Raw genomic sequence first — 57,671 nt, 5'->3', positions numbered from 1 at the left:
TGCGACCGGCAAACCGCCGAAGAAGCTGCTCGAAAACTTCACGACCTGCAGGCGAAGAAAGCCCGCAACTAACCTACCAACACAGGACCCAGACCATGAACCATTCCGTTATCAAATCTGCCAGCATTTACAGCGCCAAGCTCCCGACCATTGCCGCAATGCGTGATCACCTGGCCGAGCTCGCCTTTACCCCGCTCACTGAAAACCAGCTCAGCTGCGCCGGGTTCGAGAACAATCAGGTGACCGGCGAGCTGGTTACCAACCTCCCAGGCGTCGGCTACGCATTCGTCGCGCGCCAGGACACCAAGCTCATTCCGACCAAGATCGTCAACCGCAAGCTCAAAGAGCGCGTTGATGCGCTGATCAGCTCCGGTCTGCGGGAGAAGGTTACTCGCAAAGAGAAACTGGCCATGAAGGACCAATTGATTGTTGAGATGGCCGCCACAGCTGAATATGAAACCACGCTCATCCACGCCCTGTACGACCAGAGCAACGAGTTGCTGTACCTCAACACCACCACCAAGCGCCCGCTCAAGGTGGTCATGCACCTGCTGGTGAAGTGCATGGGCTCCCTCAAGACCCAGACCATCCACATCGACGACATCAAGATGGGGATCAGCAACCGCCTGAAAGACTACCTGACCGATAGTGCAGAGCGCCCGGAAGCGCTCGGCCCCTTCTCCCCGCTCCAGTTCGTCAAACTCAAGTCTGCCGACACCGCGCAAGAGATGGTGACCTTCAAGGGCATGGATCTCAACGGCGATCGCGCCTCTGACGTGGTTTCTCTGCTGGAGGCGGGTTATCAGGTGGAGGAGCTGGAGCTGTGGCACGAGCCCATCAGCTTCAAACTGAACAGCGATTTCAGCCTGCGCGCCATCTCCATGCCGGATTACGACTCCGACGATGACGCCGATGACTACGCCCACCACTGGCGCCAGTGCAACGCGGCCAACCTCATCCTGCTGTCAAAGGCCATCACTGACCTCTGCACCATGATGGACTACCAGGCCCCGGCAGAGGAGCAGGCAGCATGAACCAACAGCTTATTTCACCTGCCGAGGTGAAGCGGGATGGATCGGGGTTCTGGATCCACCCTGATTTCCCTGACTTCGGCGAAACGCTTGGTAGCCAATACACCGAATGGCTTGATAAGCAGGGGCTCGAGGCAATGTTCGTCTCTATGGAAGATGACCTGCCTGAGCACATGATCGAGCGATGGGATGCCGATGGCGACTACATAGACCTTGTTGCCGAGTGGAATCCAACCACACCAGCAGGAGCTGACTGGTTCCTGCTTGGCATCTGGGATACCGAAGATGGCGCTGTGGCGCTATTCGCCCGCCGCAACGAGGAGGTTGCAGCATGACCGAACACACCAGGGGCCTTCTGGCCCTTTTTCGTAACGGCAAGTCGGTCGGCTCTGCCGATGGCACCGGCGTCTGCGAAGTCTGGCCGCGGGATGAGAACGGCTTTCCAGACAGCGAAGGCAAGGCCAACGCCCGCCGCATTGTCGCCTGCTGGAACCTGCTGGACGGCTACGACACCGAGGAACTGGAGGGCGTGACGCTGAGCGAGTTCGTGGCCAGCCACGCCGAGCTGGCAGAGAAGGCCCTTATCGCAGCCTACGCCAGCATCTTCGCCAAGCGCGGAGCCACCAACTTTCTGGAAGTGAAGGGGACTAGGCCTGAGCTCGGCCCCTTCACCATCACCCTGCAACGCGCAGAAGGGCTAACACCGGTTGAGAAGCTGGACGCTATGACCAAGCAGCGGGATGTGCTGCTTGAGGCGCTGAATGGGGTGTTGGGCGTGATGAACAACAGCCAGGGCGTGGCAGGCTGGCACAAGAACGGCACCATCGCCACCTGGGACGAGCTGCTGCCGGAAGTGGCCGCCGCCCTCGAATTTGTGGAAGGAGAGCAATCGTGAAGCGATTCAACTGCACGCTGGCCGACAAGCGTGGCGAGTTTGGAGAGTGCATGGAGGCCCACAACACTGGGCGCTATGTGCTGTTTTCTGATGTGGAGAAACTGCAGCGACGCATGCAGGAGATGCTGGATAAGAGCAACAGCACCGGCGTGGCAATAGAACGCGCCATCTCCAGCGGCTCTGTGCTGGCCGACCACCCGCTCAAGTCGCGGCTGGAGCTGCTGGCAAGCGACCACAAGCGTGAGCAGGCCCTGGCTGATGGCATGGTGGCGATGGCTGACCGCTGTAAGTCGCTGGCCGACCTGTTGCTAGAGGTAACCCAAATAGTGCCGGCGATAGGGGTGGCAATCGACGATCTGCCGGCTGTTGATGCCTTCCTTGAGCGCATAGAGGATGCAGTGAGTGGGGAAAATTCGCATCAAACAGGCATAACCCTGAGCGCGGCGGATCTCGTAGAACTGGCTGATTTCTGCAGCCCAGACAGAGATACGGACCCCGAACAGCTGGAGACGGAAATTGTTCTGTTCTATCGTCGCGCCTTCAAGTCAACCGATGGAGATGACATGCCGGCGGGCGTGTATGTGCATCTTGCGGACTACCAAGAAGAGGGGTTGTTTGGCCCAGTAGGTGGGCGGCGGCTTGTCGGTGAGCGACCAGACCGCCCAGACAATGAATGGACTGATGCCACCACATCACCGGTCACCGCCGACTACCGCGAACTGCAGGAGCAACACGACCAGTTGCAGAGCACACACAAGGGGACGCTGGTTCTGCTGCAGGAAGCGCATGAAGTAATGCGCCGTGTTATCCCGTCATTGCCGCAAGACTGCGCCAAGCGTGGTGACCTGCTGGATCGCATCGAGGTGGCGCTGGCTGGCCAGGCAATAGGGCGCACCATCACCGAAGGCCAGGAGCTCGAGCTCACCACGGTGCTGCAATCCATCGCCAACGGGTTCAGTGACGACCCGGCGCACGATGCGGCAGCGCTGCTCAAGCGGATCGCCGGGGAGGTGCCGTGGACAGGAGACACCTTCCAGCTTCTGTCACGCCAAGCCGATCTGCCTTGCAACCGACCCCCATCTCTGACTGGACAGGTTTTTGCCGGGCTTAGTGCGGCCACCGCACTGTCAGGGCTCGATGCAAGCTCGGCTGCAGATGTAGCGCAGCTGATGCTGGAAGCAGCAGAAGCCAAAGGAGGTGAGCCGTGCGCTATCGAGAGCCCATCATTCAGCCCGGACTGACCCGCACCGAAGCCGAAGAGACCCGCGCCAGATATCTCCGCATCAACCCCGGCGCCCGGGTCACCATCGACAGCCAACCCGATAACCCCCAGCTCAAGACCCTGATAGCCCACCTCCCCGTCCTGCCCCTCAGGCAGGTGCTGGCGCCGGGCTTTATCGGGTACCGCGGCTGGCGAGCATAACCAGATCCCCGGCCTGCCCGGGGCTTCCAATTCAAGGACTCACCATGGCGAAAATCTACATAGCCGGGCCTATCTCAGGCCTGCCGAACTTCAACCGCGACGCCTTCAATGCCGAGGCGCACCGCCTGCTTGGCCTGGGCCATGTGGCCCTAAACCCGGCGATCCTGCCGGATGGGCTGGAGCAACACGAATACATGGCCATCTGCATCGAGATGGTCAAGATGGCAGATCAGCTGGTCATGCTGCCTGGCTGGGAGCGCAGCGCCGGCGCCAGAGCAGAGCACGCCCTGGCCATCAAGCTCGGCAAGGCCATAATCCTCCCCGTGCCGCACTTGGCTGACGAGGTGGCGGCATGACCAGACAGCGGGCCGCCGGGCTCGCCATCCTGGCGCTAAACACCCTGGCCGCACTGATGGTGCTGACCCTGCTGTAATCGCGGCCCTTCCTTCAATCCACCCGGCGCCCCATCCTCTGGGACAGGAGGGCCACGCCATGCAGCAACTTCAACTGACCATCGACCAGGACAGCCAGCTTCTCAACGAGCTGGTCAGCGCCGTGCGCTCCCCCACCCTTTCCCGATCGGCCAAGCTCGCCGAGATCGGCCGCATCCTGGCGCACTTCGACCTGCCTATCGAAGCGCCCCGGGTTGCCGGCCAGCTCTGGAGCGCCACCGAGCTGGGCAAGGAGCTGGGGGTCAGTGCCCAGGCCATTGGCCGGCTGGCCAACCAGCACCAACTCAAACGCCCGGCGTTCGGGGAGTACCGCCTTGACCAGGCGGTCAGCAGCAGGAAGCAGGTGGAATGCTTCCTCTACAACCGAGCGGGCCGGGATGAAATAACCAGACTAATGAGGACCAACAGATGCAGCAATTCGTCTACCCATGTGCCAGGTGGGTGAGGCCGAAGCTATTCGCCGAACTGACAGGCATGACAGAAAAAGCCGCCGAAGGACGGCGCTTGAAAGGAGAATGGCCGGAAGGGCGGGTATGGTGCCGAGCCCCGGACAACCAGATTCGTTACAACGTTGCGGAGTATGACAAGTGGGTCGAGTCAAGCATGATGATCTAGTGGCTGGAGTCACTGGATTGGAGGTTCATGGCAAAAAGCTGCGCATCACCTTCACCTATAAACGGGCACGCTGCCGGGAGGTCCTCGACCTCCCCATCACCAAGGCGAACGTGAAGTTTGCCACCAACAAGCTGGCAACCATCAAGCATGAGATTGCGATCGGCACCTTCAGCTACGCACATCATTTCCCTGACAGCCCTGCACTGACTCGATTTGGAGGAAGCCGGAGAAACGTCACCATTTGGGAGGCCTATCAGGATTTCTGGCGGCTGCACAAACCCATGCTGAAGCCTACCTCTCGTCATGGCTACCCGTTCGCCATTGAGGCGTGCATCAATGTCCTGGGTAAGGACCGACAGGTCTCAACGCTGATGCCCAAGGACATTGAGCTGATCCGCAATGAGTTGCACATCTCACTCAAACCCAACTCCATCGTCACCTACCTTGGGCGATTCAGGCAGTTGCTTCGCTGGTGCGAGAAGAACAACCTTCTTGCGGATGCAGCAAGACTCACGGGAGGAGTGAGGCCCGTCACCACCAGAAAAACCTCACCGGCAGACCCTTTCGAATTTGATGAATACACCCGGCTGCTGGAAGCCTGCTCCCACGAGCAGCAGCGAAACATGATCACCCTTGCTATCTATACTGGCCTTAGAACAGGCGAGCTGAGGGCTCTTGCTTGGGAGGACATCGACCTCGAAAAAGGGGTAATGGTCATCAGCAGGAACATCAGTAACGAATCGGACTATTTCAAACTGCCCAAGACCAACGAGCCCCGGGAGGTTGATCTGCAGCCGCCCGTGATCGCAGCTCTCAGATCACAGATGGCATTGTCGTTCATGCGTGCTGTGGTGTCGGTAGATGTGGACATGAATGGTCGTATCGAGCGCCAGAGCATCAGGCCGGTATTCACGCCTAAGGTGACGGGCCCCCATGTTCCACACGCCAAGGAGTTCTTCACCGCCGCCGGGGTGTCTCATGCCTGGAGCAACATCATGAGGAGAGCCGGGGTAAGATACCGGCGCTTCTATCAACTTAGGCATACGTTTGCTAGTTGGAACCTGACGTCGCATGGAAATCTCGCGTATATTGCAGCGCAAATGGGTCACGCTGACCTTGAAATGTTACAATCCGTCTACGGAAAGTGGATCGCCTCGGCGAGTAAATCAGAGGCGGTCAGGATCTGGGAGCAGATGCAATCAAAAGGCCTTTTTGCCCCAATGACGCCCCAAGAAAAAAAGATCCACGAGTAAGCGATTGATTTATTTGATTAAAAGTCAACACCCACAATTCCCGGCAAAGGAACTGGAACCCCCCATGAACAAATTGCTTATCAAGAATGCCACCCTGGTCAACGAAGGCCGCATCTATGCCTCCGACGTGCTGATCGAGGGGGAACGGATCGCCCGCATCGCCCCGGATATCCAGGCCCCCGATGCAGTGGTGATCGATGCCGCAGGCCGTCACCTCATCCCCGGAATGATCGATGATCAGGTCCACTTCCGGGAGCCAGGGCTGACCCACAAGGGGACCATCGCCAGTGAATCCCGGGCCGCCGTGGCCGGTGGCACCACCAGCTTCATGGAAATGCCCAACGTCAATCCCCAGACCACCACCCTCGATGCCCTCGAAGCCAAATACCAGATAGCCGCCAACTCCTCCGCCGCCAACTACAGCTTCTACCTCGGCGCCACCAACGACAACCTGGAAGAGATCAAGAAGCTCGATCCCAAACAGTCCTGCGGCATCAAGATCTTCATGGGTGCCTCCACCGGCAACATGCTGGTGGACAATCAGGAGACCCTGGCCGCCATCTTCCGCGAGAGCCCGGTGATGATCGTCACCCACTGCGAAGACACCCCCACCATCAAGGTGCTGGAAGACGAAGCCCGCGCCAAGTGGGGCGAAGATGTGCCGATGCGCGAGCACGGCCGCATCCGCAGCGCCGACGCCTGCTACAAATCCTCCAGCCTGGCGGTCTCCCTGGCCAAGCAGTACGGCGCCAAGCTGCACGTGCTGCACCTGACCACCGCCAAGGAGCTGTCGCTCTTCACCGCCACCCCGGACCTGAAGGATCTCAAGGACAAGAACATCACCGCCGAGGTGTGCGTTCACCATCTGTTCTTCAATGAGGCGGACTACGACACCCTGGGCAGCCAGATCAAGTGCAACCCGGCGGTGAAGAGTGCCGCCGACCAGCACGCCCTGCTGGATGCGGTGCGCAATGACGTGCTCGACATTATCGCCACCGACCACGCTCCCCACACCTGGGAAGAGAAGCAGAACAGCTACTTCAAGGCACCGTCCGGCGTGCCGCTGGTGCAGCACTCCCTGCTGGCCCTGCTGGAGCTCTACCACAACGGGGTATTCTCGCTGGAGACCATCGTCAAAAAAACCTCCCACGCGGTGGCCGAGCGCTTCCAGGTGCAGGATCGCGGCTACATCCGCGAGGGTTACTTCGCCGATCTGGTGCTGCTGGATCTGGGCAAGCCCTACGTGGTCAACGACAGCAACCTGCTCTATCTGTGCGGCTGGTCGCCCTTCAATGGCTACCGTTTCCACAGCACGGTGGAGATGACCCTGGTGAACGGCCAGATCGCCTGGCAAAACGGCCAGGTCACCAACGAGGTGCTGGGCAAGCGGCTCACCTTCACCCGCTGATCCCTCTTGTATGTGCGCTGTCACACTGCGCCACCACAGGCCGCCTACCCGGGCGACCTGTTTTTTTGCAGTCGCTCACGGCCCTGCAATGAGCGGTTTTTCGGCGATTGGCGGCACTTTAAGCGCAGATTGCTCGCAAAGCAGGCGAACGATCCCGGAGTGGAATTTCCGCTGTTGACAGGCAGGGCCCATCTCCATAAACTCAGCCCCCGTCAGCCGAGCTGACTCCGTCGGTGTGTAGCGCAGCCAGGTAGCGCATCTGCATGGGGTGTAGAGGGTCGGAGGTTCGAATCCTCTCACACCGACCAAATTCCCCGAGAAAGGCCTTGTCAAACGACAAGGCCTTTTCTTTTTGGCGCGGCGCAGCCCTTAGCGGCACAACGCTGCCCGCATTGTGTCGCCGATCGGTTTGTGCTGTAGTGATGCCGTGTGTTGCCAACCGGTGTTCGAGATGCCCTCTCCCCGCCCCTTTTGCCAGCGTCTGCTGTGGCTCGACCTCTGCGCAGTCCTGCTGCTCGGCTGCGCCACCCCTTATCAGAGCCAGCCATCGTTCTGGAACGGCCAGACCGGTTTCTCCCAGACCCGGCTCGGGCCTGACAAGTGGCAGCTGGAATTTGTCGGCAATGATCTGGTGAGCCGGGAGACCGCTCGCAAGTATGTGCTGAAACGGGCGGGCGAAGTGGCACAAGCCGAAGGTTATCAGTGGCTTGAGGTCAATGAATTGACCCTGCAGCGGGACGCGGTCAGGGTGACGCCGAGTCGCCCCCTGTTCGGGTTCGATGACGACGAGCCAGATCCCTTTCTGGATCAGCGCACCGTGGAGCACCGCATCTCGGCGTTGCTCATCTTCACCCTCACTCGCAGCGCGAAAAACGACCAAACCATGAAAGCCGATTATCTTGCAAAAATTAAAATAAACAGCGATTAATATAGCCAAATTGCAAGATCTATATCACATACAACTAATGACAAGATAAAATTCTGCCACAAGGCGCTGGATTTACCCCCCCGGATTAGGCATGCTGCCAGCACACCGGCTGTCAGGAATCTACGGCTCGGATCACAAAAACGGACTGAAGTGGCACCCTTGCCGCTTGAAACGCTCTGCACTTATCAAAACTGGGACCCACCCCATGAAAATGAACAAATTGACGGTTGCCATCCTCATCGCGATGCTGGTTGGTATCCTGACTGGCCAGGGCTATCGCATGTTTGCCCCTGACCAGGCCGCCGGCTTTGCCAGCGACATCACCCTGTTGACCGATATCTTCCTGCGGCTGATCAAGATGATCATCGCCCCCCTGGTGTTCACCACCCTGGTGGTCGGCATCGCCAAGATGGGCGATACCCGCACCGTGGGCCGTATCGGCGCCAAGACTCTGGGCTGGTTCATGCTGGCCTCCCTGCTGTCGCTGACCCTGGGTCTGGTGATGGTCACCCTGATGCAACCGGGCGTGGGGCTCTCCCTCTCCCTGCCTGACGACACCGCCAGCTCCGGCGTGGTTGCCAGCGCCATCTCCCTCAAGGATTTCGTCACCCACGCCATTCCCAAAAGCGTGATCGAGGCGATGGCCACCAACGAGATCCTGCAGATCGTGGTGTTCTCCCTGTTCTTCGGACTGGCTGCCGCCGCACTGGGTGATGCCGCCAAACCGGTGGTGATGCTGATGGCCAGCGCCGCCGAGATCATGCTCAAAGTGACCGGCTACGTGATGAACTTCGCCCCGTTCGCGGTGTTTGGCGCCATTGCCGCCATGGTCGCCAAGGAAGGGCTCGGCATCCTCGCCACCTATGGCACCTTCATGGCGCAGTTCTACCTGGCACTGGGTTGCCTCTGGCTGCTGCTGATCGCCATGGGCAGTCTGTTTATCCGCCGCCGCATCGTGACCCTGCTGGCGATGATCCGCGAGCCGATCCTGCTGGCCTTCTCCACCGCCAGCTCCGAAGCTGCCTACCCGAAAACCCTGGATCGTCTGGAGAAGTTCGGTTGTGACAAACGCATCGCCAGCTTCGTGCTGCCGATGGGCTACTCCTTCAACCTGGATGGCTCCATGATGTACTGCACCTTCGCGGTGATGTTCATCGCCCAGGCCTACGGCATCGAGCTCTCCATGGCCCAGCAGATCACCATGCTGCTGCTGCTGATGGTCACCTCCAAGGGGATGGCCGGCGTACCGCGCGCTTCCCTCGTGGTGATTGCCGCCACCCTCAACCAGTTCCACATCCCGGAAGCGGGCATCCTGCTGCTGCTCGGCATCGACCACTTCCTCGACATGGGTCGCTCCGCCACCAACGTGCTGGGCAACGCCATCGCCGCCAGCGTGGTCGCCAAGAGCGAAGACAGCCTGGGTGAAACCGAACCTCTGGGTGAGGTGGACACCGCCAAGGCGTGATCCCAGCATCACCTCCATCAAAACGGCCCGCAGACGCGGGCCGTTTTTTTATGTCTCATGGCGACACGGCAAGGCTCAGCACCAACGCCTCACCCGCCGGCAATAATCAGCATAGCCATCGCCAAAGCGGGCCTGCAGCGCCCGCTCCTCCGGCACTATCTGCCAGCGACTGAGCCAGCCCCACAGCAGCAGCGGACCGAGCCACACCCACAGCCCACCCAGATAACAGGCCAGCGCCATCGTCCAGCAGAGCAGCCCCAGGTACATGGGATTGCGGCTGAGGCGATAGAGCCCGCCCGTTACCAGCGCACTGGCCTGCTCGGGGTGCAACGGCGTCACCGTGGTGCCCTGGCGGCGAAAGCGCAGCACGCCCCCCAAGCCAAACACAGTGCCCAGCACCGCCAGCAACAGAGCGGCCAGCCGCCAACCGGCGCCACTCCCGCTCTCGGCGGCGCCCCCCCACCCCAGCATGGCCGCCACGATCAGGCCAAACAGCAGCAGCGGTGGCACCCGACACTCAAGACTCATCATCTATTGACTCCTGGAGGGTGCCACGATCGGCACCTTGCGTTACACTTCCCAACGGGAATAGCGCCCTGGAAAATTGTCAAAGTTCATAACAATAACAATGCCTTGGCTACACTTTATCCCATCTGCGTGAAAACGGCCTCCTAGCGGCCGTCATGCACCTCAACCCAAACAATAAAAAAGGAACCACCCCATGCACAAGAAGACACTGCTGGCCACACTGATCCTGGGCCTGCTGGCCGGTCAGGCCGTCGCGGCCCCTTACCTGCCGCTGGCCAGCGATCATCGCAACGGCGAAGTGCAGACCGCCAGCAATGCCTGGCTGGAAGTCGATCTCGGCGCCTTCGAGCACAACATCCAGACCCTCAAGGATCGCCTCGGTGACAAAGGGCCGAAGATCTGCGCCATCATGAAGGCCGACGCCTACGGCCACGGCATCGACCTGCTGGTCCCCTCGGTGGTCAAGGCCGGCATCCCCTGCATCGGCATCGCCAGCAATGAAGAGGCCCGCGTGGCCCGTGAGAAAGGCTTCACCGGCCGCCTGATGCGGGTACGTGCCGCCACCCCGGCCGAAGTGGAACAGGCCCTGCCCTACAAGATGGAAGAGCTCATCGGCAGCCTGGTGAGTGCCCAGGGCATCGCCGACATCGCCCAGCGCCACCACACCAATATCCCGGTGCACATCGCGCTCAACTCCGCCGGCATGAGCCGCAACGGCATCGATCTGCGGCTGGCTGATTCCAAGGAAGACGCGCTGGCCATGCTCAAGCTCAAGGGGATCACCCCGGTCGGCATCATGACCCACTTCCCGGTGGAGGAGAAAGAGGACGTCAAGATGGGGCTGGCCCAGTTCAAGCTGGACTCCCAGTGGCTGCTGGAAGCGGGCAAGCTGGATCGCAGCAAGATCACCATCCACGCCGCCAACTCCTTCGCCACCCTGGAAGTGCCGGACGCCTACTTCGACATGGTGCGCCCGGGCGGCCTGCTGTACGGTGACTCCATCCCCTCCTACACCGAGTACAAGCGGGTAATGGCGTTCAAGACCCAGGTTGCCTCCGTCAACCACTACCCGGCCGGCAACACCGTCGGTTATGACCGCACCTTCACCCTCAAGCGCGACTCCTGGCTCGCCAACCTGCCGCTGGGCTACTCCGACGGCTATCGCCGGGCGCTGAGCAACAAGGCCTATGTGCTGATCCAGGGCCAGAAAGTACCGGTGGTGGGCAAGACCTCCATGAACACCATCATGGTGGACGTCACTGACCTCAAGGGGGTCAAACCCGGTGACGAGGTGGTGCTGTTCGGCCGCCAGGGTGAAGCCGAGGTGAAACAGGCGGATCTCGAGGAGTACAACGGCGCCCTGCTGGCGGACATGTATACCATCTGGGGCTACACCAACCCCAAGAAGATCAAGCGCTAAGCCAGTCTTTGCCATAAAAAAGGGCTCCCGCGGGAGCCCTTGTTGTCAGTGCTTTATAGTCTGCCGCGTTCAAGCGGCTTTCTTGCGGGTCACCCAGAGGCTCAGCCCCATGGAGGCCAGCAGGATCAGCGCGACCACGCCGAGTGCAATGCCGGTGGGGATCTTGAAGATATCCAGCAGCAGCATCTTGACCCCGATGAACATCAGGATCAGCGCCAGGCCGTATTTGAGCAGGGCGAAGCGCTCGGCCACGCCGGCCAGCAGGAAGTACATGGCACGCAGACCCATGATGGCGAAGATGTTGGAGGTCAGCACGATGAAGGGATCCGTGGTCACCGCGAAGATGGCCGGGATGCTGTCCACCGCGAAGATGAGATCGCTCACCTCCACCAGCACCAGGATCAGCAGCAACGGGGTGGCATAGCGCACACCGTCACGCCAGACGAAGAAGTTCTCCCCCTCCAGCGTCTCCGTCACCTTGAAGCGGCGGCGCATCCAGCCCAGCAGCGGGTTGTTGGCGAGATCCGGCTCCTTGTCGGCCGCCCACAGCATCTTGACCCCGGTCAGCAGCAGGAAGGCACCGAACAGGTAGAGGATCCAGTGGAACTGCTCGATGAGCCAGCTGCCCGCGAACACCATGCCGGCCCGCATCACGATGGCACCCAGTACCCCGTACAGCAGGACCCGGCGCTGCAGCTCGGCCGGAATGGCAAAGTAGCCGAACAGCATCAGCCAGACGAAGACGTTGTCCACCGCCAGCGCCTTCTCGATGAGGTAGCCGGTGAGGAATTCCAGCCCCTTCTGGTTGGCAATTTCACGGCCTGCGCTGTGATCCAGCCAGAACCAGATGGCCAGGTTGAACAAGAGCGCCACGCTGATCCAGATGAGGGACCAGATCCCTGCCTCTTTGAGCGACACCTTGTGCGCCTTGCCGCCGCCGACAAAGCGGATATCAATCCATAACAGGACCAGCACTATGCTGAAGAAACCGGCCCACATCCACCATTCACCCATGTTCACTTCTCCCAAAAACGACAAAACCCACGACCGAGAGGCGTGGGTTTGCGTTTGGAGCAGATACACCTTGCCTCTCGGCAAGGTCTCACTTACAGCCGACTTGCGTCAACTGCCCGGCTGCCGGGTGCACTGCAGGATATGGGTGCACCGTAATGACGACAAACCGGCGAGAAGTTACTCCCCTTGTTGCGCGGATAGTAACAGCGGAAAAAGATAACGCCAAGAGGCATCTTCATGCCGGCTGCAAAAAAACAGGGCGCCACCCGGGCGCCCTGTTCTGCCTGTTCATCCTCAGAGCGGATCCGCCTTGAGGCAGGAGACCGCATGGTCGAAGTTGCCCTCGAGCTGCGGCCGGGTCTTGGCACACTCAGGGCCGGCCACCGGGCAGCGGGTACGGAACACGCAGCCTGACGGCGGGTTCATCGGCGATGGCAAATCCCCCTCCAGGATCTGGATGGTCTTGCTGCGCTCCAGGTCCGGATCCGGAATGGGCACGGCCGACATCAGCGCCTTGGTATAGGGGTGCAAGGGGTTGGCGAAGATCTCCTTGCGGGTCCCCAGCTCCACCGCATTGCCCAGATACATCACCAGTACCCGATCCGAAATGTGCTTGACCACCGACAAGTCGTGGGCGATGAAGATGAGCGACAGCCCCATCTCCTTCTGGATAGCCTTGAGCAGGTTGACTACCTGCGCCTGAATGGAGACGTCCAGCGCCGACACCGGCTCGTCACAGATGATCATCTTGGGCTCGAGGATCAGCGCCCGGGCGATACCGATGCGCTGGCACTGACCGCCGGAGAACTCATGGGGGTAGCGGTTGACCAGGTTGGGCAAGAGCCCCACCTTGCTCATCATGGCCCGCACCTTCTCCTTCACCTGATCTCGGGAGAGGTCGGGATAGAAGGTGATGAGCGGCTCGGCGATGATGTCGCCGATGGTCATGCGCGGGTTGAGGGAGGCCAGCGGATCCTGGAAGATCATCTGGATCTCTTTGCGCTTCTCGCGCAGCGCCTTCTGGTCGAGCTTGGTCAGATCGTTGCCCAGCCACACCACCTTGCCGTCGGTGGCCGGCACCAGGCCGATCAGCGCCCGGGCAAAGGTGGATTTGCCACAGCCCGACTCCCCCACCACACCGAGGGTCTCCCCTTCGTACAGGCGCAGGGTCACCCCGTCCACCGCCTTCAGGGCGGAGGGTTTGGCCCAGGGCCAGGCCTTATCACTCTTGATGCTGAAGTGGACCTTGAGGTCAGACACTTCCAGCAGCAGTTTCTTGTCAGTCCCCATTTAGTTCACTCCCTTGATCATGGCATCCGATACCCAGTGGCAGGCCCGCTCCCGGCCGTCGTTGAACGGCGTCAGGATCGGTGACTGCTGGCCGCAAATCTCGCTCACTCGGTGGCAGCGCTCCTGGAAGGGGCAGCCGGTGGGCAGACGCAGCAGGTTGGGCGGATTGCCCGGGATGGTGGGCAGCTCTTCCCCTTCGGTGTCGAGGCGGGGAATGGCGCGCAACAAGCCCTCGGTATAGGGGTGGCTCGGGCGATAGAAGATATCGTTGACCTTGCCGTACTCCATGGTGCGGCCGGCATACATCACCAGCACCTTGTCGCAGATCCCCGCCACCACGCCCAGATCGTGGGTGATCATGATGATGGCGGTATTGAACTCGCGCTTGAGCTCGTTCATCAGGGTCATGATCTGGGCCTGCACGGTCACGTCCAGCGCGGTGGTCGGCTCGTCGGCGATGAGCAGTTGCGGCCGGCACAACAGCGCCATGGCGATCATCACCCGCTGGCGCATGCCACCGGAGAACTCGTGGGGATACATCCCCATCCGCTTACGCGCTTCCGGGATCTTGACCGCGTCCAGCATGCGCACCGACTCTTCGAACGCTTCGGCCTTGCTGACGCCCTTGTGCAGCATCAGCACTTCCATCAGCTGATCCTTCACCTTCATGTAGGGGTTGAGCGAGGTCATGGGGTCCTGGAAGATCATGGCGATCTTCTCGGAGCGGATCTTGTTGAGCTTGTGCTCGGGGAGGTTGAGGATCTCGTCGCCCTGAAATTTGGCCGAGCCGGTGATGACACCGTTCTTGGCCAGCAGCCCCATGATGGCGAACGCGGTCTGGGATTTGCCCGAACCGGACTCGCCGACGATCCCCAGGGTCTCGCCCGCAGCGAGGGAGAAGTTGAGGTCGTTGACCGCCACCACATTGCCGTCCGGGGTCTTGAACTCGACCCGCAGATCTTTTACATCCAGTAATTTCATAAAAAACTCCTTATCGATCTTTCGTGACGTTTTCCTGTCGATCCGATGCGCTATCCGCCCGATTGAGCCGCACTCTGCGGCCCTTCGGCGCGTTGTTTCAGCGCTTCCTCGCCGTTCTATCAGCGATCTTTCGCCGCTTTCTCAGCGATCTTTCGGATCGAGGGCGTCACGCAGACCATCCCCGAGGAAGTTGAAGCAAAACAGGGTCACCACCATGAAACCGGCGGGGAACAGGAGTTGCCAGATGGCCACTTCCATCGACTTGGAGCCTTCATCCAGCAGAGCGCCCCAGCTGGTCATGGGCTCTTGTACGCCCAGCCCCAGGAAGCTCAGGAAGGATTCGAACATGATCATGCCCGGCACCAGCAGGGTGGCGTAGACCGCCACAATACCCAGCACGTTCGGCACGATGTGACGGGTGATGATCTTCCACTTGGAGACGCCGCAGACGTGAGCCGCCTCGATGAACTCCTTGCTCTTGAGGCTCAGGGTCTGGCCTCGCACGATCCGCGCCATGTCGAGCCAGCTCACCGCACCGATGGCGATGAAGATGAGCGCCAGGTTGCGGCCGAAGAAGGTCACCAGCATGATCACGAAGAACATGAAGGGGAAGGCGTTGAGGATCTCAAGCACCCGCATCATCAGACTGTCGACCCGACCGCCGATGAAGCCAGAGGCCGCGCCGTAGAGGGTGCCGATGATGACGGCCACCATGGCGCCCATGATGCCGACCATCAGCGAGATGCGCCCGCCGAGCAGGGTGCGCACGAACAGATCGCGCCCCAGGCTGTCGGTGCCGAACCAGTGGCCGGTTTCCATATCCGGAGCCGCCTGCATAGCGCCCCAGTCAGGATCGTCGAAGGTGTATTGGGACAGATGCGGCCCCACGATCACCGACAGACCTATGATGGTCAGGATGATGAGGCTGGTGAGCGCGGCCTTGTTGCGCAGGAAACGGCGACGGGCATCCTTCCACAGGGAGCGTCCTTCCACCACTTCCACTTGCTGGGCGAACGCCTCGACGGCTTCGCGTTTTTCAGTTGTGACAACCATGATGTACTCCCGACTTAGTAACGGATCTTGGGATCGATAAAGGCATAGAGAATATCGACCACGGCGTTAAAGGTGATGGTGAGGGCGCCGACCAGAATGGTCAGACCGAGCACCATGGAGTAATCACGGTTGAGGGCACCGTTGACGAACAGCTGGCCAATCCCCGGCAGGCCGAAGATGGTCTCGATCACCACGGAACCCGTGATGATGCCCACGAACGCCGGTCCCAGATAGGAGACCACCGGCAGCATGGCCGGACGCAGCGCGTGTTTGAGGATGATGTGGCGCAGCGGCAAGCCCTTGGCGCGGGCGGTACGGATGAAGTTGGAGTTCATGGTCTCGATCATGCTGCCCCGCATGATCCGCGAGATGGCGGAGATGTAGTACATCATCATGCCGAACACCGGCAGCACCATGAATTGCACCCCGCCGCCCTGCCAGCCACCGGCCGGGAACCAGCCGAGATGGATACTGAACAGCAACACCAGCAAGGGGGCCAGCACAAAGCCCGGGATCACCACCCCGGCCATGGCCGACGACATCAACAGGTAGTCGATGACGGTATTCTGTTTCAAGGCGGCAATGGTGCCGAAGGTGACCCCCAGTGTCACCGCGAACAGAAAGGCGAAGGAGCCAATCTTGGCCGATACCGGCAGCGCCTGGCTCACCAGATCGTTGACGGTGAAGTCCTTGTATTTGAAGGAGGGACCGAGGTCGCCCTGCACAAGGTTGCCCAGATAGGTGAGGTATTGCACGCCGATGGGCTTGTCGAGGCCATATTTGGCTTCGATGTTGGCCAGTACTTCCGGCGGCAGGGAGCGTTCGCTGGTGAAGGGGTTGCCCGGCGCGAAACGCATCATGAAGAAGGAGACGGTGATCAAGACCAGCAGAGTCGGGATCGCTTCCAGTAGACGTTTAAAAATGAATTTCAACATAGACAATTCCTGTCCTGTACTGCTTCCAAAGGGTCGCGGTTGTAATAAAGGCCCGCCATCCGGCGGGCCTGCTTTGTTATGCGACGTGTTACTTTACTCAGTGAGCAATGATGTACATGTCTTTGCTGTAGAGGTTGTCCAGCGGGTTGGCCGGGTAGCCGCCCACGTAGGACTTGACCATGCGGGAGGTCACGTACTGATAGATGGGAGCGATCGGCATGTCCTTGGCCAGGATCTCTTCAGCCTGCACATAGAGCTTGTTGCGGGCATCGGCATCCACCTGATTGCGCGACTCGTTCATCAGCTTGTCAAACGCCGGGTTGGAGTATTTGCCGTCGTTGTTGCCGTGGGTGGTCTGCATCAGATCCAGCATGGAAGAGGCTTCGTTGTAGTCGGCGATCCAGCCGGCACGACCCACATCAAACTGACCCTGCTTCTTGGTTTCCAGGTAGGTTTTCCATTCCTGGTTGACCAGGCTCACCTGCACGCCCAGCTTCTTCCACATGGAAGCCACGGCAACCGCCACTTTCTTGTGGTTGTCGTCGGTGTTGTAGAGCAGCTCGAACTTGAGCGGTTTGCCCGGGCCGAAACCGGCTTCGGTCAGCAGCTCTTTCGCCTTGGCATCACGCTCTGCCTGGGTCAGCTTGGACCAGGCCGGCGCCACCGGCTTGAAGCCGTCCACGAAATCAGGCACCAGGGTGTAGCCCGGAGTCTCGCCCTTGCCCATCACCTTGTCGGCGATCACGTTGCGGTCGATGGCATAAGAGAGGGCGGTACGCACCCGCACGTCATCAAACGGCTTGTGCTTGAAGTTGTACTGGTAGTAGTAGGTACCGACATAGCCGCTCACCTTCACCTCGTTCGGCAGCTCTTTCTTCATCTGCTTGAAGCGCTCGATGGGCATGTTGTAGGTGAGATCCACTTCGCCAGCCAGATAGCGGTTCAGCTCGGCGTTGGTGGACTGGATCGGCAGATAGGTCACCTTGTTGATGACGGTCTTGGCGTTGTTCCAGTAGTTCGGGTTGCGCTCGACGTCGACGCGCTCGTTGACCACCCAATCCTTCAGCACATAGGCACCGTTGGAGACCATGTTGCCAGGCTGGGTCCACTTGTCACCGAACTTCTCGATCACCTTCTTCGGCACCGGGTAGGTGGTGGTGTGGGAGAGCATGCTGACGAAGTAAGGCACCGCCTTCTCCAGCTGCACCTCGAAGGTGTAGTCGTCCACTGCCTTCACGCCCAGGGTGTCGGCCGCTTTCTTGCCGGCGATGATCTCGCTGGCATTGACGATGGTCGGGATCTCCAGATACCAGGAGTAGGGAGACGCCGTCTTGGGATCCACGGCCCGCTTGAAGGCGAACTCGAAATCGTGGGCTGTCACGGGATCCCCGTTGGACCACTTGGCATCTTTGCGCAGGTGGAACACGAAGTGTTTGTTGTCCTTGGTTTCCCAGGACTCGGCCATGGCGGGAAGCACTTCCCCTTTGGGGCCGGAGGCAACGAGACCTTCGAACAGGTCACGCAGAATATTGGATTCAACCGTTCCTTCGGTTTTATGCGGGTCGAGAGTGGCAGGCTCGGAGCCATTGCCTTTTACCAGCTGCTGAACGTCAGCCAGTTTGGTACCTGCGGGAACATCGGCGGCTTGTGCCGCGTTGACACCGCCGAACAGTGCTGCCACCAAGAGGGTATTAATCATTGTTTTTTTATGAGTCATTTCCATACTCCACAAGAACATTCCATGCAATTTTCCATCAACGGGACAAGTACCCCGCTGCCAGCATAATTCCCTGACATTTCTGATAATGCAATAGATATTGTCAGGCAGGACTGGACTTCATGGTCAAAAAAGCAGCTTTTAACCAATTATTCAGAATTTAAATATCGCGTGATGGACGTTTTTTATACAAACCCGCTCGATTCTAGGAAATGACCAACAAAAAAGAAACAATAAAAAGCCGGTCACGAGGACCGGCTCCAACAAAACAGACCTGAATCACATCAATCCGGGGAAGACCCCCTTGATCCCCGCCACCATGATCTCGATGCCAAGCGACATCATGATGAGACCCATGATCCGGGTGACCACGTTGATGCCGGTGTTGCCCATCACCTTGAACAGCAGGGGGGCGGCGCGGAAGATGAGCCAGGAGCAGAAGGCAAACACCATCACTACCACCGACATCCCCAGCATCTGGGACCAGGTGCTCTGGCTGGCATAGACAATAGAGGAAGAGATGGCGCCGGGGCCGGCCATCAGCGGCAGCGCCAGCGGCACCACAGCGACAGATTCCCGCGCGGCGAGCTCCCCTTTCTCCTGCTTGTTGTGCTTCACCTCCCCCAGCTTGCCCTGCAGCATGGACCAGGCGATCAGGGTGATGAGCGAGCCGCCGGCAATGCGAAACGACGCCAGCGAGATGCCGAAACCATCGAGGATCAGCTGCCCCATGTACATGGAGACCAGCAGGATGATCATCACCGCAATGTTGGCGGTGGTGTTGGTCTTCATCCGCTCTTCCGGCGTTTGATGGCTGGTCAGGCTGACAAACACCGGCAACAGGCCGAGCGGGTTGATGATCGCAAACAAACCGATGAAAAACTTCAGATATAAAGAGACGTCAATTGCTGCCATAGGCGCCATCCAGAAGTAGAACGAGGCCCTGCGGGCCACCCCGATAAACCGTGCGTAAATTTACACCATGGCCGAAACCTTCACCAATCAAATAATCTCACCCTTTCCGTGGCTTTTCAGTTAGTTCCTCTAATGTCACGACGAAATTCAACACATCTAGTTGTTAATAAAGATTGTCGCCATTTAACACTCTGATAAAATCACTTCGAGTTTTATGCGGCCACGGAGTTTTGGCGCAACATTTCATCTTCGTAAAAAAGGATTTTGTAATGATTGATACGGACATCAAGTTGCAATGGCATCTGGATTCACTGCCCACTGGCAGTGTCGCCCCGCTGCTGGGCTTCTTCGACCGGCTGCCGGTTGATCCCTACATCCAGGGCCGCTTTCGCGAACGCCGTTACGGCCGGGTTGAAAAAGAGGGCAGCCGCTTTTATCCCCTCGACAACGGCGTCTTCTTTCAGGCGGCCGCCATCAACAAGTTTTTGGGGGACGTGCCCAGAACCTATGCCGAGCTGGATCCCGCCTTCGTCGCCCACCCCACCTTTCAGCTGATGCTGGCCCGCTTTGCCCGCCATACCCGGCTGGCGGATGGCCAAGCCATCGGCATTCACCAGATGCGCATCGTCACCGGCGAAGGTGAAAGCGTGCCGCCCGCCCCGGAAGGCGTGCATCAGGACGGCTTTGATTTCATCGGGGTGTTCTTTTGTGGCAGTGACGGGGTCAGCGGCGGCGCCTTGCAGCTCTATCATGGATTAAAAGAACAACCATTTTTTCAACAACAATTAAACGCTGGCGAGTATCTAATCCTGGATGATCGCCGTTTCTATCACAATGCCGCCCCCATACTGCCCCAGGGTCCGCACCGGGGACACTGGGACGTAGTCGTGCTAACTGCTTGAAAAATGGGGCGTGAGCCCCTGTTCACGCCCCATTCATCCCGCTTCTGGCCCACTCAACAACTGCGCAACATCTGGCAAACATGTATTGTGAAACAAAATTTCTTTTGTTCTTTTGTTACACATGATCCAGATCAAGTTTTTCTGAGTCAGCCCCGCTCTATAATCGACTCAGAAAGCGATTTAGTAAGGCATGTAAATACCCCGTTGTGGTGATTCTGTTCTTGACAGGGCATCTATAATTGCCGGGCATTGCCAACGTCTTACTAAACAGTTTTCAAATCATCAGGAGATAAACATGGCAGTAACCAATATGGCTGAACTGGATGCACTGGTCGCCCGCGTTAAAGAAGCCCAGCGTGAATTCGCCAGCTTCTCACAAGAGCAGGTAGACAAGATCTTCCGTGCCGCCGCCCTGGCCGCCAGCAATGCCCGTATCCCCCTGGCCCAAATGGCCGTGGAAGAGTCCGGTATGGGTATCATCGAAGACAAGGTTATCAAGAACCACTTCGCCTCCGAATACATCTACAACAAGTACAAAGAAGAGAAGACCTGCGGCATCCTCAGTGAAGATGACGAGATGGGTACCATCACCATCGCCGAGCCGGTAGGTATCATCTGCGGTATCGTTCCGACCACCAACCCGACTTCCACTGCGATCTTCAAATCCCTGATCTCCCTGAAGACCCGCAACGCCATAATCTTCTCCCCGCACCCCCGTGCCAAGAACTCCACCAATACCGCTGCCAAGCTGGTACTGGATGCAGCCATTGCCGCCGGTGCACCGAAAGACATCATCGGCTGGATCGATCAACCGACCGTTGAACTGTCCAACGCCCTGATGAAGCACAACGACATCAACCTGATCCTGGCCACCGGTGGCCCGGGCATGGTTAAAGCAGCTTACTCCTCCGGTAAGCCGGCTATCGGTGTAGGTGCCGGTAACGTGCCTGTTGTTATCGACGAAACTGCCGATGTGAAGCGTGCTGTCGCCTCCATCCTGATGTCCAAAACCTTCGACAACGGCGTAGTCTGTGCCTCCGAGCAAGCCGTTATCGTGGTTGACTCCATCTATGACCAGGTGAAAGAGCGTTTTGCTACTCACAACGGTTATGTGCTGACCAAAGAAGAAGCTGACAAGGTCCGCAAGGTCATCCTGATCAACGGTGCCATGAACGCCAACATCGTGGGCCAGCCAGCTACCAAGATCGCCGAAATGTCTGGCGTGACCGTGCCCCCCACCACCAAGATCCTCATCGGTGAAGGTCTGGAAGTGTGTGAAGAGGAAGAGTTCGCTCACGAGAAACTCTCCCCGACTCTGGGTATGTTCCGTGCCAAGAACTTCGAAGAAGCCGTCGAAATGGCCTGCACCATGGTCAACCTGGGCGGTATCGGCCACACCTCCGGTCTGTACACCGACCAGGATCGTAACGCCGACCGCATCAAGTACTTCGGCGACAAGATGAAGACTGCCCGTATCCTGATCAACACCCCGACCACCCAGGGTGGTATCGGTGACCTGTACAACTTTGCCATCGCACCGTCCTTGACGCTGGGTTGCGGTTCCTGGGGTGGTAACTCCATCTCCGAAAACGTGGGTCCCAAGCACCTGATCAACAAGAAGACAGTCGCAAAACGGGCAGAAAATATGCTGTGGCACAAACTTCCGAAATCCATCTACTTCCGTCGTGGTTCCCTGCCGATCGCCCTGGGCGACCTGGAAGGTAAAAAACGCGCACTGGTCGTGACCGACCGCTTCCTGTTCAACAACGGCTACGCCGACGAAGTGGTTCGTCTGCTCAAGGGCCTGAAGATGGAAGTGGAAGTGTTCTACGAAGTAGAAGCCGACCCGACCCTGTCTGTAGTACGCAAAGGCGCCGAGATGGCCCATTCCTTCAAGCCGGACGTGATCGTCGCGCTGGGCGGTGGTTCACCGATGGATGCGGCCAAGATCATGTGGGTGATGTACGAGCACCCGGAAACCGCGTTCGAAGATCTGGCCATGCGCTTCATGGACATCCGCAAGCGTATCTACAAGTTCCCGAAAATGGGCGTGAAGGCCGAACTGGTCTGTATCACCACCACTTCCGGTACCGGTTCTGAAGTGACTCCGTTTGCGGTCGTGACCGACGACGCCACCGGCATGAAATACCCGCTGGCCGACTACGAGCTGACCCCGAACATGGCCATCGTCGATGCCAACCTGGTCATGGGCATGCCCAAATCCCTGTGTGCCTTCGGCGGTATCGATGCCGTGACTCACGCCATGGAAGCCTACGTTTCCGTACTGGCCAACGAGTACTCCGACGGTCAGGCGCTGCAAGCCCTGAAACTGCTCAAAGAGTACCTGCCGTCCAGCTACCAGAACGGTGCCAACGACCCGGTTGCTCGCGAAAAAGTGCACAACGCCGCCACCATCGCCGGTATCGCGTTCGCCAACGCCTTCCTGGGTGTGTGCCACTCCATGGCTCACAAACTGGGTGCTGAATTCCACATTCCGCACGGTCTGGCCAACGCCCTGCTGATCAGCAACGTGATCCGCTACAACGCCAACGACAACCCGACCAAGCAGACTGCGTTCTCCCAGTACGACCGTCCGCAGGCTCGTCGTCGCTACGCCGAAGTGGCCGACCACCTGGGTCTGACTGCCGCCGGTGACCGTACCGCAGCCAAGATCGAGAAGCTGCTGGTATGGCTGGATGAGCTGAAAGCCACTCTGGGTATCCCGGCCTCCATCCGTGAAGCCGGCGTGTCTGAAGCTGACTTCCTGGCCAAGGTTGACCAGCTGGCCGTGGAAGCCTTCGATGACCAGTGCACCGGCGCCAACCCGCGCTACCCGCTGATCAGCGAGCTGAAAGCCATCCTGCTGGACACCTACTACGGCCGTCCCTTCACCGAAGACGCTCAGGTAGCGGCCAAGGTAGAAGCCAAGGTTGAAGGCAAGAAGAAGTCCAAAGCCTGATAAGCTGAACCGACTCGAGAGCCCGCGCACATGCGCGGGCTTTTTTGTTTGTCTATCTGCTTAATTTTGCTAGCTTGTTGATAGGCATTCATGAAATGCGAGCTAGCGTATGGCGCTGATACAAGCCTCCATCGAGCAGTTGCGGGTAGGTCACTACATCCATCTCCCCACGGGATGGACCAACCACCCTTTTATGTTCAATGCATTCAAGATCAAGGATCAGCAGCAGCTCGACATCATTCGCCATCTCGATCTCAGCTTGCTGATGGTGGATCCCGACAAGAGCGACCTGCCTATCGAACCCATCTTGCGTGGTGACATTCCTTCCGCCGGGCCTGACCTCTCGATCATCGAAGAGCTGGTGGAGAGCGGCCCTGCCCCGTTTGATGAGAAAGCCTTTCGCCGCTCCCTGCGCGCCGCCGACAAGGCCTTCGGCCAATCCATGTCCGAGCTGCGCGATGCACTGGGGGCACTCAACCTCAAGCCGGACGAAGGGCTCGCCAACACGGCGCAGATAGTACGCAACGCCGCCGCCCGCATCAGTGCCCACGAAGGCCCGCTCGGCCTGCACCTCATTCGCAGCCCGCACACCGACATCCTGCTGCAGCACAGCCTGAACGTGGCCTTCATCGCCATGCTGATGGCCCGCGAGCTCGGCATGAACCCCATTGAAATCGAAGAGACCGGGCTGGCCGGCCTGGTGCACGACATCGGCGAGCTGAAGATCCCGACCCAGATCACCCAGAAACGGGGGGAGCTCAACAAGTCGGAGCAAAACTTCCTCAACATGCACCCCCAGTACGGGCTGGAGATGCTGACCCAGTTGCAGGCCTTCGAGCCCAAGATCCGCCAGGTGGCCCATCTGCATCATGAGCGCCTCGACGGCAGCGGCTTTCCGCTCGGCATCAAGGGGGGCGAGATCCCGCCGCTGGCGCGGATCATCGGGCTGGTGGATTACTATGACGAGCTGCTGCACCCGCGCAACAGCGCCACGCCGGCGGCGCCGAGCCAGGCCATCAGCCAGCTCTACAAGCTGTCGCAGAAGAAATTCGACCAGGATCTGGTCAAGCTGCTGATCAAGGTGCTGGGGGTCTATCCGCCCGGTTCGCTGGTGATGCTCTCAGACGACTCGGTGGCGCTGGTGCTCTCCACCGAGCCCACCATGCCGCTCAAGCCCAAGGTGCTGCCCTACATCAAGGCGCAGCGGCCGGAAGGGGTAGCGATGATCGACCTGCGGGAAGATGAGCGCACTATCAAATCATTTATCAAGCAGGAAGAGCTGGATGAGGGGCAACGGCTGTTTTTCAACCTGACCCGACGCTTCTGTTACTATTTTGCCTTCTGAGTTATCCCCAGAAGCTGGGGATAACTCATTGGACAAACCTGAATAATCACTCGATTGCCCGCAAAATTGTTCGCCATCCACCATGGATAAAAAACGCCCAGCCAAGGGGCCGGGCGGAGCATGCCACCTCCGTGTGGCGTATCCAACGGATACATTCATGCTCCATCCAGCAATATCAACCCTTGGGCGATTACACAAATATCAATTTAACATGCTGATTTAATATGGTTTTATTTCACGTTTCTGGCACACTGCGGCCGCAATCCCGCCCTGGCGCCCCGCAGAACAAGATCCTGATCACATTTATTCAAGGTTGCCGCTTTTTTCGGCACGGACTCTGAGGAACGTTTTTTATGCAGTTGGTCCTCTCCCTGCTTCAACAGATGAGCGTCAGCCTGGTCATCGCTTACCTCTTTTCCAAGAGTCCGCTGCTGCGTCCGCTGGCCAACTACTCGGTCAGACTGCCTCACAAGGTGCTCATCTACATTACCTTCTCCTGCTTCTGCATTCTCGGCACCTACGTGGGGCTGGACATCGACGACGCCATCGCCAATACCCGCGCCGTCGGCGCCGTGCTGGGCGGGCTGCTGGGGGGGCCGCTGGTGGGCTTTCTGGTGGGGCTGACCGGCGGCCTGCACCGCTATACCCTGGGCGGCTTCACCGATCTCGCCTGTGCCATCTCCACCACCTGCGAGGGGCTGCTGGGCGGGCTGGTGCACTGGCGGCTGATGCGGGCGGGCAAGATGGATGCGCTGTTCGAGCCGCGCATCGCCTTCTTCACCACCCTCTACGCCGAGATCATGCAGATGGTGATCATCCTGCTGGTGGCCACGCCATTCGATAAATCCCTGCTGCTGGTGCGTACCATCGCCACCCCGATGATCCTGGCCAACTCCTGCGGCGCCGCGCTCTTCATCAGCATGATCCGCGACCAGCAGCAGATGTACGAGAAGTTCTCCCGGGTCTTCTCCGCCAAGGCGCTCAATATCGCCAACCGCACCGTCGGCATCATGAGCCAGGGCTTCACCCCAGAGGCCAGCCACAAGATTGCCCGCATCATCCAGGAGGAGACCGGGGTGGGCGCCGTCGCCATCACGGATACCGACAAGATCCTCGCCTTCATCGGCATCGGCGAGGATCACCACCAGCCTGGCACCCCCATCACCTCGGCCATCACCATGCAGGCCATCGCCCGCAACAAGGTGCTGTTTGCCGACGGCAACAGCCAGCCCTACCGCTGCAGCATCTCGCCCCAGTGCCAGCTCGGCTCGGTGCTGGTGATCCCGCTGCACGGCGACGAGGGGGTGATCGGCACCATCAAGCTCTATGAGCCCAAGAAGCGGCTGTTTCTCAAGATCAACCACACCCTGGGAGAAGGGATTGCCAACCTGCTCTCCCAGCAGTTGCTGACCGGCCGGCTGGAGCAGCAGCAGCGACTGCTGGTGCAATCCGAGCTCAAGCTGGTGCAGGCCCAGATCAATCCCCACTTTCTGTTCAACACCCTCAACACCATCAGCGCCATCACCCGGCGCGAACCGGAGCGGGCGCGCCAACTGCTGCTGCACCTCTCCCTGTTCTTTCGCAAGAACCTCAAGCGCCAGAGCGGCCTGGCCACTCTGCAGGAGGAGCAGGAGCACTGCCAATCCTATCTGGAGATCGAGCTGGCCCGCTTTGGCGATCGACTGACCGTACAAAACGAGATCCCGCCGACCCTCGCCGACCTCAAGCTACCGAGCTTCACCCTGCAGCCCCTCATCGAGAACGCCATCAAGCACGGCATCTCCACCCTGCTGGAGCAGGGGCACATTCGCCTCTACACCGAGCAGACGGCAGAGCGGGTCACCATCCACGTGGAGGACAATGCCGGCACCTGGCAGGAGAAACCGGCCGGCGACGGGCTCGGCATGACCTTGGTGGACCGGCGCCTCAAGAGCGCCTTCGGCAACCGCTATGGCCTGAGCGTCAGTTGCGAGCCCGACTGCTGGACCCGGGTCTCCGTCACCCTGCCAAGGGAATTGCCATGATCCGGCCGCCGTCCCACACCATCTTCACTCACTACCCCAGCCACGCAGGAGAACCCCATGATCCGCACCCTCATCGTCGATGACGAGCTTTACGCCCGCGAGGAGCTGATGCAGCACCTGGCCGCCGAGCCCGATATCGAACTGCTGGGGGCGGCCGCCAATGCCATCGAGGCGCTGCCGCTTATTCAGCGGCTCAAACCCGACGTGGTGTTTCTCGATATCCAGATGCCCAAACTCAGCGGCATGGAGCTGGTGGCCATGCTCGATCCCCTGCCCCGCATCGTCTTCGTCACCGCCTTTGACGAATACGCCATCCAGGCATTCGAGGAGAACGCCTTCGACTACCTGCTCAAACCGGTGGAGCCGGCCCGCCTCGCCAAGACGCTGGCGCGGCTCAGGCAAGATCTCAGCCCCCAACCCATGACGGCGCTCGCCCCCGCCATTCGCCACATCCCGGGCTACCTGCACAACCGGGTACGGCTGCTGCCCATCGAGCAGGTGGAGTACGCCTTCTCCGATCTCGGCGGGGTGCACGTGGCGAGCCAGGGCGAGCTGTTCCACACCCAGCTCACCCTCAAATCCCTGGAGGAGAAGACCCCGCTGCTGCGCTGCCACCGCCAATATCTGGTGGCCCCGGCCGCCATCTTCGAGATCCGGCTGCTGGAGAACCAGCTGGCGGAGATAGTGACGCCGAGCGGCGCCCAGGTGCCGATCAGCCGCCGTTACCTGAAGGAGTTGAAGGAGATGCTGGGGCTGGAGTAAGCCCCACGATGTGAGCCGGATCACGAGCGCCGACCGCTCGGTCCGCCATATGACCGCTCATGCCGTTTCACCTGCCGTTAACAGAGCAAGTCCCTACACTGGCCGCGCACACCCAACAATAACAAAGCAGGAGCGTAGCAATGATCTGGTTCTTCCTCTGTGTCGGCTTACTTGTGGCCGGCTATTTCGTATACGGCAAATTCATCGAACGGATATTTGGCCCCAAGCCGGAGCTGAAAACCCCCGCCATCACCATGGCGGACGGGGTGGACTATGTCCCCATGTCGGACAAGAAGGTCTATCTGGTTCAGCTGCTCAACATCGCCGGCGTCGGCCCCATCTTCGGCCCCATCCTGGGCGCCCTCTACGGTCCGGTCGCCATGCTCTGGATCGTGTTCGGCTGCATCTTCGCCGGTGCGGTGCACGACTACTTCTCCGGCATGCTGTCGGTGCGCGCCAAGGGCGCCTCGGTGCCGACCGTGGTCGGCGAACACCTCGGCACCACCGCCAAGCACTTCATGAACCTGTTCGCCGTGGTGTTGTTGATGCTGGTGGGCGTGGTGTTCGTACTGAGCCCGGCTGGCCTTCTGGCCAACCTCACCTCAACCGATCTGGTCTACTGGATTGCGGCCATCTTCGCCTACTACATCCTGGCGACCATAGTCCCCATCGACAAGATCATCGGCCGTTTCTACCCCATCTTCGGCGCCCTGCTGGTGTTCATGTCGGTCGGTCTCATCATCGGCCTCATCGTCTCCGGCAAAGGCTTCTACAACACCGGGATGGATTTCTCCAACCTGCACCCAACCGAGCTGCCGCTGTGGCCGCTGTTGTTCATCACCATCGCCTGCGGCGCCGTGTCGGGCTTCCACGCCACCCAGTCACCGCTGATGGCGCGCTGCATGCAAAACGAGAGCTCCGGCCGTTTCATCTTCTACGGCGCCATGATTGGTGAAGGGATCATCGCCCTCATCTGGTGCACCCTGGGTCTCTCCTTCTACGACAGCACCGAGGCGCTCAACGCCACCCTGGCCAGCGGCGGCCCCTCTGCCGTGGTGCACGAGGTCTCCACCAGCCTGCTTGGCACCGTGGGCGGCATCCTCGCCATCCTCGGCGTGGTGATCCTGCCCATCACCTCCGGTGACACCGCGTTTCGCAGTGCCCGCCTCATCGTCGCGGACTTCCTGAAACTGACCCAGAAGCCCATGGCCAAGCGACTGCTGATCGCCATCCCCATGTTCATCCTCGGTTTCATCATCTCCAAGGCCGAATTCGGGGTGATCTGGCGCTACTTCGGCTGGGCCAACCAGACCACTGCGGTGATGATGCTGTGGGCGGCGGCGGCCTACCTCGCCAAAGAGGGCAAGCTGCACTGGGTCTGCACCATTCCCGCCATGTTCATGACCGCCGTGGTGTTCACCTACCTGGCCAACGCCCCCATCGGGTTCGGGCTGGAGATGGACGTCTCCACCATGATTGGATTGGCCAGCACTCTGATCGTCACGGTGGCCTTCCTGGTGAAATTCAGGCCCGCGCTGATCAACAAGCCCAACGAAAGTTGATCCACGCCAACCATGTCAAAAAAGGAGCCATAAAGGCTCCTTTTTTTGCTGCTCATCTCATCGCACTAATGCCATACTCGTCCCGTAAGTTCTTGTCATGGATACGACTTTACGGACTTGCCCCCAATAACATCAGCGTCTGTTTTGACGACTTGGAAACCACTTAAGCTTCAGTACAACAAAACAACTTAATATTTCGGGCCCGACAGGAGGGAAATCAGGTGGCTGACTGCCTTGCAGAGCCCTGTTCCCAATGACAATGCGGTGCGTCAAGCCAGCGGAGGCGTAAATGGCACTCGATTATTTTGCTCTTGGTCTGCTTTTTTTTGTGGGTTTGGTCATTTTTTATGGGGTCATCGTCATTCACGACATTCCCTATGAAATAGCCAAGCATCGTCAGCACCCCCATCAGGATGCCATTCACGTGGCCGGCTGGGTCAGTCTGTTTACCTTGCACGTGCTGTGGCCCTTCCTCTGGATCTGGGCCACCCTCTATCGTCCCGAGCGGGGCTGGGGGTTCAATCAGCGGCTGCAGCAGGATGAAGAGGATATTCAGCAGCTCAAACAGGAGCTGGCCGACCTCAAAACCCGTCTCAACACCATCGAACAGACCGAGCAACAGGGATAAATCATGGACCTGCTACTGATCCTGACCTACACGGCCATCTGCGTGGCCATCTTCAAAATCTTCCGTATCCCGCTCAACAAGTGGACCGTGCCCACCGCCGTACTGGGCGGCGTGCTGATCATCGGCACCCTGATCATGCTGATGAACTACAACCATCCCTACTCCGAGATGGCGCGCAACTACTATGTCTCCACCCCGATCGTGCCGCTGGTCAAGGGCCGGGTCATCGAGGTGCCGGTACAGGCCAACCAGCCGGTGAAGAAGGGCGACGTGCTGTTTCGCCTGGATGCCGCCCCCTTCCAGCTGAAGGCAGATAGCCTGACGGCGCGAGTTGAATCCAACCGCAACCACCTCAAGTCCATCGAGGCCAGGTTGCGCTCCGCCAAGCTCGACCGGGATCGCGCCAGCGATCTGATGCGTCGCGGCGTAGGCAAGCAGCGCGACCTCGACGTCACCCAGGCCAACGTGGACGACATCGTGGCCCAGATCGAGCAGCAACAGGCAACGCTGGAAGATCTGCAGGCCCAGCTTGACGAGGCCAAATATCAGGTCGCGCAGACCGTGGTCTATGCCCCGAGCAACGGTCACGTAGTGCAGCTGGCCTTGCGCCCCGGCATGATAGCCACCCCCTACATGTATCGCCCGGTGATGACCTTCATTCACGAGGATGAGAACGCCTATGTAGGCTGGTTCTGGCAGAACAGCATGCAGCGCCTGGCGGTGGGCGATGAGGCCGAGGTGGTGATCGACGGCATCCCCGGCAAGATCTTCCAAGGCAAGGTGACCGCCGTGATCCCGGCCATCGCCGCAGGCAATGTGCAGGCCAACGCCGGCCTGCTGGATCAGACCAGTGCCGTGCGGCCGGGCCGCCTGCCGGTGCTCATCTCCATCACCGACCCCGAGTGGGCCAAGTATCAGGTGATCGCCGGGGCCAGCGGCCAAGCCGCCATCTACACCAAGCACTTCCACCATGTCTCGGTGATGCGCAAGGTGCTGCTGCGCATGGCCAGCTGGATGAACTACGTCTTCCCCTTCCACTAAGCGAAGACGTCATCGCCAGCGGGCCGGCACCATGCCGGCCCGCTGTTTTTTGGCGCCAGGATCCCTATAATGGCGCCATCCTGCACCACCCCATATCGATACCCCAAGCCTGCATGTTCGTTCTCAGACCCTATCAGACCGACGCCGTCAACGCCGTGATCAGCCACTTTCGTCAGCACCCGGATCCCGCCGTGGTGGTGCTGCCCACCGGGGCTGGCAAGAGTCTGGTGATCGCCGAACTGGCCCGCAAGGCGCGCGGCCGGGTGCTGGTGCTGGCCCACGTCAAGGAGCTGGTAGAGCAGAACCACGCCAAGTACGAAGCATGGGGACTCAAGGCCGACATCTTCGCCGCTGGGCTCGCTCGCAAGGAGGCGAGCGCCCAGGTGGTGTTTGGCTCGGTGCAGTCGGTGGCGCGCAATCTGGCTGCCTTCGACGGGGCGTTTTCGCTGCTCATCATCGATGAGTGCCACCGGGTCTCGCTTGATGACGACAGCCAGTACCATCAGGTGATCGAGCATCTCAAGGCCGCCAATCCAGCCCTCAAGATCCTCGGCCTCACCGCCACCCCCTATCGGCTGGGGCTGGGCTGGATCTATCGGCGCCACTACCACGGCATGGTCAAGAGCCACGGTGAGCGCCTGTTCGGCGACTGCGTGTTCGAGCTGCCGCTGCGCTTCATGGTCAAAAACGGCTATCTGACCCCGCCCAGGCTGGTGGATGCCCCCATCGTCCACTACGACTTCAGCAAGCTGGTGGCGCGGGAGAACGGCCTGTTCAGCGAGGCGGATCTCAACGGCGAACTCAAGCGTCAGCAGCGGGTTACCCCCCATATCCTGAGCCAGGTGCTGGAGTATGCGGCCGATCGGCAGGGGGTGATGATCTTCGCCGCCACCGTCGAGCATGCCCGCGAAATTCACGGCCTGCTGGGTGCCAGAGGTCAGCAGGCCGCCCTCATCACCGGCGAGACGCCGGGGCCGGAGCGCGATGCCCTCATCAACGCCTTCAAGGCGCGCGAGCTCAAGTTTCTGGTCAACGTGGCGGTGCTCACCACCGGCTTCGACGCCCCCCACGTGGATCTCATCGTGATGCTCAGACCCACCGAATCGGTGTCGCTCTACCAGCAGATCGTGGGGCGCGGCCTGCGCCTCTCTCCCGGCAAGACGGACTGTCTGGTGCTCGACTACGCCGGCAACAACTTCAACCTGTTCGCCCCCGAGGTGGGGGAGCCTCGCCCCCACGCTGGCACCGAGCCGGTGCAGGTGCCCTGCCCCGCCTGCGGCTTTGCCAACACTTTTTGGGGCAAGACCGACGAGGATGGCAAGGTGATCGAGCACTACGGTCGCCGCTGTCAGGGGCTGTTTGAAGATGACGAGGGCCATCGCGAGGAGTGCGACTACCGCTTTCGCGCCAAGATCTGCCCCGCCTGCGGCAGCGAAAACGACATCGCCGCCCGCCGCTGCCAGAGCTGCGATCAGCTGCTGGTGGATCCTGACGACAAACTCAAAGAGGCGCTCAATCTCAAGGATTGCATGGTCATTCGCTGCGCCGGGCTGACGCTGAGTGCCGGACGTGGCAAACAGGGGGAGCGGCTGGAGGTGGTTTATCACGATGAGGATGGTCTCACCCTCAATGAGTACTTCGGATTTCACTCCCAGGGCGCACGGCGCTTGTTTCAACAGGTCTTTGTGCGTCATCATTGGCCCGCTCCGGGTCTGGAACCCGAATTTGCCACCCTGGCGAGCGTGCTGGCGGCGCAAAGCCAGTTTCGCCACCCCGATTTCGTCATCGCCCGCAAAGCGGGGCGGTTCTGGCAGATAAAAGAGAAGATTTTTGATTATGAGGGTCGCTATCGCACCGCCAACTCGCTGGCGTGATGGCCAGTGGCGACCGGCATAAATCGTATGAATGGCTTTGCCACGGTCGATCCCGCATCGGCGGGTGAAACAAGGTTGAATTGTCAGGGCCGGCACCACTGCCGGGCCCCTTCGTCACGTTTAGAGGATGTTATGCAGCGGCTGTTGATTGGTTTTTGTGCTCTCTTTTCCCTGGCGGCCCAGGCCGCCCCGCTGACGCCCCCTCAGGGTGGCCAGTACGCCATCATAGTGCAGGGCAACAACGGGGTTGAATTTGCCCGCCATGCGGATCAGATGATCGCCCCCGCCTCCACCATGAAGGTACTCACCGCGCTGGCGGCCCGTCTCGAGCTCGGTGCCGACTTCCGCTTTGCCACCGACATTCAGGCTCAGCCCGGCGCCAAACAGGGTGATGCCATCAATGGCGACATCTGGATCAACTTCGTCGGCGACCCCACCCTCTCCCGCATGGATCTGCTGGCCCTGTTCAAGCAGCTTGGCGTGAACCGCATCAAGGGCAACGTCTACGTCAACACCGGCGCCTACAACGGCTACGAGCGCGGCAACGGCTGGTCGTGGGGGGATCAGACTCTCTGCTTCGCCGCCCCGGTCTCGTCGGTGATCATCGACAAGAACTGCGCCTACGGCACCATCACCGCCACCCAGATCGGCAAACCGGCCACCGGCAACGTGGCCACCGGCGTGCCCATCGGCATCGGTGCCGACAACGTGGAGGTGATGAGCTATGGCGACATGGCGCGCCAGTTCTGCGCACTGGAAGTGGACATGGCCAAGGGTAACTTCTACGAGCTCAAGGGCTGCATCACCCCGAACAAGGAGCCGCAGGGGCTGCGTTTCGCCATCCACGACGTGGAGGCTTGGGGTTGGGACAACATCCGCTGGGCGATGGACAGAGCCGGCATCAAGCATGACGGCCTGCTGCGGGTCACCCACAAGTCGCCGGACAATGCCGAGACGCTGGGCACCCACTACTCGGTCTCATTGCCGGTGATGCTGGCCAAGATGCTGAAAAAATCCGACAACCTCTATGCCGATACCTTCCTCAAGACCGTGGGCCGCCACTACTACAACAAGCCGGGCAGCTATCGCAGCGGCACCATGGCGGTGCGCGCCATCCTGACCAAGAACGGCATCGATCTGGGCAACGCTACCCTGGCCGACGGCTCGGGCCTCTCTGCCCACAACCTCATCAGCGCCCGCCAGATGCTGTCGGTGCTGAACTTCATCCAGAAAAATGATGCCGAGCTTGGCCTCATCAAGCTGCTGCCAAGCTCCCAGGTGGACGGCACCCTGGCCTGGCGGCGCAGCGTCACCGCCCCCATGATGAAAAACAAGGTGCATGCCAAGACCGGCACCATCACCGGCACCTCCAACCTGGTGGGCTTCATCGACACCGCCGGCGGCCAGCGCAAGGCCTTCGTGATGTTCCAGCGCGGCCTGTCGCAGGATCCGGCGACCCACGAGCGCTACCGCGCCAGCAAGGCCGCCTGGCCCTGGACCGTGTTCGAGAAGGGAGTGCTGGAGAGCATCTATCAGCAACAGCCGATCCAGATCGCCGATCAGGGCTGAGCTGCCGCAAGGTGATTGATGATGACGGCCGGCGAAGCGCGCCTTATCGAAGATGACGAACGGCTGTATCGACAATTTCCACTTTGACTAGTCACGAGGCGGGGCTATTCTGTCCCCAGCCTCATATGAATGGAGAGAGAACATGTTTGCAGTGATTTTTGGTCGTCCCGGTTGCCCCTATTGTGTCCGTGCCAAGCAGATCGCCGAGCAGCTGGTTGAACAGCGTGACGATTTCAAATTCCGCTACGTGGACATTCACGCCGAAGGCATCACCAAGGAAGATCTGGCCAAGAGCGCCGGCAAGCCGGTCAATACCGTGCCGCAAATCTTCCTGGACGAGCAGCACATCGGTGGCTGCACCGATTTCGAAGCCTATGCCAAAGAGAACCTGGGTCTCTACCAGTAAGCTCACCTTGTGAAAAAGGCGCCATCAGGCGCCTTTTTCATGGTCAATGGTCTGCCTTAGCCGACAACCGGGGTGAAACGGCTCACCACGTCTCCCTGATGCTCGATCCACTCCATGAACATGGCCACCGGGCGGGCGTAGACGGCGCCATCCTGCTCGCTCTGGTAGATCACCAGCTGCTCCCCGGTTTCGGTGTGCAGGGCCAGGGTCAACACCTGATAATACCCACCCTTGAAATGGCGGTAGCGACCAACTGCGGGGGCTTGCATGGGAACTCCTTCGATATCGACACCAGGCGGCGCCAGCATGGCGCGCAGACCACATGCTCTGCTTTTTGGGCTGGCGCCGACAAAAATAATGACATTTTTCACGCAAGCCAATCGTGCCAGCGAGAGTGAATATTTCAACACAGTCGGGTAGCTTTGTTAATCAGCCCCTCATCTTTCACTGGTGAAACTCGGTTACCACAAACGATCGTGCTGAATTTAACGTTTTAGCAACCCTGTTTTAGGGCTAAAAATCAGGGAATTCTACTAAAAAGAGGATTGTTCTAGCATTCAATTCTGTGAAGAATAGGGGAAAAGAAATTTGATACTAAAAAACGCCTTTTTCGCCAACGCGCCCCCAGGGGAAGGAATCACAGTCACCATGTTCACTATCGACAAGTCGCACAAGCTCGACGATGTCTGCTATGACATCCGCGGCCCGGTGCATAAAGAAGCTCGCCGTCTCGAAGACGAAGGCCACCGCATCATCAAGCTCAACATCGGCAACCCGGCCCCGTTCGGTTTCGATGCGCCGGAAGAGATCATCAAGGATGTGATCCTCAACATGCCGCTCAGCCAGGGCTACTGCGACTCCAAGGGGCTGTTCTCGGCCCGCAAGGCGGTGATGCAGTACTACCAGCAGAAAGGGATGCGCAAGGTCGACATCGACGACATCTACATCGGCAACGGTGCCAGCGAGCTCATCGTGATGGCGATGCAGGCGCTGCTCAACAACGGCGACGAGATGCTGGTGCCCTCCCCCGACTATCCACTCTGGACGGCGGCAGTGACCCTCTCCGGCGGCCATGCGGTGCACTATCGCTGCGACGAAGGGGCCGACTGGTATCCGGATCTCGACGACATCCGTGCCCGCATCACCCCGCGCACCCGCGGCCTGGTGCTGATCAACCCCAACAACCCGACTGGCGCCGTCTACGGCAGCGAGTTCCTGCTGGAAGTGATCGAGATCGCCCGCCAGCACAACCTCATCATCTTCGCCGACGAGATCTACGACAAGATCCTCTACGACGACATCTCCCACACCAGCGTCTGCACCCTGTGCGACGATGTGATGGTGGTGACCTTCAACGGCCTCTCCAAGGCCTACCGTGCCTGCGGCTTCCGTCAGGGCTGGATGGTCATTACCGGTCCCAAGGGCCGTGCCAAGGGCTACATCGAGGGGCTGGAGATGCTGGCCTCCATGCGGCTCTGTGCCAACGTACCGATGCAGCACGCCATCCAGACCGCCCTGGGTGGCTACCAGAGCATCAACGAGCTGATCCTGCCGGGCGGCCGTCTGCGCCGCCAGCGCGACAAGGCGTGGGAGCTGCTCAACGACATCCCTGGCGTCTCCTGCGTCAAGCCCAAGGGGGCGCTCTACATGTTCCCGCGCCTCGACCCCAAGGTGTATGACATTCGCGACGACCAGAAGATGGTGTTCGATCTGCTGCAGCAGGAAAAATTGCTGCTGGTGCAGGGCACCGGCTTCAACTGGCCGGCGCCGGATCACTTCCGGCTGGTGTTCCTGCCCCGGGAAGAGGAGCTGGAAGAAGCCATCGGCCGTCTCGCCCGCTTCCTCAAGGGCTACAAGCAGTAAACAAGGCTCATGAAAAAGGCTCCCGCGGGAGCCTTTTTGGTGTCTGTCGTTTTCTAGCCGCGCCATCAGCCGTGCAGCAGGGCACCGGCCACCAGCACCGCCATGGTGATGAGGGCCACCCCGATGATGAAGGGCAGCACCCAGCGCACGAAGCGATCGTAGGGGATCTTGGCCAGCGCCAGCCCCGCCACCAGATGGGCGGCGGTGGGGGCAAACAGGTTGATCCAGCCGGAGGCGGACTGATAGGCGGTGATCACCAAATCCCGCGAGATCCCGGAGAAGTCCGCCAGCGGCCCCATCAGCGGCATGGAGACGGTCGCCAGCCCCGAGGTGGAGGGGATGAAGAAGCTCAGGATGATGTGCACCAGATAGGCCATCAGGATGAACACCGACGACGACAGCCCGCTCACCAGCCCCTCGGCCCAGTGCAGTATGGTGTCGATGATGACGCCATGCTCCATCACCACATAGATGCCGCGAGCCACCGCCACCACCAGCGCCACCCCGATGAGGTCCCGAGCGCCGCTCAGGAAGGTCGCCACGTAGTTGGACTCCGGCATCCGGTTGATCAGCGCAATCAAAATGGAAGCGCTGAAGAACAGGGTGGAGAGCTCGTCAAACCACCAGCCCAGGGTGGGCAGCAGGTCGATACCCAGATCTGACCAGGGCACCACCGCATAGATCATCAACAGGAAGGTGCCGAAGAAGACCAGCATGGTGAGCTTCTGCTTGCCGCTGAAGGCGAGGTTGCCGCTCTTCATCTGGGAGAACTCGTCGTCATAGGCGATGTCGGCCAGCACGGAGCAGGACTTGTCCTGCTGCACCTGCTTGGCGTAGCGCATCACGAACCAGGAGGCGAAGATCACCAGCAGCAGCCACTGCACAACCCTAAGGCCAATCCCCTCACCGATGGGGATGCCGGCAAAACCGGAGGCGATGCCGGTGGCAAACGGGTTGACGGTGGAAGCGAGCACCCCGACCCCGGAGCCGAGCAATATGATCCCTGCCGCCACCATGCGATCGAAGCCCGCCGCCATCATCACCGGCACGATCAGTGCCCAGAAGGCCACCGTCTCCTCCGCCATGCCGAAGGTGGAGCCGCCGAGGGCAAACAGGGCGATCAGCACCGGGATCAGCAGCCGCTCGCGCCCGGCAAAGCCGCGCACTATGGCCCCTACCCCGGCATCCAGTGCGCCGCTCTGCATGGTCACCGCCAGAAAACCGCCGATGATGAGCACGAACAGCGCCACGTCGGCCGCCTTGTGAAAGCCCTGGATCGGCGCCTTGAGCACATCGAATACCCCCTGCGGTTGGGAGGGGAGCTCGGTGTAGCTGCCGGGCACCGGCAACAGCCGCTCGTCGCCGCTGTAGTCGGCCACGGCCGCCGCAGCAATCGGCTGCTGGGTCTTGGCCGTCACGTAGTTGTATTTGCCCGCCGGCAGCACCCAGGTCAGGGCCGCCATCAGGGCGATGATGATGAAAAGCAGGGTATAGACAGTGGGGAGTTGGCGCTTTTTGGGCGCCTCATGTGGAGTGGTCATAGCTTCCGTACCTCGGCAATGCCGTCATGTGATCCGATCACCGCCAGACTAGCGGGTTTGATATGGGAAAAAGGTGATCGCGGATAATAAAATTCCGCAACTTAGCGGGATTTTTGCCAAAAAAACAGGGCCCCGCGGGGCCCTGTTTTCACTTGGGTCAGACTCAGAGCTCGACCACATCGAATTTCACGTCCGGATTCACATCCGCATCGTAATCCACTTCGTCCAGCCCGAAACCGAACAGACGCAGGAACTCCTGCTTGTAACCGGTGTAGTCGGTCAGTTCGGAGAGGTTCTCGCTGGTGATGGACGGCCACAGGTCGCGGCAGGTCTGCTGCACGTCTTCGCGCAGTTCCCAGTCATCCATCCGGATGCGAGCCTGATCGTCCAGCGCCATGTCGGCAGCGTAGAGACGGGTGCGCATCATGCGGTCCACCTGCTCCATGCAGCCTTCGTGAATGCCCTTCTCCTTCATGATCTTGAAGGCCATAGAGATGTAGAGCGGCATCACCGGAATGGCGGAGGAGGCCTGGGTCACCACGGATTTCAGCACGGCCACGTGGGCGGTGCCGCCCTTGGCAGCCAGATCGCCACGGATGGCGGCGGCGGCGCGGTCCAGATCTTCCTTGGCGCGGCCCAGAGTACCGTGCCAGTAGATTGGCCAGGTCAGGTCGGTGCCGATGTAGGAGTAGGCCACGGACTTGGCGCCGTCGGCCAGCACGCCTGCATCGCGCAGGGCCGCCATCCACAGCTCCCAATCCTGACCGCCCATGACGGTGATGGTGTTCTGGATCTCTTCCTCATTCGCCGGCTCGACGGTGGCGGTGATGATCTGATCCTTGTTGGTATCGATGGCGGTGGTGGTGTAGACCTCGCCGATGGGTTTCAGGGCTGAGCGCACCACTTCGCCGGTATCCGGCAACTTGCGCACCGGTGAGGCCAGGGAGTAGACCACCAGATCAATCTGACCCAGATCCTGCTTGATGAGCTCGATCACCTTGGCGCGGCACTCGTTGGAGAAGGCATCGCCGTTGATGCTCTTGGCGTAGAGGCCCGCCTCTTTGGCGGCCTTGTCGAAGGCAGCGGAGTTGTACCAGCCGGCGGTGGCAGTCTTGGTCTCACTGCCGGCTTTTTCGAAGAAGACACCGAGGGTGGCAGCGCCAGAGCCGAAGGCGGCGGCAATGCGGGAAGCCAGGCCATAACCGGTGGAAGCGCCGATCACCAGCACCTTCTTGGGACCATTCTCGATGGTGCCCTTGGCCTTGGTATAAGCGATCTGGCGACGAACATTGGCTTCACAACCGACCGGGTGAGTGGTGGTGCAGATAAAGCCGCGAACCTTGGGTTTGATGATCATATAGGGTCTCGGATCCGTTTAATGGATGAAATCGGGGCATAAGATACCTCATCTTGCCGCGATAAGGTGCTCTGATGTGTTGAATCGCAGGGAAAATGAGCAAAGCGTGGGACAAATGCCGCCCAAGGAGCCTGCCGTCAGCCTGCCGGAGCGGGACCGACCTCCCCGCCCCTCTGTACGGCTTGCCAACATGGCAATATCGATAATGACAAAACAAACAATTAACCCTGATGGCTGAGGCGACGACCAAACAACCTGTACTAGTATTCAGCCGGTCGGGTATTGTCATGAAAGGCCTCACCAGGGTCTTAACAAGGAGCTCCGCCATGTTTTGGAATCGCACGGGTAAAAATGAACAGAGTGAACAAGCGGCACAGATCGCAGAACTTGGCGCCTTTGAGCAGGCCATCCAGTCACGGGTTCCCTATATCGAGTTCACCCCGGAGGGGGTGGTCACCTTCGTCAACGATCGCTTTCTCGCCATCGTGGGCTACACCCGGGAGGAGGTGATCGGCAAGCACCACAGCGCCCTCTGCTTTCCCGAGGACGTGAAAACCCGCGAATATGAGCTGCTGTGGCAGGATCTGCGCAGGGGGGAGTCGCGCAACGGCCGTTTCATCCGGCAGGCCAAATCGGGCAAGGCGGTCTGGCTCGAAGCCAGCTACTTCCCGATCCTCCTCGATGGCAAGGTGATCAAGGTGGCCAAGGTCGCCTCCAACGTCACCGAGCAGCAATCCACCTTGGAACGCAGCCAGGCCCTGCTGGCGGCACTGGACAAATCCCTGGCCGTCATCGACTTCCAGCCCGATGGCACCGTCATCACCGCCAACCAGAATTTCCTGCACTGCTTCGGCTACCGGCTGGACGAGGTGGTGGGCCAGTCCCACCGCATGTTCTGTGACGAGGAGTTCTATCAGCAGAATCCCAACTTCTGGCGGGATCTGGGGACAGGCTCCATCCAGTCGGGGCTCTTCATGCGCCGTGGTCGCCACGGCGAGAAGATCTGGCTGGAGGCCACCTACAACCCCATCTTCAACCACGAGGGCAAGGTGATCAAAATCATCAAGCTGGCGAGCAACATCAGCGAGCGGGTGGAGAAGTCCATCTCGGTGCGCGAAGCGGCCCAGAAGGCCTGCGCCATCGCCGGAGAGACGGTGCTGAGCGCCGCCAGGGGACGGGAGGTGATCGACAAGGTGCTGGAAACCTCGGCCCACATCAACAGCTCGGTCAGTGAAGTCAGCCGGCAGATAGAGAACCTCAACCAGCAATCCAGAAGCATAGAGTCCATCATCTCGACCATCAGCAGCATCGCGGATCAGACCAATCTGCTGGCGCTCAACGCCGCCATCGAGGCGGCCCGCGCCGGCGAGCAGGGCCGCGGGTTTGCGGTGGTGGCCGATGAAGTGCGCCAGCTAGCGGCCAGAACCTCCACCTCCACCGGCGAGATAGTCTCCGTCATCCGACTCAACTCCGACATCACCTCGAGGATCACCCAGACCGTCTCGGTGGTGTCGGACAAGGCGATGGCGGGCCAGGCCCAGGCCGACATCATCGCCGGTGTCATTCAGGAGATCATCGAGGACGCCAACTCGGTGTCGGACACCGTCAAAGGCCTCTCCATCTAGAACACCTCGCCATCACAACACACGGGGCCAGGCCCCGTGTTTTTTATCTTCCGATCAAAGGTCAATCCAGCCCCGACAGATAGTGCCTGGCCTCCTCATCGGCCTGCAGCAGGGCACTCTCCCACAGCTCGGCGATGCAGAGCCCCTCCTCGCCCACCGCTTCCTCTTCCAGCGCCTCCAGTGCCTGTGCATCGGCCAGGGTGAAGGGATGGTGGCCAAGCAGCAGTCGCGCCTGCGCCAGTAACCTCATGTCACTCATGATCCCGCTCCTCGCTGCTACCTGCTCTGACTGTAGTCAATTTGCGGCCATCACAGGCCTGTGGTGGCCGCCGGCATCCGCACACGCCTGGCCGGCAGTTGCCCCACCGCGATCCCCAGCAGCACGGCGCCACAGGCCACCCATTGCAAGGCGTTGAGGGTTTCTCCCAGCAGCAGATAGGCCAGCAGCAGAGTGAACACCGGGATGAGATTGACGTAGGCCGCCGCCAGCGTCACCTTCACCTGGGTCACCGACCAGTTGTAGAGCAGGTAGGCCCCCAGGGTCACGCAGGCACCGAGAAAGACGATGACCGCCATGTCCTGCCAGACCCAGGCCGTCGGCCAGGGTTCGCCAAAGGCAAAGGGGGCGAAGAAGAGGGTGCCGACGAAGGCCTGCAACGCGGTCAGGGTCAACACGCTGTAGCGGCTGCAGAGCTTCTTGAACACCACCGAGTAGGTGGCGGCGCAGAACATGGCCGCCATCTCCAGGCTGTTGCCAAGCAGGGCATTGGGGGCAAATTCATCCGTCCCGCTGCCAAAACCGAGCAGCGCGATGCCGAAGATGGCGATGGCAAAGCCGAGCAACTGGCGGCGGCTAACCCGCTCGCGGATCAGCACGAAGGCCACCAGCGCCACGATGAGCGGCAACAGGGCACAGACCATGCCGGCCTGGCCGGCACTGGTGTAGCGCAGGGCGTTGACCTCCAGCAGGAAATAGAGACAAGGCTCCAGCGCCCCCATCAACGCCAGCCAGCGCCAGTCCCCTTTCTGATAGCGAAAATTGCCGAGATAGCGGTAGCAGCACAGCCAGCAGAGCGCCGCCACGCTCATGCGCATGAACAGCACCTGACCGAAACCCCAGACCCCCAGCACGTGCTTGAGCGCGATGAAGGAGCTGGACCAGAGCAGCATCGCCAGGGTCAGGGTAAAAATGGGTAAAGGGCGCACGTTTCCTCCATGAAATTGGCCATTTGAATAATAACCATGCGGCCTTGCGGTTGTTAAAAGGCACCTAAAATCAGATAATACCGCCGCCTTCACACCGGATAACCAACCTGCAATGACTGAGTACCTGCTTTTATTGGTCGGCACTGTGCTGATTAACAACTTCGTGCTGGTGAAATTCCTCGGCCTGTGCCCCTTCATGGGCGTCTCCGGCAAGCTGGAAACCGCCATCGGCATGGGGCTGGCGACCACCTTCGTGATGACCCTGGCCAGCGCCTGTTCCTATCTGATGGAACACTATATCCTGATCCCGCTGAACATCGCCTACCTGCGCACGCTTGCCTTCATTCTTGTGATCGCCGTCGTGGTTCAGTTTACCGAGATGGTTATCCGCAAAAGCAGCCCCACCCTCTATCGTCTGCTGGGCATCTTCCTGCCGCTCATCACCACCAACTGCGCCGTGCTGGGGGTAGCCCTGCTCAGCATCAACGAGCACCACAATTTCATCCAGAGCATCATCTACGGCTTCGGCGCCGCCACCGGTTTCTCGCTGGTGCTGATCCTGTTTGCCGCCATGCGCGAACGTCTGGTGGCCGCCGACGTCCCAACCCCGTTTCGCGGCGTCTCCATCGCCATGATCACCGCCGGCCTGATGTCGCTGGCCTTTATGGGCTTTACCGGCCTCATCAAGATATAGCGCTATGACTCACATACTCTTTGCCGTTCTGGTGTTGGCTCTGCTGGCTCTGGCCTTCGGCATCATCCTGGGCTTTGCCGCCGTCAAATTTCATGTGGAAGCCGACCCCATCGTCGATCAGCTCGACGCCCTGCTGCCGCAAACCCAGTGCGGCCAGTGCGGCTACCCGGGCTGCAAGCCCTACGCCGAGGCGCTGGCCAATGGCGACCAGATCAACAAGTGCGTGCCAGGTGGCGATGCCACCATGCGCAAGATCGCAGACCTGATGGGGGTCGAACCCCAGCCGCTTGGCGGCGCCGAGGCCGCCGCCCCCATCAAGAAAGTCGCCTTCATTCATGAAGATCAATGCATCGGCTGCACCAAGTGCATCCAGGCCTGTCCGGTCGATGCCATCGTCGGCGCCACCAAGGCGATGCACACCGTCATTGCAGACGAGTGCACCGGCTGCGATCTCTGTGTCGATCCCTGCCCGACCGACTGTATCGAAATGATCCCGGTGCCGACCACGGTCGACAACTGGAAGTGGGATCTGGCCAACGTCGCCATTCCGGTCAAGATAGTGGAATAAGTAACCATGCAGTCCTTACTCGAACGCATCAAAGCCGGCACTCTGTGGGATTTTCACGGCGGCATTCACCCTCCCGAGAACAAAGACCAATCCAGTCTCACCCCGGTGGTGGACGCCGGTCTGCCGCCCCAGCTCATCATCCCGGTACGCCAGCACGCGGGCCCGGCCGGCGACCTGCTGGTGCGGGTCGGCGACAAGGTCAAGAAAGGCCAGCCGCTCACTCGCCATGACAAGGGGCGTTTCGTGCCGGTGCACGCCTCCACCTCCGGCACCATCACCGCCATCGGTCACCACACGGTGGCCCACCCCTCCGGTCTCGACGATCTCTGCATCACCCTCACCCCGGATGGCGAAGATGCCTGGGGCGAGCGTCAGGGCCGCAGCGACTACTGGAATCTGGAGCGGGGCGAGCTGCTCGAACGCATCCAGCAGGCCGGCATCGCGGGTCTCGGCGGCGCCGTGTTCCCGACCCACAGCAAGCTCGATGGCCGCGGTCAGCTGACCGAGATCCTGATCGTCAACGGGCTGGAGTGCGAGCCCTACATCACCACCGATGACCGGCTGATGCAGGAGTATGCCGACGAGATCATGGACGGCATCCGGGTGCTCAAGCACCTGCTCAAGCCCAAGCTGACCCTGATCGGAGTGGAAGACAACAAGCCGGCCGCCATCGGTGAGCTGACTCGTCATGCCACAGACGAAGACGTACTGGTCAAGACAGTGCCCACCAAGTATCCCTCTGGCGGCGCCAAGCAGACCATCGAGCTGCTCACCGGCCGCCAGGTTCCCAAGGGGGGCCGCGCCGTGGACATGGGCATCATGGTGCTCAACGTGGCCACTGTGTTTGCCATCAAGCGCGCCATCATCGACGGCGAGCCGCTCATCTCCCGCATCGTCACCCTCACCGGCGACGCCTTCAAGAAACCGGGCAACGCCTGGGTACTGCTGGGCACCCCGGTGCGCTGGCTGCTGCAGCGTTTCGAGCTGCAGCCCGAGGCGGATCAGCGAGTGATCATGGGCGGCCCCATGATGGGCTTCACCCTGCCCCATGCCATGGTGCCGGTGGTCAAGGCCACCAACTGCCTGCTCTCCCCCACCCGGGCCGAGCTGCCGCCGCCCGGCCCGGAGCAGGCCTGCATTCGCTGCAGCGCCTGTGCCGACGCCTGTCCGGCCAACCTGTTGCCCCAAGAGCTCTACTGGTACAGCCGGGCCAAGGAGTACGACAAGGCCGAGGGGCTCAACCTGTTCGACTGCATCGAGTGCGGCGCCTGTGCCTGGGTCTGCCCGAGCGAGATCCCGCTGGTGCAGTACTACAAGATTGCCAAGGATGACATCCGCGAGGCGCGTGCCGAGGCCGAGAAGGCCGAACGCGCCAAGCAGCGCTTCGAGGCCAAGCAGGCCCGCTTCGAGCGGGAAAAAGCCGCCCGCGAAGCCCGCCATGCCGAGGCTGCCGCCCAGCGTCGCCAGGCCATGACGGCGGCCGGCGGAGAAGATCCGGTAGCCGCGGCACTGGCCCGCATCAAGGCCAAGCAGGACGCAGCACCCGTTGGTGCCAGCGAACTCGCACCGGACAACAGCGCCATGATTGCCGCCCGCGAGGCGCGCAAGCAGGAGGCCATCGCCCGCCGCGCCGCCAAGGCGGCCGCCGGCGAGCCCGGTTCTGCCCAACCCAATGCACCGGCAGCGGATGGGCAGGATGCCAAGAAAGCGGCGATTGCGGCGGCACTGGCGCGTGCCAAGGCCAAAAAAGCGGCTCAGGAGCCAAGCGAAGCAGCGGCTGTGGATAGCCCTGCTGCTGCGCCGCAGCCTGACTCAGCTGCCGACACGGATCCCAAGAAGGCAGCCATTGCTGCCGCCATCGCCCGTGCCAAGGCCAAGAAGGCCGCGCAGGCGCAAGGGGACGCAGCCGTGACCGAAGGTGAAGAGGCCGCCGTGGCAGCCCCTGCAACGGCGCCGCAGCCTGACCCCGCTGCCGATGCGGATCCCAAGAAGGCGGCCATCGCTGCCGCCATCGCCCGTGCCAAGGCCAAGAAGGCCGCTCAGGCGCAAGGGGACGCAGCCGTGGTCGAAAGTGAAGAGGCTGCCGTGGCAGCCCCTGCAACAGCGCCGCAGCCTGACTCAGCCGCCGACGCGGATCCCAAGAAGGCGGCCATCGCTGCTGCCATCGCCCGCGCCAAGGCCAAGAAGGCTGCTCAGGCACAAGGGGACGCAGCCGTGACCGAAGGTGAAGAGGCCGCCGTGGCCGTCCCTGCAACAGCGCCGCAGCCTGACTCAGCTGCCGACGCAGATCCCAAGAAGGCCGCCATTGCTGCCGCCATCGCCCGTGCCAAGGCCAAGAAGGCCGCTCAGGCGCAAGGTGAGGAGGCCGTTGCCAAGCCCGCAGAGGTGCATGACGAGGAGGCCACTGCCAAACCCGAGGTGACCACAGTGGCGGCACCGGCTGCCGATGCGTCGCAGCCAGCCGCCGATGCGGATCCCAAGAAAGCGGCCATTGCCGCCGCCGTGGCCCGTGCCAAGGCCCGCAAACTGGCGGCCGAGGCAGCAGCCCAGGCCTCTCCTTCTCCATCGACCGACAAGAGCCACTGATCCATGTTCAATATCGCGAGTGCGCCGTTTGCCCACAACCGCAAACAGACCCAAACCCTGATGTTGCTGGTGATCCTGGCCTGCCTGCCCGGTTTTCTGGCGCAGAGCTGGTTCTTTGGCTGGGGCACCCTGATCCAGATCCTGCTGGCGCTGGTCACGGCGCTGGCCTCGGAGGCGCTGGTGCTGCGCCTGCGCGGACGCCCCGTCAAACCGGCCCTGCTGGATGGCAGCGCGGCCCTGACCGCCGTGCTGATTGGTCTCTCCCTGCCGCCGCTGCTGCCCTGGTGGATGCTGGTGCTGGGCACGGCGTTTGCCATCATCATCGCCAAGCACCTCTACGGCGGGCTGGGTCAAAACCTGTTCAACCCCGCCATGGTGGCCTATGTGCTGCTGCTGGTCTCCTTCCCGGTACAGATGACCAGCTGGCTGCCGCCCTCCAGCATCGCCGCCTATGACATCGGCTTTGGCGATGCGGCCTCGGTGATCTTCACCGGCTTCAGCCTCGACGGTTACAGCATGGCGCAGCTCAAGCAGGGGGTGGATGGGTTGACCATGGCCACGCCGCTCGACACCCTGAAAACCGGGCTGACTCAGGGCCTCACCGCTGGCGAGGTGATGACCCACACCGTCTTCGAAGGCTGGGGCGGTATCGGCTGGAGCTGGGTCAATCTCGGCTACCTGCTGGGCGGCCTGTTCCTGCTGCAGCAGAAGGTGATCAACTGGCGCATTCCGGGGGCTATCCTCGGTTCCTTGCTGCTGGCGGCCACCCTGGGTTATCTGATCACCCCGGATGCCACCGCCACCCCCATGTTCCACCTGTTCAGCGGCGCCACCATGCTGGGGGCCTTCTTCATCGCCACCGATCCGGTGAGTGCCAGTACCACCCCGCGCGGCCGCCTGGTCTATGGCGTGCTCATCGGCGTGCTGGTCTATGTCATCCGCCGCTTTGGCGGCTACCCGGATGCCTTCGCCTTTGCCGTGCTGCTGGCCAACCTGTGCGTACCGCTGATCGACAGCCTGACCCGCCCGAAAGTCTACGGAGCCCGTCGCAAATGACCCTCGCGCACACCTCACCCTCAGGAATGATGCAATGTTAAAGAGCATGCGCAAAAACGGCGTCACTCTCGCCCTGTTTGCCCTCGCCTGCACCGCCGTGGTGGTGCTGACCAACGAGCTGACCCAGGGGCGGATCGCCCATCAGCAGCAGCTGGAGAAGCTGCGCACCCTCTCAGCCCTGCTGCCGGAGGGGAGCTATGACAACGATCTGGTCGCCAGCTGCAAGCGGGTGCAGAGCCGACGCTATCTGGGCAGCGATCAAGCCATGCCGCTCTACACCGCCACCAAGCAGGGCGAAATCACCGGTTACGCGCTGGAAACCGTCGCCCCCGACGGCTACAGTGGGGCCATTCGCCTCATCGTGGGCACCGATGCCAAGGGCGCCGTGAGCGCGGTGCGGGTGTTGGCCCACAAGGAAACCCCCGGCCTTGGCGACAAGATCGAGCTGAAGAAGTCGGACTGGATCAACAGCTTCGTCGGCAAGTTTCTCAGCCACGACAACGAGGCCAGCTGGGCCGTGAAGAAAGACGGCGGCGAGTTCGACGCCTTCACCGGCGCCACCATCACCCCCCGGGCGGTGGTCAAGGCGGTGAAGAACCTGTTGCTGCTGCAACAGGAGCACCCAGAGTTGCTGCGCGACGCCCCCGCCTGTGACGCCACCCCCTAACGCCGGAGCACAAGCTATGGAACAAGTCGATGTGATTGACGGGCAGAGCCCGCTCAGCGAGAGCAATGGCCGCCGCGAAGAGCTCAAGGAGCTGATGCTGCAGGGGCTGTGGAAGAACAACCCCTCCCTGGTACAGGTGCTGGGCCTCTGCCCCACCCTGGCGGTCTCCTCCACCTTCACCAATGCGCTGGGGCTCGGCCTTGCCACCATGGCGGTGCTGGTCAGTTCCAACCTCGCCATCTCGCTGGTGCGCAACCTGGTGCCCAAGGATATCCGCATCCCGGTCTACGTGATGATCATCGCGGCGCTGGTGACCAGCGTGCAGTTGCTGATGAACGCCTACACCTACGGCCTCTATCAGGCGCTCGGCATCTTCATCGCCCTCATCGTCACCAACTGTGTCATCATCGGCCGGGCCGAGGCCTATGCATCCAAGAACCCGCCGCTGCTGGCGGCCCTCGACGGCTTCATGATGGGGCTGGGCTTTACTCTGGTGCTGCTGGTGCTGGGTGGGCTGCGCGAGATCATCGGCATGGGCACTTTGTTCGACGGTGCCGACCTGCTGCTGGGAGAGTGGGCCAAGTCATTGCGCATCGAGCTGTTCCACGCCGATGCCAGCCTGCTGCTGGCAATCCTGCCCCCTGGCGGCTTCATCGGCCTCGGTCTGATGATCGCCGGCAAGAACGCCATCAACGACTGGATGGGTCGCAAGCAGAGCGCCGAGAAGGCCCACTGCAGCGTGCCGGCCGCGGGTGCCCGCGCGACCCAGCTCTGAGCCAAGAGAGAGCCATGAACAATCAGAAACGTAGGCAGATACTGGAGCGACTGCGGGACGACAACCCCCACCCCACCACCGAGCTCAACTTCAAGACGCCGTTCGAGCTGCTAATCGCCGTGCTGCTGTCGGCCCAGGCCACCGATGTCAGCGTCAACAAGGCCACCGACAAGCTCTACCCGGTGGCCAACACCCCCCAGGCCATGCTGGAACTGGGGGTGGACGGGGTCAAGGAGTACATCAAGACCATTGGCCTGTTCAACACCAAGGCCGAGAACGTCATCAAGACCTGCGCCATCCTGCTGGAGCGTCACGGTGGCGAGGTGCCGGAGAACCGCGAGGCCCTCGAAGCCCTGCCCGGGGTCGGCCGCAAGACCGCCAACGTGGTGCTAAACACCGCCTTCGGCTGGCCCACCATCGCCGTCGATACCCATATCTTCCGGGTTTCCAACCGTACCGGCTTTGCGGTGGGCAAGAACGTCGATCAGGTGGAGGAGAAGCTGCTCAAGGTAGTCCCCGCCGAGTTCAAGCTGGACGTGCACCACTGGCTGATCCTGCACGGGCGCTACACCTGTCTGGCTCGCAAACCGCGCTGCGGTTCCTGTATCATAGAGGACTTGTGCGAGTACAAGGAGAAGGTCTACCCGGAGAGCTGAACACGGCTGCCGGCTCGCATGCGGCGCAGCCATGGCGCCGCTCCTGGCGAGCACGGGCTTGAGCCAAGCGCCGGTATCCGCCACCCTGAGCGGCACCAATACCACAAGAACCACTACCCGGAGAATTGAGCAATGAGAATCCTGCATACCATGTTGCGCGTCGGCGATCTGCAACGCTCCATCGACTTCTATACCCGAGTGCTGGGGATGAAACTGCTGCGCAAGAGCGAGAACAGCGAATACAAGTACACCCTGGCCTTCGTCGGCTACGGTGACGAGAAAGATGAAGCGGTGATCGAGCTCACCTACAACTGGGGTGTCAGCGAGTACGAGCTGGGCTCGGCCTACGGTCACATCGCGCTGGAAGCGGACGACATCTATGCCACCTGCGAGGCGCTGCGCGCCGCCGGCGCCAAGATCACCCGCGAGCCGGGCCCGGTCAAGGGCGGCACCACCGTCATCGCCTTCGTGGAAGATCCGGACGGTTACAAGATTGAGCTGATCGCCAAGAAGGATGCTGGCAGCGGCCTCGGCGACAGCGTCTAAACTAGCCTGATCCCCAGAAAAACCAAAAGAGCGCCAAGGCGCTCTTTTTTATGGATTCGTTTTCCTCAGATGGCGCCGTTACGGCCCATGTTGATCACCACCCGCCGGTTCTTGGCACGACCATCTTCGGTTTCGTTGGAGGCGACGTGCTGCTTCTCGCCGTGCCCCTCCACCGAAATCTTGCCGGGTTCGATGCCCAGATCCACAAACACCTTCTTGATGGCATCGGCCCGTTTCTCGGAGAGCTTCTGGTTCGGCCAGCGGCCGCCATAACTGTCGCTGTAGGCGTCGATCACCACCACGTCGATGCTCTTGTCCACCTTCACATACTCGCCGATCATCGCCAGCCGCCGCTTGGAGGCCAGCGACAGCTCGTCACTGTTCTTGTCATAGGTGAGCACGCTGAAGGCGATGTCGTTGAAACTGTAGGGCAGCAGGCCATTGAGGCAATCCACGAAGGCCTGATACTTGACCCGGAAGTTGACCGAGGAGAGCGAGACCCGCACCGGTCGATTCTGCCGATACCAGTCGCGGTACTGGAAGGTCGGCATGCGACCCCCTTCCAGCTCGTCCAGCATGGTCCAGGCGGTCTGTCCCTCCACCAGCCCGTCAAACTGCTGGTAAAAGCGCAGTTGGCTCACTTCCCGCCCGGCGATGCCGGGGCGCCAGACCGGCGGCATGATGCCCAGGCTGACCGTCTGGGTCTGGGCCTGCTGGCGCAGCCCCTTGAGCTCGAAATCCAGGTTGATCTTGCGACCGGCGCGGCTGACGAATGCCCCCGTTCCCCAGTTGGGGATGGGGTGCTCGAGCCGGCACTCCACCTGGGTGTCGGAGGTCAAGCGCCAGACGGATTGATCCAGGCCGGCACCGAATTCGGTGACTCCCGCCTGTAACTGCATACTCACGGATATGCTGACCAACCCCAACATCCAAGCGTTCAACTGCCTGCCCTCCACACGATCTCAGGTTAGATATCGGCAGGGGCAGGACAAGCTTTAGGGCAAACCGATCAGTGGGTCGAGGCGGCGTCCATCAGTTTGAAGCGAGCGATACGCCCCGCCAGCTCCCGCGCCAGCTGATCCAGCTCGGCGCTGTTTTGCTGCAGGGTTTCCGAGTGCTGGCGATGCGCCTCGTACACCTCGCGAATGGTCATCACGTTGTGCTGAATGTCGTCGGTGACATAGCGCTGCTCCTCGGTGGCGGTGGCCACCTGAGCGGTCATGTCGCTCACCTTGCGCACCTCGTTGACGATGTCGGTCAGCTCGCTGCCCGCCCGCTTGGCCTCGGTCACGCTCAGCCCCGCCTGCTCAGTCCCCAGGTGCATGGCGGTCACCGCCTGATTGGCCCCCTGTCGCAGCCGCACCAGCATCCGCTCTATGTCGTCGGCGGCCTGCTGGGTGCGCGACGCCAGCGCCCGCACCTCTTCCGCCACCACCGCAAAACCGCGGCCGGATTCGCCGGCGCGAGCCGCCTCGATGGCGGCGTTGAGGGCCAGCAGGTTGGTGCGATCCGAGATCTGTTTGATGAGGTTGAGCGCCTCGCCCACCGATTCGGTGTCCTGATGCAGGCTGTCCACCAGCTGCTGGGTATCACTCAAGGTACCCGCGACCTGCTGGATGGCATCGATGGTCTGATCCACCTCTTTGTCACCCTGCCGGGCCCGGCCGATGGCCTGTTGGGTCGCCAGCGAGGTCTGAGTCGCGTTGCGCGCGATCTCGGCCACCGTCGAGGCCATCTCGGTGGCGGCCGTCGCCACCAGATCCACCTGGCCAAACCCCTTGGCCACCCCGGCGTTGACTTCGGCAATGACGTTGGCCGAGGCGGCGGCACTGCGGGCCAGCACCTCGCAGGAGCGGCGCACCGCCAGCATCAGCCCCTCCAGATGTTCGAGGAAGTGGTTCAGATCCCGCGACAGCGCACCCAGCTCATCACCGGAGTGCCAGTTGACCCGCACCGTCAGATCGTTCTCCTGCACCAGCCGCTTGAAGGTATGGTGCAGGGCCATGAAGCCCAGGTGCAGATCTCGCACCACCCGCCAGCAGACGAAGCTGGTGAGCAGCACGCACAGCAGAACCCCGGTGGCAGCCCACCAGAAGTCGCTGGCACTCTTCGCCCGCATCTGATCCACCCGCTCGGACAACTGCTGATAGAGGCGGTCTTCGCTCTCCTTGAGCAGGCTGATCTTGTCGGTGCTCAAGGCAAACCAGGCCTCGGCATCCACCCCGAAGCCGCCGCTGGCCGCCTTGTCCAGCGCCAGCTTCTCCATGGCGGCCACCTTGCTCACCACCGGCGAGGCCAGGCTGTCGGCCAGCAGCTGGCGCTGGGAGGGGCTCGCCACCGCCTGGAAACGCTCGAGATAGGTATTCTGGGCCGCCAACAGGGAGATGAACTGCTGCAACAGCACCGGCGTGAAGCTGTCGCGGCCGAACACGTTGCTTAAGGTTGCCCGCTCCAACCCCATCCGCTCCTTGCTCTGCAGGAAGGCGGCATAGGCATTGGTCTGCAGCGCTATGGTGGCATCCCGGCTATTGATGCTGATCTGATCCACCACCGCCAGCAACTGGGTGATCATCCGGGTATAGAAGCTGACCTGCTCCGCCACCTCGACCCCCAGCGCACTGACCCGCTCGCGCATGGCGGTGAGCCCGGCCAGCTCCTGCTGCACCTCTTTGAGCGCCAGCAGGGCGGGATCCTCACGAAAGCGCTGCAGCAGGGTATCGACCTGCTTGCGCTGCACCGGCAGGGCATCGCGAAACTTGTTGCCACCGGAACCCAGGAAGCCGGCCGACATGCCACGCTCCTTTTGCAGCTCGTGGGCCAGCTGCGCTGCTTCCCGTACCACCGCCAGTGCGGCCTGAGCCTGACTCATCTCCTGCTCGACCCGATAACGCTCATAGACGTATCGACCGGAGAAGAACAGCAAGGCCAGCAGTGGCAGGCAGACCACCAGCAACATCTTGTGCGCCAATCCCAGCTTCTTCATCGTTGCTCCCCATTCCATTGTTGAAGTGGTCAATTATAAGCCCGCGTGTCGATAATAGAATCGGCCACCGTGCCGATGGCGGCCGATGAGGGACAAAGGCCGGCTTTTTTGCCATAATACCGCCTCATTTCACGCCGACCGAGATACCATGACCGACGCTGTTCACACCCTCAAGGGCCGTTTTCGTGGCTTTTACCCCGTCGTCATCGATGTTGAAACCGCCGGGTTCAATGCCAGAACCGACGCCTTGCTGGAAATCGCCGCCTATACCCTCAAGATGGACGAGCAGGGCTGGCTCGTGCCCGACCAGATCTTCCATTTTCATGTCGAGCCGTTTGAAGGGGCCAATCTGGAAAAAGCGGCGCTGGAGTTCACCGGCATCGACCCCTTCAATCCGCTGCGCGGCGCCGTCAGCGAGAAAGAGGCGCTGACCGAGATCTTCAAGGGCATCCGCAAGGGGATGAAGGAGCAGGATTGCGGCCGCGCCATCATAGTGGCCCACAACGCCACCTTCGATCACGGCTTCGTCATGGCCGCCGCCGAGCGGGCCGGCCTCAAGCGCAATCCGTTCCATCCGTTTGCCACCTTCGACACCGCCGCCCTCTCCGGCCTGGCGCTGGGCCAGACGGTGCTGGCCAAGGCGTGCCAGAGCGCGCGCATTCCGTTTGACAATAAAGAGGCGCACTCCGCCCTCTACGACACCGAGCGCACCACCGAGCTGTTCTGTCATATCGTCAACCGCTGGAAGAGCCTGGGTGGCTGGCCCCCGGCCCACCCGGACGAGGTGGCCAACGACGCCAGCGAGTAACGACGCCCCCTTCCCAAGAGGCTGCCACGGCAGCCTCTTTTCTTGCGCCATTTGGCAAGCCATCTGGTTTGACCAGAATGTCGAAAAAAGGCCCATCCAGCACCGTTTTTTACCTCTCAAGACTCATCACCTGGGTTGAACCGCCGGGAATGCTGTAGATAGGCCATTCACCTGATTTTTTACTCGACATTTGTCACATTTTTCGCAAACTAACTGCCTTTCACACGACAGACAGCAACACAAACTATAAGGAAAGCAAATGAATCCTGTTGTTATCGCGGTGGCGCTGATGCTGGTGCTCAGCCTGCTGCGGATCAATGTGGTGGTCTCTCTCGCCATCGGCGCCATCGTCGGCGGCCTGATCGGCGGTCTCTCCCTCGAGCAGACCCTCAGCACCTTCAGCGGTGGCCTGGGTGGCGGCGCCGAGATCGCCCTCTCCTACGCCATGCTGGGGGCCTTCGCAGTCGCCATCTCCCGCTCCGGCATCACGGATCTGCTGGCGCGCAAAGTGATCAGCCAACTCGGCAAGGATGCCAGCAGCTCGCGCATCCTCTGGGTCAAGGCCCTGCTGCTCAGCTCGGTGCTGGGGGTCTCCATCTCTTCCCAGAACCTGATCCCGGTCCATATCGCCTTCATTCCCATCCTGATCCCGCCGCTGTTGCACGTCATGGCCCAGATGCAGATCGACCGCCGTCAGGTGGCCTGCGTCATCACCTTTGGCCTGACCGCGACCTATATGCTGCTGCCGGTGGGCTTTGGCGGCATCTTCCTCAACAACATCCTGGCCAAGAACCTGATCGACAACGGCGTGCCGGTCGAGCACAGCCAGCTGCCGCTGGCCATGGCCATCCCGGTGCTGGGCATGTTCGTCGGCCTGCTGATCGCCGTCTTCTTCAGCTACCGCAAGCCACGCCAGTATGATCTGGAGAAGATCCTGGCCGCCGAGCCGGAGACGGTCGATCTCAACCTCAACCACATCTGGGTCGCCCTGCTGGCCATCGCCGTGGCGCTGGGACTGCAGCTGATGACCAACAGCATCGTGCTGGGGGCACTGGCCGGCTTCGTCATCTTCACCTGTGGCGGCGTCATCAAGTTCCGCGAGAGCCAGGATGCCTTCACCCAGGGGGTGCGCATGATGTCCCTTATCGGCTTCATCATGATCTCCGCCGCCGGCTTCGCCGCCGTGATGAAAGAGACCCATGGGGTGGAGAGCCTGGTACAGGCCGTCTCCGGCATGATGGCAGGCCACAAGGGGCTGGCCGCCTTCCTGATGCTGCTGGTGGGCCTGCTCATCACCATGGGGATCGGCTCCTCCTTCTCCACCGTGCCCATCATCGCCACCATCTATGTACCGCTGTGCCTGCACCTCGGCTTCTCCCCCCTGGCGACCATCTCTCTGGTCGGCACCGCCGGTGCACTGGGGGATGCGGGCTCTCCCGCCTCCGACTCGACCCTGGGCCCCACCTCGGGCCTCAACGCCGACGGCCAGCACGACCATATCTGGGACAGCGTGGTGCCCACCTTCATCCACTACAACATCCCACTCATCATCTTCGGCTGGATTGCCGCCATGGTGCTCTAAGCCCCCCAAGATGCATAAACATAAAAGGCGACCCCAGGGTCGCCTTTTTGCTGCCTTCATCGCGATGGCATAGACCGGGACAAACCAGCCCGGGCGACCCTCTCAACCTGCTCTTGCTGCTGCATCCTTCCCTTTTATGCAGACGTGACTCGCAGCCCCCCGCTACCCTGCGTTTACCCGTCTCTTCCCTGCCCCATCCCCACACTACCAGGACGATGTCAGGCAACTCACCTGCGATATCCACGGTGTGCCATAAACTTACCCGTCCACATCCCCCCATGCAGCGCGGCGGCATCGCCTGGGTGAACGACGGGCAACAAAAAGGCCGCTCGATGAGCGGCCTTTTTAGCTAGCAGTCAGGGTTTAGCTGTCGCGGCGCTTGCCACCGAATTTGCGACCCTTGTCGAAACCGCCTTCACGGCGATCCTTGTTGAAGGGACGGTCACCCTGCGGACGGCGATCCTTGTTGAAAGGACGGTCGCCACGGAACGGACGATCACCACGGGGCGGACGGGGAGCAGTGTTGCTGCCAGCCGGCACTTCGGTGTAGCGGCTGATCTGCAGCGGACGCTGGCAGACACGGGCCTTCTTGATCACTTCCAGCACTTCGGCGCTCATGCCCTTGGGCAGATCGACGGTGGAGAAGTCATCGGCGATGTCGATGTTGCCGATGAAGCGGCTCTCGATGTTCGCTTCGTTGGCGATGGCACCCACGATCTGGCCAGGCTTGACACCGTGATGGGCACCCACGTCGACGCGGTAGCGCTCCATCTCCACGTCCGGGTTGTCCTTGAGCGGACGAGGCTCCAGGGACGGCATGCGACGAGCCGGGCGATCGCCACGGTCGGCGAAATCACGGCCACCACGGTCGTTGAAGTCACGACGCTCGAAACCACCGCGATCGTTGCCGGCGTTGAACACCGGATCCGGAATGGAGTCATCCAGCAGCAGCGGTTGGTCGCCCTGTACCAGCTTGGCCAGCGCGGCAGCCAGCTCCAGCGGATCGGCAGAGTCTTCTTCGATCAGCTCGTTCACCAGGTTCACGTAGATCTCGAGCTCTTCGCCCATCATGGTTTCGCGGATGCGCTCCTTGAACTTGGCCAGACGGTGCTGGTTGATGTCCTCGGTGCTCGGCATCTTCATCGGCTCGATGGCCTGACGGGTTGCGTGCTCGATAGCGCGCAGCATGCGACGCTCGCGCGGTGCCACGAACAGGATGGCTTCACCCTTGCGACCGGCACGGCCGGTACGGCCGATACGGTGAACGTAGGATTCGGTGTCGTAGGGGATGTCGTAGTTCACCACGTGGGTGATGCGCTCAACGTCCAGACCACGGGCGACCACGTCGGTGGCGATCAGGATGTCCAGCTGGCCTTGGCGCAGCTTGTCAACGGTACGCTCACGCAGCTTCTGCGGGATGTCACCGTGCAGCGCTTCACAGGCGTGACCACGAGCGGCCAGCTTGCCGGCCAGTTCTTCGGCGGCGTTCTTGGTACGCACGAACACCAGCAGGGCTTCGTAGGGCTCGACTTCCAGCAGACGGGTCATGGCGTCCAGCTTGTGCAGACCGGTCACCTGCCAGTAACGCTGGCGGATAGTGGTAGCGGTCGCAGTCTTGGAGGCGATCTTGATCTCTTTGGGCTGCTTCAGGTGCTTCTGGGCCACACGACGGATCTGCTCCGGCATGGTGGCGGAGAACAGGGCAACCTGACGACCGGCCGGGCACTGTTCCATGATCCAGTCCACGTCGTCGATGAAGCCCATGCGCAGCATCTCGTCCGCTTCGTCCAGCACCAGAGCTTTCAGGCCGGAGAGGTCCAGGTTCTTGCGACGGATCAGGTCCATCACGCGACCCGGGGTACCCACGACAACCTGAGCACCGCGGCGCAGGGCGCGGGTCTGGGTTTCGTAGGAGGCGCCGCCGTAGATGGGCAGCACGTGGAAATCAGGCATGTGGTGGGCATAGCGTTGGCACGCTTCAGCCACCTGCAGAGCCAGTTCACGAGTCGGTGCCAGCACCAGGATCTGGGTGTTGCGGTTACCAGCTTCCAGACGAGACAACAGAGGCAAGGCAAAAGCAGCGGTCTTCCCTGTACCGGTTTGCGCCTGCCCCAGCAGATCGTGGCCCGCCATCAGGTGGGGAATTGCTGCGGCCTGGATGGGGGACGGGCGCTCATAGCCCACGTCCTGCAGCGCTTTCAGTACAGGCGCGGCCAGTCCAAGCTCACTAAAAAGGGGCAGTTGTTCGGTATCAGACATAGATTCTTCCAGATTAAGGCAGGCGGCTAACACCGCGGAATAGCAAAAAGGCGGCGATTATAGCGCCACTTTGTTCTGCTGTCTTGAAAAATGTGATAAGCCTCTCAAGACGTTGGCAATTATAGAGGGATCTTGCGACTATGGCTTGCTTATTTTTCACTCATGGTGCGTTATTGCAGATCACGCTTCGCCAGAGTCCTTGTCCCGCTTGTGTTTGAGCACCGCCATGGTCAACCGGCTGGTGCACAATAAACGACCACGTTCATCGCGAATTTCTATCTGCCACACCTGAGTCGTCGCCCCCAGATGCAGTGGCGTGCAACGCCCCGTCACCACCCCTTCCCGCTTGGTTCTCAGGTGGTTGGCATTGACCTCCAGCCCCACGCAATAACTATCAGGCCCGACCGCCATGTTGGCCGCGAGCGATCCCAGCGTCTCCGCCAGCACCACGGAGGCGCCGCCGTGCAGCATGCCGAGCGGCTGATGGGTGCGGTGATCCACCGG

The 57,671-nt window shown here is 60.9% G+C and carries 53 protein-coding genes, 1 tRNA gene and 1 pseudogene (2 of these 55 cut by a window edge); 38 read left to right on the top strand and 17 right to left on the bottom strand.

Annotation, left to right across the window (positions count from 1 at the left end):
* The 13 genes from PG900_RS00500 to PG900_RS00440 form a co-directional block, all read left to right on the top strand.
* Nucleotides 1–72 carry the end of a hypothetical protein gene (locus tag PG900_RS00500; RefSeq protein WP_135320238.1) on the top strand. Its footprint begins 108 nt before the window's first position, so only the last 72 of its 180 coding nucleotides appear in the window; the start codon falls outside the window, past its left edge; it ends in the stop codon at nt 70–72.
* 23 nt (nt 73–95) lie between these two features.
* Entirely contained in the window at nt 96–1,034 is a 939-nt protein-coding gene (gene rdgC, locus PG900_RS00495; RefSeq protein WP_270830668.1) for a recombination-associated protein RdgC, read from the top strand.
* Nucleotides 1,031–1,366 carry a hypothetical protein gene (locus tag PG900_RS00490; protein ID WP_270830667.1) on the top strand — a complete coding sequence of 112 codons (336 nt, stop codon included), beginning with the start codon at nt 1,031–1,033 and terminating at the stop codon, nt 1,364–1,366. The genes rdgC and PG900_RS00490 overlap by 4 nt, the downstream gene beginning before the upstream one ends.
* The gene (locus PG900_RS00485; protein WP_270830666.1) at nt 1,363–1,926 is read left to right on the top strand and encodes a hypothetical protein; all 564 of its coding nucleotides are present in this window, start codon (nt 1,363–1,365) and stop codon (nt 1,924–1,926) included. Before PG900_RS00490 ends, PG900_RS00485 begins: the two co-directional genes overlap by 4 nt.
* Entirely contained in the window at nt 1,923–3,167 is a 1,245-nt protein-coding gene (locus PG900_RS00480) for a hypothetical protein (protein ID WP_270830665.1), read from the top strand. Before PG900_RS00485 ends, PG900_RS00480 begins: the two co-directional genes overlap by 4 nt.
* Nucleotides 3,131–3,349, top strand: coding sequence for a hypothetical protein (locus PG900_RS00475; RefSeq protein WP_080698025.1), 219 nt, complete (start codon nt 3,131–3,133; stop codon nt 3,347–3,349). The genes PG900_RS00480 and PG900_RS00475 overlap by 37 nt, the downstream gene beginning before the upstream one ends.
* Before the next feature lie 44 nt (nt 3,350–3,393).
* Complete coding sequence (locus PG900_RS00470; protein ID WP_210538398.1) at nt 3,394–3,705, top strand: DUF4406 domain-containing protein; 312 nt, start codon at nt 3,394–3,396, stop codon at nt 3,703–3,705.
* Between the two features lie 136 nt (nt 3,706–3,841).
* Nucleotides 3,842–4,246, top strand: a complete 405-nt coding sequence (locus tag PG900_RS00465; protein ID WP_043129276.1) for a hypothetical protein — start codon at nt 3,842–3,844, stop codon at nt 4,244–4,246.
* 169 nt (nt 4,247–4,415) lie between these two features.
* Nucleotides 4,416–5,669 (top strand): site-specific integrase, encoded by a 1,254-nt coding sequence (locus tag PG900_RS00460; RefSeq protein ID WP_163136234.1) that lies wholly within the window; start codon nt 4,416–4,418, stop codon nt 5,667–5,669.
* A gap of 64 nt (nt 5,670–5,733) precedes the next feature.
* Nucleotides 5,734–7,077, top strand: coding sequence for a dihydroorotase (locus PG900_RS00455; RefSeq protein ID WP_011706420.1), 1,344 nt, complete (start codon nt 5,734–5,736; stop codon nt 7,075–7,077).
* Between the two features lie 231 nt (nt 7,078–7,308).
* Nucleotides 7,309–7,385: transfer RNA gene (locus PG900_RS00450), tRNA-Pro, on the top strand.
* A gap of 143 nt (nt 7,386–7,528) precedes the next feature.
* Nucleotides 7,529–8,005 (top strand): CC0125/CC1285 family lipoprotein, encoded by a 477-nt coding sequence (locus PG900_RS00445; RefSeq protein ID WP_270830664.1) that lies wholly within the window; start codon nt 7,529–7,531, stop codon nt 8,003–8,005.
* Between the two features lie 205 nt (nt 8,006–8,210).
* A complete protein-coding gene (locus tag PG900_RS00440; RefSeq protein WP_024944897.1) occupies nt 8,211–9,470 on the top strand; it encodes a dicarboxylate/amino acid:cation symporter in 1,260 nt (419 codons plus the stop codon).
* 75 nt (nt 9,471–9,545) lie between these two features.
* On the opposite strand, the gene PG900_RS00435 is transcribed toward PG900_RS00440, so the two are convergent.
* Nucleotides 9,546–10,001: a methyltransferase family protein gene (locus PG900_RS00435; RefSeq protein ID WP_118880966.1), complete on the bottom strand. Its 456-nt coding sequence runs from the start codon at nt 9,999–10,001 to the stop codon at nt 9,546–9,548.
* Nucleotides 10,002–10,191: 190 nt separating this feature from the next.
* On the opposite strand from PG900_RS00435, the gene alr reads away from it, so the two are divergent.
* A complete protein-coding gene (gene alr, locus PG900_RS00430) occupies nt 10,192–11,418 on the top strand; it encodes an alanine racemase (protein WP_011706424.1) in 1,227 nt (408 codons plus the stop codon).
* A gap of 69 nt (nt 11,419–11,487) precedes the next feature.
* On the opposite strand, the gene PG900_RS00425 is transcribed toward alr, so the two are convergent.
* From PG900_RS00425 to PG900_RS00395, 7 genes are all read right to left on the bottom strand, one after another.
* Entirely contained in the window at nt 11,488–12,432 is a 945-nt protein-coding gene (locus PG900_RS00425; protein ID WP_043119135.1) for a TerC family protein, read from the bottom strand.
* A gap of 294 nt (nt 12,433–12,726) precedes the next feature.
* A complete protein-coding gene (gene oppF, locus PG900_RS00420; RefSeq protein ID WP_011706426.1) occupies nt 12,727–13,722 on the bottom strand; it encodes a murein tripeptide/oligopeptide ABC transporter ATP binding protein OppF in 996 nt (331 codons plus the stop codon).
* Nucleotides 13,723–14,703: an ABC transporter ATP-binding protein gene (locus PG900_RS00415; RefSeq protein WP_041216996.1), complete on the bottom strand. Its 981-nt coding sequence runs from the start codon at nt 14,701–14,703 to the stop codon at nt 13,723–13,725. It abuts the gene before it with no gap.
* 141 nt (nt 14,704–14,844) lie between these two features.
* Nucleotides 14,845–15,756: an oligopeptide ABC transporter permease OppC gene (oppC, locus tag PG900_RS00410; RefSeq protein WP_118880964.1), complete on the bottom strand. Its 912-nt coding sequence runs from the start codon at nt 15,754–15,756 to the stop codon at nt 14,845–14,847.
* Between the two features lie 14 nt (nt 15,757–15,770).
* The gene (gene oppB, locus PG900_RS00405; protein ID WP_011706429.1) at nt 15,771–16,691 is read right to left on the bottom strand and encodes an oligopeptide ABC transporter permease OppB; all 921 of its coding nucleotides are present in this window, start codon (nt 16,689–16,691) and stop codon (nt 15,771–15,773) included.
* A gap of 97 nt (nt 16,692–16,788) precedes the next feature.
* Nucleotides 16,789–18,408: an ABC transporter substrate-binding protein gene (locus PG900_RS00400; RefSeq protein WP_011706430.1), complete on the bottom strand. Its 1,620-nt coding sequence runs from the start codon at nt 18,406–18,408 to the stop codon at nt 16,789–16,791.
* A 279-nt stretch (nt 18,409–18,687) separates the two neighbouring features.
* Complete coding sequence (locus tag PG900_RS00395; protein ID WP_016351085.1) at nt 18,688–19,323, bottom strand: YchE family NAAT transporter; 636 nt, start codon at nt 19,321–19,323, stop codon at nt 18,688–18,690.
* A 269-nt stretch (nt 19,324–19,592) separates the two neighbouring features.
* Between PG900_RS00395 and PG900_RS00390 the strand changes: the two genes are divergently transcribed.
* The 11 genes from PG900_RS00390 (at nt 19,593) to PG900_RS00340 (ending at nt 34,395) form a co-directional block, all read left to right on the top strand.
* Nucleotides 19,593–20,225, top strand: coding sequence for a 2OG-Fe dioxygenase family protein (locus PG900_RS00390; RefSeq protein WP_264098523.1), 633 nt, complete (start codon nt 19,593–19,595; stop codon nt 20,223–20,225).
* 295 nt (nt 20,226–20,520) lie between these two features.
* On the top strand, nt 20,521–23,184 hold the full coding sequence (adhE, locus tag PG900_RS00385; RefSeq protein WP_016351087.1) for a bifunctional acetaldehyde-CoA/alcohol dehydrogenase: 2,664 nt from the start codon (nt 20,521–20,523) through the stop codon (nt 23,182–23,184).
* Nucleotides 23,185–23,293: 109 nt separating this feature from the next.
* On the top strand, nt 23,294–24,529 hold the full coding sequence (locus PG900_RS00380; protein WP_011706434.1) for an HD-GYP domain-containing protein: 1,236 nt from the start codon (nt 23,294–23,296) through the stop codon (nt 24,527–24,529).
* A gap of 353 nt (nt 24,530–24,882) precedes the next feature.
* Nucleotides 24,883–26,553, top strand: a complete 1,671-nt coding sequence (locus PG900_RS00375) for a sensor histidine kinase (protein ID WP_029300376.1) — start codon at nt 24,883–24,885, stop codon at nt 26,551–26,553.
* 57 nt (nt 26,554–26,610) lie between these two features.
* Entirely contained in the window at nt 26,611–27,315 is a 705-nt protein-coding gene (btsR, locus tag PG900_RS00370; protein WP_118880962.1) for a two-component system response regulator BtsR, read from the top strand.
* A 140-nt stretch (nt 27,316–27,455) separates the two neighbouring features.
* The gene (locus PG900_RS00365) at nt 27,456–28,877 is read left to right on the top strand and encodes a carbon starvation CstA family protein (protein ID WP_264098524.1); all 1,422 of its coding nucleotides are present in this window, start codon (nt 27,456–27,458) and stop codon (nt 28,875–28,877) included.
* A 289-nt stretch (nt 28,878–29,166) separates the two neighbouring features.
* Nucleotides 29,167–29,505 carry a DUF3302 domain-containing protein gene (locus tag PG900_RS00360; RefSeq protein WP_017408083.1) on the top strand — a complete coding sequence of 113 codons (339 nt, stop codon included), beginning with the start codon at nt 29,167–29,169 and terminating at the stop codon, nt 29,503–29,505.
* Nucleotides 29,506–29,508: 3 nt separating this feature from the next.
* Nucleotides 29,509–30,546: an HlyD family secretion protein gene (locus PG900_RS00355; protein ID WP_270830663.1), complete on the top strand. Its 1,038-nt coding sequence runs from the start codon at nt 29,509–29,511 to the stop codon at nt 30,544–30,546.
* Between the two features lie 113 nt (nt 30,547–30,659).
* Nucleotides 30,660–32,420: a DEAD/DEAH box helicase gene (locus PG900_RS00350; RefSeq protein WP_270830662.1), complete on the top strand. Its 1,761-nt coding sequence runs from the start codon at nt 30,660–30,662 to the stop codon at nt 32,418–32,420.
* 132 nt (nt 32,421–32,552) lie between these two features.
* On the top strand, nt 32,553–33,989 hold the full coding sequence (gene dacB, locus PG900_RS00345) for a D-alanyl-D-alanine carboxypeptidase/D-alanyl-D-alanine endopeptidase (protein WP_011706441.1): 1,437 nt from the start codon (nt 32,553–32,555) through the stop codon (nt 33,987–33,989).
* 142 nt (nt 33,990–34,131) lie between these two features.
* Nucleotides 34,132–34,395: a GrxA family glutaredoxin gene (locus PG900_RS00340; RefSeq protein ID WP_010633640.1), complete on the top strand. Its 264-nt coding sequence runs from the start codon at nt 34,132–34,134 to the stop codon at nt 34,393–34,395.
* Nucleotides 34,396–34,451: 56 nt separating this feature from the next.
* On the opposite strand, the gene PG900_RS00335 is transcribed toward PG900_RS00340, so the two are convergent.
* Complete coding sequence (locus PG900_RS00335; protein ID WP_042064508.1) at nt 34,452–34,664, bottom strand: DUF1653 domain-containing protein; 213 nt, start codon at nt 34,662–34,664, stop codon at nt 34,452–34,454.
* 379 nt (nt 34,665–35,043) lie between these two features.
* Here PG900_RS00335 and PG900_RS00330 point away from each other — a divergent pair, with 379 nt between their 5' ends.
* A complete protein-coding gene (locus PG900_RS00330; protein ID WP_011706443.1) occupies nt 35,044–36,258 on the top strand; it encodes a pyridoxal phosphate-dependent aminotransferase in 1,215 nt (404 codons plus the stop codon).
* 65 nt (nt 36,259–36,323) lie between these two features.
* Here the strand turns inward: PG900_RS00330 and PG900_RS00325 are convergent, their stop codons facing one another.
* The gene (locus tag PG900_RS00325; RefSeq protein ID WP_264098529.1) at nt 36,324–37,799 is read right to left on the bottom strand and encodes a YfcC family protein; all 1,476 of its coding nucleotides are present in this window, start codon (nt 37,797–37,799) and stop codon (nt 36,324–36,326) included.
* Nucleotides 37,800–37,962: 163 nt separating this feature from the next.
* On the bottom strand, nt 37,963–39,156 hold the full coding sequence (gene fabV / locus PG900_RS00320; RefSeq protein WP_029300362.1) for an enoyl-ACP reductase FabV: 1,194 nt from the start codon (nt 39,154–39,156) through the stop codon (nt 37,963–37,965).
* 230 nt (nt 39,157–39,386) lie between these two features.
* Between fabV and PG900_RS23030 the strand changes: the two are divergent.
* Nucleotides 39,387–40,241, top strand: a pseudogene (locus PG900_RS23030) (PAS domain-containing protein); the annotation flags it as partial.
* Nucleotides 40,242–40,247: 6 nt separating this feature from the next.
* Complete coding sequence (locus tag PG900_RS23025) at nt 40,248–40,781, top strand: methyl-accepting chemotaxis protein (RefSeq protein ID WP_256821952.1); 534 nt, start codon at nt 40,248–40,250, stop codon at nt 40,779–40,781.
* A 61-nt stretch (nt 40,782–40,842) separates the two neighbouring features.
* Here PG900_RS23025 and PG900_RS00310 read toward each other — a convergent pair whose 3' ends face one another.
* Together PG900_RS00310 and PG900_RS00305 are read right to left on the bottom strand one after the other, a co-directional pair.
* Nucleotides 40,843–41,040, bottom strand: coding sequence for a hypothetical protein (locus PG900_RS00310; RefSeq protein WP_270830660.1), 198 nt, complete (start codon nt 41,038–41,040; stop codon nt 40,843–40,845).
* 50 nt (nt 41,041–41,090) lie between these two features.
* Entirely contained in the window at nt 41,091–41,987 is an 897-nt protein-coding gene (locus tag PG900_RS00305; protein WP_270830659.1) for a DMT family transporter, read from the bottom strand.
* Nucleotides 41,988–42,099: 112 nt separating this feature from the next.
* On the opposite strand from PG900_RS00305, the gene rsxA reads away from it, so the two are divergent.
* From rsxA to gloA, 8 genes are all read left to right on the top strand, one after another.
* Entirely contained in the window at nt 42,100–42,681 is a 582-nt protein-coding gene (gene rsxA, locus PG900_RS00300) for an electron transport complex subunit RsxA (RefSeq protein WP_005302262.1), read from the top strand.
* A gap of 4 nt (nt 42,682–42,685) precedes the next feature.
* Nucleotides 42,686–43,249, top strand: a complete 564-nt coding sequence (gene rsxB / locus PG900_RS00295; protein WP_011706450.1) for an electron transport complex subunit RsxB — start codon at nt 42,686–42,688, stop codon at nt 43,247–43,249.
* Between the two features lie 6 nt (nt 43,250–43,255).
* On the top strand, nt 43,256–45,835 hold the full coding sequence (gene rsxC, locus PG900_RS00290) for an electron transport complex subunit RsxC (protein ID WP_270830658.1): 2,580 nt from the start codon (nt 43,256–43,258) through the stop codon (nt 45,833–45,835).
* Between the two features lie 3 nt (nt 45,836–45,838).
* The gene (gene rsxD, locus PG900_RS00285) at nt 45,839–46,891 is read left to right on the top strand and encodes an electron transport complex subunit RsxD (protein WP_257688419.1); all 1,053 of its coding nucleotides are present in this window, start codon (nt 45,839–45,841) and stop codon (nt 46,889–46,891) included.
* Nucleotides 46,892–46,925: 34 nt separating this feature from the next.
* On the top strand, nt 46,926–47,558 hold the full coding sequence (gene rsxG / locus PG900_RS00280) for an electron transport complex subunit RsxG (protein WP_264098534.1): 633 nt from the start codon (nt 46,926–46,928) through the stop codon (nt 47,556–47,558).
* Nucleotides 47,559–47,574: 16 nt separating this feature from the next.
* On the top strand, nt 47,575–48,333 hold the full coding sequence (locus PG900_RS00275) for an electron transport complex subunit E (RefSeq protein ID WP_024944880.1): 759 nt from the start codon (nt 47,575–47,577) through the stop codon (nt 48,331–48,333).
* A gap of 14 nt (nt 48,334–48,347) precedes the next feature.
* Nucleotides 48,348–48,989: an endonuclease III gene (gene nth / locus PG900_RS00270; protein ID WP_017408071.1), complete on the top strand. Its 642-nt coding sequence runs from the start codon at nt 48,348–48,350 to the stop codon at nt 48,987–48,989.
* Nucleotides 48,990–49,121: 132 nt separating this feature from the next.
* Nucleotides 49,122–49,535: a lactoylglutathione lyase gene (gene gloA, locus PG900_RS00265; RefSeq protein ID WP_016351107.1), complete on the top strand. Its 414-nt coding sequence runs from the start codon at nt 49,122–49,124 to the stop codon at nt 49,533–49,535.
* A gap of 65 nt (nt 49,536–49,600) precedes the next feature.
* On the opposite strand, the gene PG900_RS00260 is transcribed toward gloA, so the two are convergent.
* Complete coding sequence (locus PG900_RS00260; protein ID WP_024944879.1) at nt 49,601–50,476, bottom strand: flagellar protein MotY; 876 nt, start codon at nt 50,474–50,476, stop codon at nt 49,601–49,603.
* Between the two features lie 68 nt (nt 50,477–50,544).
* Nucleotides 50,545–52,518 carry a methyl-accepting chemotaxis protein gene (locus PG900_RS00255; RefSeq protein WP_118880951.1) on the bottom strand — a complete coding sequence of 658 codons (1,974 nt, stop codon included), beginning with the start codon at nt 52,516–52,518 and terminating at the stop codon, nt 50,545–50,547.
* 148 nt (nt 52,519–52,666) lie between these two features.
* Here PG900_RS00255 and rnt point away from each other — a divergent pair, with 148 nt between their 5' ends.
* Together rnt and PG900_RS00245 are read left to right on the top strand one after the other, a co-directional pair.
* Nucleotides 52,667–53,326: a ribonuclease T gene (gene rnt, locus PG900_RS00250; protein WP_162901887.1), complete on the top strand. Its 660-nt coding sequence runs from the start codon at nt 52,667–52,669 to the stop codon at nt 53,324–53,326.
* Between the two features lie 259 nt (nt 53,327–53,585).
* Nucleotides 53,586–54,908 carry a Na+/H+ antiporter family protein gene (locus tag PG900_RS00245; RefSeq protein WP_024944876.1) on the top strand — a complete coding sequence of 441 codons (1,323 nt, stop codon included), beginning with the start codon at nt 53,586–53,588 and terminating at the stop codon, nt 54,906–54,908.
* A 363-nt stretch (nt 54,909–55,271) separates the two neighbouring features.
* Here PG900_RS00245 and PG900_RS00240 read toward each other — a convergent pair whose 3' ends face one another.
* Nucleotides 55,272–57,167 (bottom strand): DEAD/DEAH box helicase, encoded by a 1,896-nt coding sequence (locus PG900_RS00240; protein WP_016351112.1) that lies wholly within the window; start codon nt 57,165–57,167, stop codon nt 55,272–55,274.
* A 180-nt stretch (nt 57,168–57,347) separates the two neighbouring features.
* Nucleotides 57,348–57,671: the 3' portion of a hotdog fold thioesterase gene (locus PG900_RS00235; protein WP_118880949.1), read on the bottom strand. It continues 138 nt past the right edge of the window; 324 of the gene's 462 nt are visible here — the last part of the coding sequence; its start codon lies beyond the right edge, outside the window — the gene reads right to left on this strand; the stop codon is at nt 57,348–57,350.

The organism is Aeromonas sp. QDB03 (genome assembly GCF_027707985.1).
GTDB lineage: Bacteria > Pseudomonadota > Gammaproteobacteria > Enterobacterales > Aeromonadaceae > Aeromonas > Aeromonas hydrophila.
The sequence above is the reverse complement of the archived record's forward strand: the minus strand, read 5'-3'. Positions and strand labels throughout refer to the sequence as shown.

Bases quoted from the DNA above. Each gene is read 5' to 3' on its own strand.
- rdgC (WP_270830668.1), top strand. From the start codon at position 96: ATGAACCATTCCGTTATCAAATCTGCCAGCATTTACAGCGCCAAGCTC.
- PG900_RS00490 (WP_270830667.1), top strand. From the start codon at position 1,031: ATGAACCAACAGCTTATTTCACCTGCCGAGGTGAAGCGGGATGGATCG.
- PG900_RS00485 (WP_270830666.1), top strand. From the start codon at position 1,363: ATGACCGAACACACCAGGGGCCTTCTGGCCCTTTTTCGTAACGGCAAG.
- PG900_RS00470 (WP_210538398.1), top strand. From the start codon at position 3,394: ATGGCGAAAATCTACATAGCCGGGCCTATCTCAGGCCTGCCGAACTTC.
- PG900_RS00465 (WP_043129276.1), top strand. From the start codon at position 3,842: ATGCAGCAACTTCAACTGACCATCGACCAGGACAGCCAGCTTCTCAAC.
- PG900_RS00455 (WP_011706420.1), top strand. From the start codon at position 5,734: ATGAACAAATTGCTTATCAAGAATGCCACCCTGGTCAACGAAGGCCGC.
- PG900_RS00445 (WP_270830664.1), top strand. From the start codon at position 7,529: ATGCCCTCTCCCCGCCCCTTTTGCCAGCGTCTGCTGTGGCTCGACCTC.
- PG900_RS00440 (WP_024944897.1), top strand. From the start codon at position 8,211: ATGAAAATGAACAAATTGACGGTTGCCATCCTCATCGCGATGCTGGTT.
- PG900_RS00435 (WP_118880966.1), bottom strand. From the start codon at position 10,001: ATGATGAGTCTTGAGTGTCGGGTGCCACCGCTGCTGCTGTTTGGCCTG.
- alr (WP_011706424.1), top strand. From the start codon at position 10,192: ATGCACAAGAAGACACTGCTGGCCACACTGATCCTGGGCCTGCTGGCC.
- PG900_RS00425 (WP_043119135.1), bottom strand. From the start codon at position 12,432: ATGGGTGAATGGTGGATGTGGGCCGGTTTCTTCAGCATAGTGCTGGTC.
- oppF (WP_011706426.1), bottom strand. From the start codon at position 13,722: ATGGGGACTGACAAGAAACTGCTGCTGGAAGTGTCTGACCTCAAGGTC.
- PG900_RS00415 (WP_041216996.1), bottom strand. From the start codon at position 14,703: ATGAAATTACTGGATGTAAAAGATCTGCGGGTCGAGTTCAAGACCCCG.
- oppC (WP_118880964.1), bottom strand. From the start codon at position 15,756: ATGGTTGTCACAACTGAAAAACGCGAAGCCGTCGAGGCGTTCGCCCAG.
- oppB (WP_011706429.1), bottom strand. From the start codon at position 16,691: ATGTTGAAATTCATTTTTAAACGTCTACTGGAAGCGATCCCGACTCTG.
- PG900_RS00400 (WP_011706430.1), bottom strand. From the start codon at position 18,408: ATGACTCATAAAAAAACAATGATTAATACCCTCTTGGTGGCAGCACTG.
- PG900_RS00395 (WP_016351085.1), bottom strand. From the start codon at position 19,323: ATGGCAGCAATTGACGTCTCTTTATATCTGAAGTTTTTCATCGGTTTG.
- PG900_RS00390 (WP_264098523.1), top strand. From the start codon at position 19,593: ATGATTGATACGGACATCAAGTTGCAATGGCATCTGGATTCACTGCCC.
- adhE (WP_016351087.1), top strand. From the start codon at position 20,521: ATGGCAGTAACCAATATGGCTGAACTGGATGCACTGGTCGCCCGCGTT.
- PG900_RS00380 (WP_011706434.1), top strand. From the start codon at position 23,294: ATGGCGCTGATACAAGCCTCCATCGAGCAGTTGCGGGTAGGTCACTAC.
- PG900_RS00375 (WP_029300376.1), top strand. From the start codon at position 24,883: ATGCAGTTGGTCCTCTCCCTGCTTCAACAGATGAGCGTCAGCCTGGTC.
- btsR (WP_118880962.1), top strand. From the start codon at position 26,611: ATGATCCGCACCCTCATCGTCGATGACGAGCTTTACGCCCGCGAGGAG.
- PG900_RS00365 (WP_264098524.1), top strand. From the start codon at position 27,456: ATGATCTGGTTCTTCCTCTGTGTCGGCTTACTTGTGGCCGGCTATTTC.
- PG900_RS00360 (WP_017408083.1), top strand. From the start codon at position 29,167: ATGGCACTCGATTATTTTGCTCTTGGTCTGCTTTTTTTTGTGGGTTTG.
- PG900_RS00355 (WP_270830663.1), top strand. From the start codon at position 29,509: ATGGACCTGCTACTGATCCTGACCTACACGGCCATCTGCGTGGCCATC.
- PG900_RS00350 (WP_270830662.1), top strand. From the start codon at position 30,660: ATGTTCGTTCTCAGACCCTATCAGACCGACGCCGTCAACGCCGTGATC.
- dacB (WP_011706441.1), top strand. From the start codon at position 32,553: ATGCAGCGGCTGTTGATTGGTTTTTGTGCTCTCTTTTCCCTGGCGGCC.
- PG900_RS00340 (WP_010633640.1), top strand. From the start codon at position 34,132: ATGTTTGCAGTGATTTTTGGTCGTCCCGGTTGCCCCTATTGTGTCCGT.
- PG900_RS00335 (WP_042064508.1), bottom strand. From the start codon at position 34,664: ATGCAAGCCCCCGCAGTTGGTCGCTACCGCCATTTCAAGGGTGGGTAT.
- PG900_RS00330 (WP_011706443.1), top strand. From the start codon at position 35,044: ATGTTCACTATCGACAAGTCGCACAAGCTCGACGATGTCTGCTATGAC.
- PG900_RS00325 (WP_264098529.1), bottom strand. From the start codon at position 37,799: ATGACCACTCCACATGAGGCGCCCAAAAAGCGCCAACTCCCCACTGTC.
- fabV (WP_029300362.1), bottom strand. From the start codon at position 39,156: ATGATCATCAAACCCAAGGTTCGCGGCTTTATCTGCACCACCACTCAC.
- PG900_RS00310 (WP_270830660.1), bottom strand. From the start codon at position 41,040: ATGAGTGACATGAGGTTACTGGCGCAGGCGCGACTGCTGCTTGGCCAC.
- rsxA (WP_005302262.1), top strand. From the start codon at position 42,100: ATGACTGAGTACCTGCTTTTATTGGTCGGCACTGTGCTGATTAACAAC.
- rsxB (WP_011706450.1), top strand. From the start codon at position 42,686: ATGACTCACATACTCTTTGCCGTTCTGGTGTTGGCTCTGCTGGCTCTG.
- rsxC (WP_270830658.1), top strand. From the start codon at position 43,256: ATGCAGTCCTTACTCGAACGCATCAAAGCCGGCACTCTGTGGGATTTT.
- rsxD (WP_257688419.1), top strand. From the start codon at position 45,839: ATGTTCAATATCGCGAGTGCGCCGTTTGCCCACAACCGCAAACAGACC.
- rsxG (WP_264098534.1), top strand. From the start codon at position 46,926: ATGTTAAAGAGCATGCGCAAAAACGGCGTCACTCTCGCCCTGTTTGCC.
- PG900_RS00275 (WP_024944880.1), top strand. From the start codon at position 47,575: ATGGAACAAGTCGATGTGATTGACGGGCAGAGCCCGCTCAGCGAGAGC.
- nth (WP_017408071.1), top strand. From the start codon at position 48,348: ATGAACAATCAGAAACGTAGGCAGATACTGGAGCGACTGCGGGACGAC.
- gloA (WP_016351107.1), top strand. From the start codon at position 49,122: ATGAGAATCCTGCATACCATGTTGCGCGTCGGCGATCTGCAACGCTCC.
- PG900_RS00255 (WP_118880951.1), bottom strand. From the start codon at position 52,518: ATGAAGAAGCTGGGATTGGCGCACAAGATGTTGCTGGTGGTCTGCCTG.
- rnt (WP_162901887.1), top strand. From the start codon at position 52,667: ATGACCGACGCTGTTCACACCCTCAAGGGCCGTTTTCGTGGCTTTTAC.
- PG900_RS00245 (WP_024944876.1), top strand. From the start codon at position 53,586: ATGAATCCTGTTGTTATCGCGGTGGCGCTGATGCTGGTGCTCAGCCTG.
- PG900_RS00240 (WP_016351112.1), bottom strand. From the start codon at position 57,167: ATGTCTGATACCGAACAACTGCCCCTTTTTAGTGAGCTTGGACTGGCC.